The following is a 55,579-nucleotide window of genomic DNA, read 5'->3' on the forward strand; positions in this document are numbered from 1 at the left end:
GTCGACGCGGGGGCGCGGCTGGGGGCTGGGGGCGGCTGCGGACGGCTCGGGGGCCGGCACGGCCTCCTCGCGCCGCCGGCTCGCGGGCTGCGGCGGGGCCGGCCCGGCGGGAGCGGGCGCCGGGGTCCGGGCAGCGGCGGCGGGCACATGACGCGACAGCCATAGCGCGTCCGCCAGCTCTTCGACGGTGGGCGTCAGCTCCGCCTCGCGCAGCCGGGTCACGAGAGCGGTCAGGGCCGGGTCCATCGCGGGTCACCGCTGCCGGGTGTCGAGGGGGCGCATCAGCAGCTCGGCGATCTCCTCTCGCCGCGCGGGCTCCTCGCGCACGGCGTGCTGGGTCAGGAAGATCGCGTTGAGCAGCTGGTCGGTGGGGCGGAGCTCGCCGTCGCCATCCTCCCGGGTGAACTGGCCGATCAGATCGAGGTTGCGCTCGTCGGAGCCGGCCCCGAAGTGCGCCTGCACCATGGCGGCGAGCCGCTCGTCGCGCGGCGGGTCGAGGTGCAGGTGGATGCAGCGGCGCAGCAGCGGGGCGGGGAAGTCCCGCTCGCCGTTGCTGGTCATCACCACGAAGGGGAAGGCGTGACAGCGCACCCGGCCGCCCCGCACAGGCACCCGGCGGCCGTCGTCGGTGAGGACCCGTACCTCGTCCTGGCCGGGCCGGTCGGCCGTGCGCTCCAGCTCGGGGAGGGCGAACTCCCCTTCCTCCACCACGTTCAGCAGGTCGTTCGGCAGATCGATGTCGCTCTTGTCGAGCTCGTCGATGAGCAGCACGCGGGGCTGCGCGGCGGGCAGCAGCGCGGTGCCCAGCGGGCCGAGCCTGATGTAGCGGCCGATGTCGTCGGAGCCGTGCTCGGCGAGCTGGGCGTCTTGGAGGCGGCCGATGGCGTCGTAGCTATAGAGCCCGTCTTTCAGCTCGGTGCGGCTGACGACGGGCCACTGCAGGACGCGGCCGAGGCCGAGTTCGTACGCGACGGAGTGGGCGAGCGTCGACTTGCCGGAGCCCGGCTCGCCGGTGACGAGGAGCGGGCGCCGCAGATAGAGGGCGGCGTTGATCAGCTCGAGGGCCTCGGCGTCCTGCGCGGGCGGGGCCTCGCCGCGCGCGCCGAGCCGGCGGGTGGAGGCGCTGTCGATGGGCGGGGCGGGGTCGGGCAGCGGCTCGCCGGAGAAGGCGCGCCAGGGGGGCGGCGGCGGAAGGCGGCGGATCCGGTCGGGATCCGGGGCGCCGACGCCGCGGTAGATCAGCCAGTCGTCCATAGCTCGCTCCTGGTCGGCGTTCGGCGGTGGGCGCGGTGGGTTCGGGGGCGGGCACCGTGAGTTCGGCGTCGGCGGGCGCTATAGGCGTTCATGGGGAGTCCACCGGCCCTGTGTCGTCGGCGGGCAGAGGGCGGCTCGGGTCGTCGTAGAGCATGGCCACGCCCTCCGCCCAGTGCTGGGTGTTCCTCGATCCGCTGATGTCGTCCCTGATGCGGCGCAGCCGGTCGGGCAGCTCGACGAGGCCCGAGCTCTGCGCGAGGAGCACGGCCGCGCCCTGGTGCATGTCCTCGCAGAACTCCGTGCAGCCTTGGTCGGGGTGGCCGTCGGTGTGCCATAGAGCGATGCCGTGTCCGGCCTGAAGCGCCATGCCGATGGCTCGCCGCCCCACTCCCCTGCCTGCGGGCCGGCACAGGACGGGGACCGCGGACGGCGGCATCTCCTCGAAGTGGCGGAGCCTTGGAACCTGTCGCTGCGGCGGCGTGCGGCAGGCCGTGAGCGCCGCCCCGGCGGCCAGCATCCCCTCCCAGCGGCGGAGCCAAACGGCGTCGGGCTCGCCTCGTCGTGCGAGGTCGCGCAGGACCACCATCCGCCGTACCCCGACGTACGCGGGATGGTGCAGCCGCGCCATCTCGGTGAGCTGCCACCGGTGTACGGCGGTGTCGAAGTGGTCGGCGGGCAGGGCGACTTCGAGCGGGGCGGGCGCGCCGGGCGAGTCGACGGAGGCGAACACCTCGTCCAGCGGCCCGCGCAGCGTCCGCACGAGCTGCTCGGGCGGGACGCCTTCGCCGGTCTGCTCCTCGTGCAGGGGCTCGTTGACGTCATGGCCGTCGTCTACCCGGATGCGCCAGTAGAAGCGGGCGGGCCGGGCGTCGCAGACCGGCTCCAGCTCGACGATGACGACGGCCGCCCCGTCGCCTGGGCGCGGGTAGCCGACGACGACGCGGTCCTGGCCGTCGGGCGTGCGCTGGTGGACGAGGGCGGGCGGCAGCGTCGCCTGGGTGACGACGGTGTGCACGATCCGGGGTACGTCCTGGAGCCGCCGGGTCACCCAGTCGGCGAGGGGCGAGGCGTCGGCGCCGCGGCTGCGCTCGTACTCGACGACCAGCTGGAGGTAGTGCAGAGCGGCTATAGCGGCCACGGGCTGACCGGCTTCGTACAGCAGGCCGTGCCCGTCGCGCCAGATACGCGGCAGCAGCTGGCCGGGCGGCGGGGCGACGCCGCCGCGGGCCTTCTTGGCGAGCTCGGCGACGGGGCGGATTCCGGCGGGCGGCTGCACGGCGGCGAGCAGGCTGAGCGCCTCGCGCCGGTCCACCGGGCTCCACTGGTCGCCGCCGGTGTGCAGTCCCGCGCCGGGGAGGCGGTTCTGGCGCTCGATCCAGTTGTGCCCGGTGATCTTCGGCGATGTGCCGTGCCAGCGGTCGTGGGCCGCCATGACGAGCTGGTAGGCGGGGCCGAAGCGCCGTAGGGCGGTGGCCGCTATGGCCATCCCGCCGTCCCGGCCGGCGCGGCGGGACTTGAGGATCCCGACGACGGCCCCGGTGTGGGCGTCGACCACCGGGGAGCCGGAGCCGCCCTTGGGGAACTCGGTCTCCGGGCGAAAACGCAGCCCATAGTCGTCGTCGAAGCCGTTGATCCTGGCGGCGGCCCTCCAGCGCACGGCGCCGCGTGCGCCGCCCTCCTCCGGGGTCTGGGGGCGGTAGCCCTGGACGACTCCGCGGCCCCCGGGGTAGTCGGTGCGGTCGGTGAGCCATACGCACTCGTGCTCGACGTCGGCGTCCAGCAGCCGCACCAGGGCGAGGTCCTGCTCGACGGGGACCCGCTGCTCGGCGCGCGGCTCGCCGTCGAGGAGCCAGCAGGACAGCTGGGCGTCGAGGGGCTCGCCGCCGTTGACCTCGCTGCCGCGGAGGCTGAAGATCCGCGCCGGGTCGGCCTTGAGGTGGGGCGCGAGCACGTGTGCGCAGGTGAGCGCCCAGCCGGGTGCGACGAAGAAGCCGGTGCCCCACATGGGGGCGGTGGGCGCGGCCTCCTGGGCGGGTCGGAAGTGGACGGTGGCGGCGCGGGCGAGGGCGTCGATGAAGGAGTCGGACTCGCTCATGCGGTACGGCAGTCCGGGAGCGTTGTACGCGCGTCGGGGAGGGCCGTACGGGAGTCGGGGCGAGCCATAGGCGAGTCGGAGCCGCGAGCGGCGCCTCGACTCGGGTCCTGGCCTGGGTCCGGCCCCGCCGCCTGTCCTGCGTCCTGGTCCTTGAGGCGCCAGGTGAGGGTGACCTGGACGGACGCCTTGGCCTCCCCCGAGGCGAGCACGGCGAGCGCGGCGCCCGACTTGGCGGTGAGCTCCACGCCGAAGGTGACGCTGGCCTCGTCGGGCTTGGCGGCGGCAGCGGCGTCCAGCACGGAGGCGCCGACCCCGGCGATCAGCTCCTCCAGCTGCTGGACTCGGGCGGTGGCGTTCTCTATGAAGCCGACGTCCTCGTCGTCCTCGCCGTATCCGCCGCCCCCGGCGGACAGGCGGGCGTGCACGACGGCGCCGCCGGGTAACTCGATCTGCTGGACGCGTCCGTTCACGGTTCCCCCGTTCTCCACGACCAACTCTGTGGGAATGGCGACGAGGTTACTGGCCTGCACGGTTGCAAGGGAGGCCCCGAAGTCGCCGTAATCTGAAGAGGTCATCCCGTTCGTATCAGGAGCATGTCTTGTACTTCACCGATCGCGGCATCGAGGAGCTGGAGAAGCGGCGCGGCGAGGAGGAGGTCACCTTCGAGTGGCTCGCCGAGCAGCTGCGCACGTTCGTCGACCTCAACCCGGACTTCGAGGTCCCCGTCGAGCGCCTGGCCACCTGGCTGGCCCGGCTGGACGACGAGGACGACGAGGAGTGACCCCGGCGGCGGGCTGGGATGGGGGGCGCTCCCGGGGTCGGCCCAGGGGTCGGTCCGGGGAGCGGCCCAGGGGTCGATCCGGAGGTCGGTCCAAGGGCCGGTCCGCTACCCCAGCGCTCCCCGCAGCCGCTCGTACGCCAGCCCCACCACGCCGTCCACGACGAGAACCGTCCCCGCCACGACCCACCCCGCGCCCCGCGTGCGCAGTCCCCACACCGCCATAGGCACTCCCACGGCCACCTGCGCCGCGCCCCAGATCCTCGCCTTCCGTCCGCGCAGCCAGGGCCCCAGCGGGCCCTCCTCGACGACGTCCAGCTCGGCCCGTACGGCATCGCGCCAGCCGGACCACTCCACCGCCTCCGCGCCCTGAGCGCGGGCGACCGATCGCAGCCGGTCCGCGGGCTCGCCCGGCGAGAGGCCCACCGGGAGCACGAGACCGGCCCGCGCGAGGACCGCGATCACCGCCAGCAGCCGCGCTCGCCCGTCCGCCTCCGGATCCGGCCGGGTCAGCGGCTCCAGCGCCTGGAGGTCGAGTACCGGGTCCAGCCCCAGCCGCGCCGCGAACGTCCGCATCGCCTCGTCCTCGCCCACCGGCGTCCCGTCGGCCAGCCAGACGTACCCCACGGTCCTGCGGAACCCCGAGGCCAGGGTGAACCCCGCCCGGTCCGCGTCCCACCACAGCGCCAGCACCGGCCAGTGCGTGCCGACCGCGAGCGCCGTCGCCCATCCCGCGAGCACGCGGTCGATCGGCTCTCCGCCGTCCAGCCATGGCTTGCCCTCCGGGACGAGCACGCTCCACTCGGCGCCGGCCGGAGCGAGGAGCAGCTGTTCCCGCAGCAGATGGGCCGGGGCGCGTACTGCTTCGCTCTCGGCCCGGCACAGCACCAGGGCCCCCACGGATGTCGCGTTCATGCCCCATACGCTAGGGCAGTTTGCCCGACTACGGCCTGACATGCACCGCCGCGACGAACGATCGGGCTTTGCTCGTCGGAGGCTCGACAGAGACGCGGCGGCAGCCCAGCGGCGACTCCACAGCGGCTCGACAGCGGCTCGGCGACGCCTATGGAGGCTCGACTGGGCGCTTGACGCTTGACATCGGACAACCGCGATATATCGTGTTATCCATAGGACGCGATATGTTGCGTCGTAGCAGGCCTAGGGAGGGTCAGCCCCATGACAGAGCCGACGTGGCATGTCTCCGAGCCCACAAAGCTCACCTTCGACGAGCCCGTGAGCGCGCTGCACGTACGCATCGTCAACGGAACGGTGAACGTCGTGGGCACGGACGAAGGTTCCGCCCGCCTGGAGATCTCGGAGATCGAGGGCCCTCCGCTGGTCGTGACGAGGGAGGGCTCCACGCTCACCGTCGCCTATGAGGACCTGCCCTGGAAGGGCTTCCTCAAGTGGCTCGACCGCAAGGGCTGGCGCCGCAGCGCCGTCGTGTCCCTCGCGGTGCCGACCGGCTCGACCGTCGAGGTGGGCGTCGTCGGCGCGGCGGCCTTCGTCTCCGGCATCCAGGGCTCCACCGCCGTACGCGGCGTCAGCGGCGACACCACGCTCGTCGGCGTCGCGGGCGAGGTCCGCGCGGACACCGTATCGGGCAGCCTGGAGGCCCAGTCGGTCACCGGCGACCTGCGCTACAACTCCGTGTCGGGCGATCTGACCGTGATCGACGGCGCGGGCTCGTCCGTACGGGCCGAGTCCGTCAGCGGCGACATCGTCATCGACCTCCAGCAGGCCGGGAAGCCCACCGACATCCGGCTGACGACGATCTCCGGCGAGGTGGCCATCCGGCTGCCGCACCCCGCCGACGCGCAAGTCGAGGCCAACACCGCGAGCGGCTCGGTCTCCAACGCCTTCGACGACCTGCGGGTCAGCGGCCAGTGGGGCGCGAAGAAGATCACCGGCACACTGGGCGCGGGCACGGGCACGCTCAAGGCCACGACGGTGTCCGGCTCCATCGCGCTGCTGCGCCGGCCGCCCTCGGAGGACGGACCGCACGACGACGCTCCCACCGGAAAGGTGCTCTGACATGCCGCCCGTCTTCGCCCACGGCCGACTGCGCCTCTATCTGCTCAAGCTCCTGGACGAGGCGCCACGCCACGGCTACGAGGTGATCCGTCTGCTCGAGGAGCGCTTCCAGGGGCTGTACGCGCCCTCGGCGGGCACGGTGTACCCGCGCCTGGCCAAGCTGGAGGCCGAGGGCCTGGTCACGCATGCGACCGAGGGCGGCCGCAAGGTCTACTCGATCACCGACGCGGGCCGCGCGGAGCTCGCTGGACGCAGCGGCGAACTGGCCGACCTCGAACTGGAGATCCGCGAGTCGGTCTCCGAGCTGGCCGCGGAGATCCGCGACGACGTACGGGGGGCGGCGGGCAAGCTGCGCAGCGAGATGCGCGCGGCGGCGAGCGAGACGCGCCGTGCGTCGGCCCCGTCGGGCGACTGGGAGGGCGCGTTCGGGGACAAGGAGGCATGGCGGGAGGCGAAGGAGGAGCTGCGCAAGGCCAAGCAGGAGTGGCAGGAGCAGGCTCGCCGCGCGAAGGACGAGTCCCGCCGGGCGCGCGAGGACGCACAGCAGGCGCGCCGCCAGGCCAAGGAGGCCCAGGAGACGGCGCGCCGGGAGATGCAGCGCATCGCCAAGCAGGTGCAGGAGCAGGTGCAGGACCACTTCGTACGCGGCGACTGGCCGACCGGAGTGCAGAAGGGCCTGTCGGAGCTCAGCACCCAACTGGGCGGCCTGGCCCGCAGCGGCGGCTGGCCAACTGGCGGCTGGTCCTCGGCGCCGCAGGAGCCGGCGCCGCAGGATCCGGCGCCGCAGGATCCGACGCCCGCCTCCGACGACCCGGCGCGCGACCTGGACAGGCTGCTGGACCGCTTCCGCGACGACATCCGCGACGCGGCGAGGGACAACGGCGTCACCGAGGCCCAACTCACCGAGGCCCGCCACCACCTCTCGACAGCGGCGGCCCATCTGGCAGCACTGCTGAGGCCCCCAAAGGCGTGAGCCGCCAAGCGCCCCGGCGGGGGCGACACCAACCCCCGCCGGGGCATGGGCGTTTCTGTGGCCGACCCGGGGGACGCGCGAGCGGCTAGGGCCAGCCAGGTGCGGCGTACGGGCGTCTAGCCCGACGCCAAGACGTAAGGGGGCGCACCGAACCCCCGGCCCCGTACACCCCGACCCAGGCGACCCGAGCCACCAAACTGCCAGCCCACCCGGCACACCCGCGCGACTCCCCCGAAGGGAACTGGGCCTTTCCCCCGCGCCGCGAAGCCGGCGCCCCTGCCGGAGCAGGCGCTCGGACCAACACCCAAGCCGAGTACTGCGCGGCCTCGCCTCCAGTAGCCAGCCCCCTGCGCGGACACCCGCCCCGGCCCCCGAACGGTGCTCAGGCCAACACCCAAACGGAGCCCCCCGCACCGGCACGCCGCACCCCCGCGCCGCGAAGCTGGTGCCCCACGCCGGGACCAGGCGCTGCGCAATGCCCCCCTCAGTGCCGGACCAACACCCAAGCCGAATGCTGCGCAGCCTCACATCCGGTGGCCAGCCCCCTGCGCGGACACCCGCCCCGGCCCCCGAAGGGTGCTCAGGCCAACACCCAAACGGAGTCCCCCGCACCCCCGCACCGCGAAGCCGGCGCCCACGCCCGAGGGCCCCCGCCAAGCACCCCGAGTCCCCCGCACCAGCAAGCCGCCGCACGCCTCGCACCGCGTCCCTCCCGCCGAACGCGGGTACCGCGCCGCGAAACTGGCGCCCCACCCCCGGGGCACCAGCCCCGGCAACCCCCGCCCCCCGGAGGGGGCCTGGGGGCGGAGCCCACAGTTCAGGGGAGGGGCGGGGTGGGGGAGATCACCCCCCACCACTAACCCGCTCTCTCCTCCCCACCCCCAAACACCACCCTCTCCACCGCCCCATACGTCACCCCGTGCTCCTCCAGCACATCCGCCACCACTCCCGGGCACGCCGTCAGCGCCAGCAGAAAGTGCTCCACGCCGACCAGCCTGTCCCCCCGCCCCACCGCGATCCGCAGCGACTTCTCCAGCACGTTCTTCGCCGTCGGCGTGAACCCCCGGTGCCCGGGCCACCACCGTCGCGGCCTCCCCGCCCCCTGCAGCGCTCCCCGCCCGTGCGCGTCCTCCACGCGGGAGACGATCTCCGTCACGTCGATGCCGAGACCGGCCAGCGCCTGCTCGTCCGCCCGTGAGAGACCGCCGCGCCGGCGCGCGTCGTCGAGGGCGGTCTCCAGCGACTCCCGCCGGTCCGCCACCCCCAGCGCCGCGAACGCGAACGACACCCGCGTCCCCGTCTGGTCGAGCATCGCCAGCAGCACATGCTCCTCGGTGATCGAATCCGCGCCCTTGCGCTCGGAGTGCTCTACCGCGCCCGTGACCACGTCCCGGGCGTCCTTGGTGAACCGTTCGAACATCACTGCCTCCCGTGCTTCTTGTGCACGGCCTGCCGGCTGACGCCCAGCTCGGCCGCGATCTCCTGCCACGACCAGCCCTGGTTCCGGGCGCTGCGCACCTGCACGGCCTCAAGCTGCTCCAACAGCCGCCGCAGCGCGGCGACGGCACGCAGCCCCACCCGGGGGTCGCGGTCGCCCGCCCGCTCGGCGAGATCGGTTGCTTCGGTCATGCATGTCAACCTACATTGACAGTTATCCACAGTCAACCCTGGTTGACACTCACAGGCGTACCGTGAATCCCGTGATCGATTTCCACGCTTCCGCACCCGTGACCGGCAGCCTCGACGTCAAGTGGCATGCCGGCTGGCCCTCTCCCAAGCACGACCCCGCCCCGGAGATCCAGGTCCATGCGTACAACGAGCACACGCTGATCCTCCGGCAGAACAAGTCGGTGCACTTCGAAGCGCCGTTCCTCTTCCTGCTGTTCGGGAACGAACGGGCGCTCCTGCTGGACACCGGCGCCACAGCCGACCCCGCGCACCTCCCGCTGCGCACGACCGTCGACGCCCTGATCGTGCGCTGGCTCGCCGAGCACCCCCGCGCGGAGTACGGACTGACCGTGGCCCACACCCACGGCCACGGCGATCACATCGCGGGCGACGCCCAGTTCGCGGACCGGCCGCACACCCAGCTCGTCGGGCCCTCGCTCGCGGAGGTGACCGACTTCTACGGGCTGGCCGACTGGCCGGAGGGCCGCGCCGAGCTCGACCTCGGCGGGCGGGTGGTCGACGTGCTCCCCGGCCCGGGCCACCAGGACGCCGCGGTCGTCTTCTACGACCGGCACACCGGTCTGCTGCTGACCGGCGACTCCCTCTACCCCGGCCGACTCTATGTGACGGACGCCGCCGCCTTCACCGCCACCGTCGACCGGCTGCTCGCCTTCTGCGCGAGCACCCCGGTGACGCACATCCTCGGCTGCCATATCGAGATGACGACCACCCGGGACGTGGACTATCCCCGGGGGACCACCCACCAGCCGGACGAGCCGCCGCTCCAGCTGACGACCGGGCATCTGCGCAGACTGCGCAGCGCCCTCGCCGTCCACGAGGGCCCGTGCGGCGACTTCATCGTGGTGTACGAGGAGTGACCGTGACCGTGACCCACGCCCCCGGCCAGGCGTGCACCCGCACCTCGCCGGCCCTGCCCGCCGCAACGGCGCCCGTGCTCGTCCAGGCCGGGCCGTCTACCGCGATACGCCAGCCGGCCGGACTCGGCGGCAGCGAGATCTCCGTCGCCCCCGGCCGCACGGACGCCCGGTACCGCAGGCGGTACGCCCCGCTGCCCGGGTCGTACGCGTCGATATCCACCCGGCCCGCCACCGCGCGGGCGTACGGCGCGGCGGTCTGCTCCTTGTTCGTGCGGAACGACCCCTGCTCGTCGACCGCGCAGTAGCCGCCGCCGTAGCACCACACATAGCCCGCCCAGCCGGAGCTGTAGCGATTCAGGGAGGTGAGCGCCTCACGGTAGAACCGGGACATGTTCGGAAGGGAGTTGTTCAGGGGACCCCACTCCCCCACCACGATCGGGATCCGCTGCTCCTTGGGGTAGGCGGTGACCGCCGCCTCGTACGACTCGATCCAGCCCGCCGAGGGGTCGTAGTCCGCGCCCGCCTCCATCGCCGCGTTGTAGAAGTGGGGGGCGTAGACGACCTTGGGGTCCTCGATCCGCCCGAGGCCCGTGGGCACGCCCTCGCCGACGATCGGGGTCGGCTCGACGAAGAGCCAGGCGTCGTCGTCGACCGTGCGGACCGCGTCCGCGAGCCGGTTGTACATCGCGGTGAGCTGCTCGGCTTCGATCCGCCGGGCCGCTGTCGGCAGATCCTCGCCCTCTCGCATCTCGCCCATCGGCTCGTTGATCAGGTCGTAGCCGAGGACGGCCGGATGGTCCTTGACGTGGTCGGCGAGGACCCGCCACATCCGCGCCTGGGCGCGCCGTAGGTCGGCGTCCCCGTAGAGGTGGGTGAAGGCGCGCTGCACGGCGGGTTCGAAGTACTCCGCGAACCAGTCGTCGGGGTGCGGGGTGAAGGGCAGCCCGTCCGTCCTGGTCGCCCACTCGGGAATGCCCCGGTGGTCGAACGCCGGACCGAACACGTCCTGGTGGGCGTCGATCAGCACCTGGACGCGGTGCTTGTCGGCCCAGTCCAGGATCCGATCGATCTTGCGGAGGTACGCGGCGCTGTACTGCCCCCGGCGGGGTTCGAGGTCGTCCCAGAAGACGAGCAGCCGGGCGAGGTTGAAGCCCTTGGCCCGCAGGTCGCGGAAGTGCTTCTCGGTGATGGCGGACAGGGCCGCTTCGCCGCGGTGGGTCTTGTCCTCGACGTTCCAGCCGCGCAGCGTGAGGACGCGCCCCCGGTCGTCGGTCAGAGGAGGGATGCCATCCGCGGCACCGCCCCCGCCCCCGTCCGCGGCGGCGGCAGCAACGGAAGACGGCAAGGCGGGAGACGGACCAGCAGAGAGAGGAGAAGAGCGGGGAGAAGAGGGAGGAGACGCGTGGGCGGCAGGGGCGAGCGCCCCCGCCGCCAGCAGGAGGAAGCAGCCGACCAGAGTCCGGATCGTTCGGCGCGTACGCATGGGGCGGATCCCATCAGTACACCTGACGGTCCATCAAGAGGGCGTCAGCACGATCTTCCCGAAGAGGTCGCCCGCCGCCATCTTCTCGAAGCCCTCCCGGGCCCGGTCCAGCGGCAGGACCTCGTCGATCACCGGGCGGACGCCCGTGGCAGCGCAGAAGGAGAGGAGGTCTTCCAGTTCGTCCTTGGTGCCCATCGTGGAGCCGACGACCTTGAGCTCCAGGAAGAAGATCCGGGTCAGCTCGGCGTGCGAGGGGCGGTCGCCGCTGGTCGCGCCCGAGATCACCAGGGAGCCGCCGGGGCGCAGCGACTTGACCGAGTGCGACCAGGTCGCCGCGCCGACCGTCTCGATGACGGCGTCCACCCGCTGGGGCAGCCGCGCGCCCGGCTCGTACGCCTCTTCCGCGCCCAGCTCGACGGCCCGCTTCCGCTTGGCCTCGTCGCGGCTGGTGGCGTACACGCGCAGCCCGGCCGCCTTCCCGAGGACGATCGCGGCGGTCGCGACGCCGCCGCCCGCGCCCTGGACGAGGACCGAGTCGCCGGGGCGCACCCCGGCGTTGGTGAAGAGCATCCGGTAGGCGGTCAGCCAGGCCGTCGGCAGGCAGGCGGCCTGCTCGAAGGTGAGCTCGGCCGGCTTGGGCAGCACGTTCCAGGCGGGGACGGCGACGCGCTCGGCGAAGGTGCCCTGGTAGCGCTCGGTGAGGATGGAGCGGGGCTCGTTCGGGCCGACGCCGTGGCCGCTCTGGCCGATGACGGAGTGGATCACCACTTCGTTGCCGTCCTCGTCGACGCCTGCGGCGTCGCAGCCGAGGATCATCGGCAGCTTGTCCTCGGCGAGGCCGACGCCTCGCAGCGACCAGAGGTCGTGGTGGTTGAGGGAGGCGGCCTTGACGGTGACCGTGGTCCAGCCGGGGCGGACCTCGGGCTCTGGGCGATCGCCCAGCACAAGGCCGTCGAGGGGGGCTTCGCGGTCGATGCGGGCGGCGTAGGCGGCGAACATGACCTTGAGAGTAGGGCGGGCCGGCGCCCGGCGGAACCGGGGACCGGTGTGACGCGCGCCCCGTTTTTCCGCGCCCGGGCGCCAGGCCCCCGAAAGCGCCGCATCAGCGGGAGCATCGGTGCGAACGGCAGCGGAGGCATCAGCGGAGGCAACAGCCGAAGCACCGACGGAAACAGCAGGGGAGCAACAGCGGAGGCATCGACGGGAACAGCGGCGGAGCGACGCACGGCGACGGGAACGGGAACGGGCCGTGTCCCGCCCGTCGAGGGGTGGGACACGGCCCGTCGCCGTGCATGAGCCGAAGGCCCGCGTCGCGTCAGGTCAGCGACGCGCGACGCCTTCCGCGCGTGCTGCCGCCGCGACCGCCGCCGTGACCGCCGGGGCGACCCGCTCGTCGAACGGGGACGGGATCACGTAGTCGGCCGCCAGCTCGTCGCCCACGACGTCCGCCAGCGCGTTCGCCGCGGCGATCTTCATGCCCTCGGTGATGCGGGAGGCCCGCACCTGGAGAGCGCCCGCGAAGATGCCGGGGAAGGCCAGGACGTTGTTGATCTGGTTGGGGTAGTCGCTGCGGCCCGTGGCCACGACCGCCGCGTACTTGTGGGCGACGTCGGGGTGGACCTCGGGGTTCGGGTTGGCCATGGCGAAGACGAACGCGCCCTTGGCCATCGACGCGACGGCCTTCTCCGGCACCGTGCCGCCGGAGACGCCGATGAAGACGTCCGCGCCGGCCAGCGCCGTCTCCAGCGAGCCGGAGAGCCCCGCCCGGTTGGTGAGCTCGGCGAGCTCGCGCTTGACCGGGGTGAGGTCCTCGCGGTCCTGGCTGACAATGCCCTTGCGGTCGGCCACGGTCACATCGCCGACGCCTGCCTCCAGCAGGAACTTCGCGATGGCCACGCCGGCCGCGCCCGCGCCCGAGATCACGGCGCGCAGCTCTCCGAGGGGGCGCTCGGTCAGCTTCGCGGCGTTGCGCAGCGCGGCGAGCGTCACGATCGCCGTGCCGTGCTGGTCGTCGTGGAAGACCGGGATGTCGAGCCGCTCCTGGAGCCTGCGCTCGATCTCGAAGCAGCGCGGCGCCGAGATGTCCTCGAGGTTCACTCCGCCGAAGGACGGCGCGAGCCGGACGACCGTCTCGATGATCTCGTCGGTGTCCTTGGTGGCGAGGGCGATCGGGACCGCGTCCACGCCGCCGAACTGCTTGAAGAGGATGGCCTTCCCCTCCATGACCGGAAGCGACGCCTCCGGTCCGATGTCGCCGAGACCGAGCACGGCGGTCCCGTCCGTCACGACGGCGACGACCTGCGACTTCCACGTGTACTCGTGGACGAGCTCAGGCTGCTCGGCGATGGCGGTGCACACCTTGGCGACACCGGGTGTGTACGCGAGGGACAGGTCGTCCTTGTCGCGCACCGGCACAGTGGCCTGGACGGCCATCTTGCCGCCGCGATGCAGCGCGAAGGCCGGATCGAAGGCCGGATCCAAGGGCTCTCCGGCGTCTCCGGGAGCACTCTCCGTAGTGCTGTCGCTGCGAGGATTGACGATCTCCGCTGCCATTTGGTTGACCCCTTAAGTCTTCATCAGTTGAGGGTGGCCACTCCTGGTTGAGGAGGGGTGGGCGGGCACCGCGTCCGTTCCCTGTCCTGGCGGATGGCCCGCCGGACAGGGGGAGGTACGTACGCGCGGGCGCGCCGCACACGCGCCCTGAGCCCCGGATGAGGGGTGTAAACGTCCTTCTTACCTGACCGACCGGGCCGTCGACGAGTCGGTATCCGTTCGGCCGAGCGAGTCATCTACTCGACCGTGCGACTCATCGGAGGAAAACCGGACAACCCTACTAAGAGTGGTGAGACCACACCACACTGTAAGACGGGCAGGAGATTCTCCGGCCGGAGGAAGGCATTCCAGTGAAAGGTCCGGCCTTGATGTACCGGCCCGCTGGGCTTCGGGGGTGACCCGTTATCCGATTTTGACATGGCAAGCCCCCTGAATGGGCTAGTCCGAATGGCAAGATGCCGAAAACACACAAGGTCGCGACACTCGAAGATGAGTACACGACCCGCTGGTAGCTCCCTCACCCGCCGGAGGACCCCGATCATGACCGCACGCACCACCCGTCGTACGACCGCTGCCAGGTCCCGAATCGCCGCGGTCGGCGCGATCGCGGTCGCCGGCGCCCTGACGCTCACCGCCTGTGGCGACCAGACGAACTCGGGATCGGGCAGCACCAAGGAGAGCGACGGCGCGAGCGCCTCCGCCCTCTTCGCCAAGCTCCCCAAGAAGTACCAGGACTCCAAGGTCATCAAGGTCGGCACGGACGCCGCCTACGCCCCGATGGAGTACGAGGAGGGCGGCAAGATCGTCGGTATCGACCCCGACATCGCCGCGGCCCTCGGCAAGGAGCTCGGCGTCACGTTCGAGTTCACCTCCGGCACCTTCGACGGCCTGATCTCGTCGCTGAACACCGGCCGCCAGGACCTCGTCATGTCGGCCATGAGCGACACCAAGGCCCGTCAGGAGGGCCTGGACGACAAGGGCAAGAAGACCGGCAAGGGCGTCGACTTCGTCGACTACTTCACCTCCGGCGTCTCGCTCCTCGTCAAGAAGGGCAACCCGGACAACATCCAGAACCTCGACGACCTGTGCGGCAAGAAGGTCGCCGTGCAGCGCGGCACCATCTACGAGGACACGTTCAAGGCCCAGGCCGCCAAGTGCGAGAAGGACGGCAAGGGCAAGCTCACCATCGAGGCGTTCGACACCGACGCCGAGGCGCAGACGCGTGTGAAGTCCGGCGGCGCCGTCGCCGACCTCAACGACTACCCCGTCGCCGCGCACATCGCTAAGACCGCGGGCGGCGGCGACGACTTCGAGGTCGCGGGCGGCCAGACGGACGCCGGTCCGTTCGGCATCGCGGTCGACAAGGAGAACACGCAGCTGCGTGACGCGATCAAGGAAGCCCTGAACGCGATCATCAAGAACGGCGAGTACGAGAAGGTCCTCGAGAAGTGGGACGTCAAGAACAGCGCCGTCACCGAGGCGACCATCAACGCCGGCAAGTAAGCACTGGCGTTCCGCCTCTCGCGTTTCACTGAAGGGCAGTCACTGTGACTGACAAGTTCGACAAGCCGCCGGCCGACGAGCCACCGAAGGACACGGCGGTCAGCAAGGTGGGGACCACCGTCCCCCCTGAGAAGATCAAGGCCATTCCGGTACGGCACTGGGGCCGCTGGGTCTCCGGCGTCGTCGTGGTGGCCCTGCTGGGCATGCTGGTTTACTCGTTCTCACAGGGCGATGTGAACTGGGACACGGTCGGGGACTTCGTCTTCGACGACCGGATCCTGGCCGGCATGGGCCGCACGGTGTTGATCAGCGTGCTCTCCATGCTCATCGGCCTGGTCCTGGGCATCATCTTCGCGGTCATGCGACTGTCGAAGAACCCAGTGACCGGTGCGGTGTCGTGGCTGTACATCTGGTTCTTCCGCGGCACGCCGGTGTACGTCCAGCTGCTGCTCTGGTTCAACCTCGCGCTGATCTTCCCCGTCCTGAACCTCGGGTTCTACAAGGACGAGATGGTCGACGTGATGACCCCGTTCATGGTGGCCCTGCTGGGTCTGGGCCTGAACGAGGGCGCGTACATGGCCGAGATCGTGCGTGCGGGCATCCAGTCCGTCGACGAGGGCCAGACCGAGGCGTCGCACGCGCTGGGCATGTCGAACGGCAAGACGATGCGCCGGGTGGTGCTGCCGCAGGCGATGCGGGTGATCGTGCCGCCGACCGGCAACGAGTTCATCAACCTCCTCAAGACGTCTTCGCTGGTCTCGGCCGTGCAGTACGTCGATCTGCTGCGCGCCGCGACGAACATCGGATCCACGTCGTTCGCGGTGATGGAGATGCTGCTGGTGGCGTCGATCTGGTACCTCGCGCTGACCAGTGTGTTCAGCGTGGGCCAGTACTACGTTGAGAGGTACTACGCACGCGGGTCGCTGCGGTCGCTGCCGCCCACCCCGTGGCAGAAGGTCAAGGCGAACATGCTGTCCCTGGGCAGCGCGAGGGGGTCGGCGTCATGACCGCGATGGTGAAGGCCGAGGGCGTCCACAAGTCCTACGGCTCCGCGCACATCCTCAAGGGCATCGACCTCGAGGTCGCTCCCCGTGAGGTGTTCTGCCTGGTCGGCCCGTCCGGGTCGGGCAAGTCGACGTTCCTTCGGTGCATCAACCACCTGGAGCAGATCAACGCCGGCCGGCTCTCGGTGGACGGCCAGCTGGTCGGCTACCGGCAGAAGGGCGACAAGCTCTACGAGCTCAAGGACAGCGAGGTCGCGGCCCAGCGCCGGGACATCGGCATGGTGTTCCAGCGGTTCAACCTGTTCCCGCACATGACCGCGCTGGCCAACGTCATGGAGGCCCCGATCCAGGTCAAGGGCGAGTCCAAGGCGGTCGCCCGCGAGCGTGCGGAGCGGCTGCTGGACCGGGTCGGGCTGGGCGACAAGGCCAAGAACTACCCCTCGCAGCTCTCCGGCGGACAGCAGCAGCGGGTGGCCATCGCCCGGGCGCTGGCCATGGAGCCCAAGCTGATGCTCTTCGACGAGCCGACCTCCGCGCTCGACCCCGAGCTCGTCGGCGACGTGCTGGACGTCATGCGGGGCCTGGCCGAGGACGGTATGACGATGATCGTCGTCACCCATGAGATGGGCTTCGCCCGCGAGGTCGGCGACTCCCTCGTCTTCATGGACGAAGGCGTCGTCGTCGAGTCCGGCCACCCGCGGGACGTTCTCACCAACCCGCAGCACGACCGGACCAAGGCGTTCCTCTCCAAGGTCCTCTGACCTTCGAGCGGAACACCGCGGCGCCGCGCACCACAGCGGCCCGGGGACGCAACGCCACAGGGCGGCACGGACACAACGTCCGTGCCGCCCTGTCGTTCTTGTGCCTGCGGCCGCCGGCTACTTCAGGGCGAGGAGCAGCGAGTCGGAGGGCGAGGACCACACCGCCCTGGCCTCCCCGAAGCCGGCCGCCCGCAGGGTCTCGGCGTGCCAGCGCACCGAGGGCGTGTCGCCGTCGGCGTGCTCGCCGTAGATCTCGTACCGCTGAGCGGTCGGCCCGGCCAGGACCGGGTCTGCGGCGGCCAGCGCCCACCATTCGGCCCAGTCGAGGACGCCGGACTCCTTGGCCCGGTCCATCTGGGCATGGCGGTGGGCCCGTTCGGCGGCGTTGATGCGCGGGGTGGACTCGTCGATCATGTGGTCGGCGTTCATGAAGACGCCGCCGTCGCGTACGAGGGCGCCGATCTGCCCGTAGAGGGCGGCCAGCGGCTCGCTGTGCAGCCAGTGCAGCGCGGTGGCGGTCAGGACGGCGTCGTACGAGTCGTACGGCAGCTTCCGGGCCCACTGGGGGTCCTTGAGGTCGGCGGTGACGAAGGAGACCCGCTCGTCGCCGGCGAAGTACCCCTCGGCGATGGTCAGCAGCGCGGGGTCCAGATCCACTCCCGTGCTGACGGCCTCTGGGAACCGGCGAAGGAGCCTGTCCGTGATACTTCCCGTACCGCAAGCGAGGTCCAGCACCCTCGGCCGGGGTCCCACCAGGGCCTCGACCATGTCGAGCATCACCCGGAAGCGCTCCTCGCGGTCGGGCATGTACCACTCCTGCTGCCGGTCCCAGCTCGCCTGCCAGGCCCGCCAGTCGGTGCCCGCGCCCGCCACCGTCTCCTGCTCCGTCACCTGAACCACTCCATTCGTAATACCCTCGAAGCACGATCAGCCGTTACGCCGACACACTAGACCGCAGCCGTAAGGACTACAAGTGGAACTGGCCCATTACTCGGACTACGCCGTGCGCCTGGTCAACACCGAGGAGCCGGCTCGCAACAAGGACGCCCTGACCTCGGTCGAGGCAGTCCGGGACCTTTTCGGCCCGTCCGTCCAGGCCGCGCGCCGCGCGGCGGACGCGGACGTCACACGCTTCCGTTCCGTGCGGGCGAGACTGCGGGCGGTCTTCACAGCCGCCGACTCCGGCGACGAGACGCACGCGGTCGACCTGCTCAACTCGCTGCTGCTGGAGTTCCCGGTCAGCCCGCAGGTCTCGGGCCACGACTACCGCGACGAGGACGGCCGCCCCAAGTGGCATATGCACCTCGCCGACCACCCCTCCAACGCGACGGCCGGGTACGCCGCCATCGCGGCGATGGGGCTCGCCTTCCATCTCACCGAGTACGGAGTGGACCGGCTCGGCCTCTGCCAGGCGCCGCCGTGCCGCAACGCCTATCTCGACACCTCGACCAACCGCTCCCGCCGCTACTGCTCGGACCGCTGCGCGACCCGGGCGAACGTGGCCGCCTACCGCGCCCGCAAGCGCCTGGAGACGGAGCGGTCCGAGAGCACGAGCCGCACGGCCGACAGCGCCCAGGAGACCGCCCCGCGCACCGAGCGCTGATCCGCGGGGAGCGGCCGGTACCTGCCCCGCACCCGGCCCAGCAGCAGCTCCGGGGGCACCGTGCCGAAGAGCCGGCTGTCGCCCTCCGCCCCCGGGTTGTCGCCGAGCACCCACCAGCCGCCGTCGCGCAGCTCGACCAGGCGCTTGACGATGAGCAGGTCCTGCTGGAGCGGATGGCGCAGCACGGCCACGTCGCCGGGCTTGATCCCGGCGCCGTAGTGCACGAGCAGCCGGTCGCCGTGCTTGAGCGTCGGGTACATGGAAGGACCGTTCACTTCCGCGATCCCGAACGGCGGTCTCGGCTCCGGCCCCTGCTCGTTCATCCGCTTCCTCCGAGTCCCACGGTCGACTCCCACGGTGTGTTCCGCCACCGGTCCCATACTGACCCTGGACTTTTGACCTAAGCCCTAGGGGGCACCCGCGAAAACACGTCTCTCACGGAGTAATGTCCCACCTGAGAAGACGATCACGAGGAAGGACAGCTCAATGCTCTCCCGCCTGTTTGCCCCCAAGGTGAAGGTCAGCGCCCACTGCGACCTGCCCTGCGGTGTGTACGACCCGGCCCAGGCCCGTATCGAGGCCGAGTCGGTCAAGGCCGTCCAGGAGAAGTTCCAGGCGAACGAAGACCCGCACTTCCGGGCGCGCGCCACGGTCATCAAGGAGCAGCGCGCGGAGCTCGCCAAGCACCATGTCTCGGTGCTGTGGAGCGACTACTTCAAGCCGCCGCACTTCGAGAAGTACCCGGAGCTGCACCAGCTGGTCAACGACACCCTGAAGGCCCTGTCGGCCGCGAAGGCGTCGACGGACCCGGCGACCGGCCAGAAGGCTCTGGACCTCATCGCCCAGATCGACGAGATCTTCAAGGCGACCAAGCAGGCCTGAACGGGTGGGGCGTCCAGCGCCCCGCCGAGCGATCCGCACCCGGCGCCCGCCCCAGGGCGCCGGGTGCGGTCGTCTCAGCCGCCGCCGAGCGCACGCGGAGAGCGCACGCAGAGAGTTCACGCAGAGAGTTCACGCAGCTCACGCGGAGAGTTCACGCGGAGGGCTCAGGCCTTCGCCGTGCGGCCCGTGCGGTCGTGCACGACGACCAGCGCGGTCACCGCCGCGGCCAGCAGGCCGAGCGCCAGCAGCGCCGGGACCAGCGAGACCAGCGCCCCGGCGCCGAGGCAGAGGACGCCTCCCGCGAGCAGGGTCGCGGACGAGCGGCCGGTCGTGCGCAGGAGTATCGCCGCCGTCCCGAGCAGGAAGACGCCCACTCCCCCGGTCAGCGCCCAGGCCACCACTCCGTGCAGCGGCTCGGAGAGCTCGTAGTGGCCGGTGTCGGCTATCTGGTGCAGGGTCTTCTTCATGCCGAGCGCCGTGAGCACGATGCCGCCGACGAGCGGCAGATGCAGAAACGTGTAGGCGTCGCGGGCCAGCCGCGTGCGGTCGTCGCCGTCCAGGTGGGTCAGCTTGTGCTCGGCCCGCTCGCTGAGCTCGCGGAAGTACAGCCGCCACAGTCCGGCGACGACCATGAGGCCCGCGGCGGACGCGACCAGGACCGGGGCGGAGAGGGGCAGGCCGGAGACGCCCACGCCGATGGCGACGATCGACTCGCCCAGGGCGATGATCACGATCAGGCCGTGGCGTTCGGCGAAGTGGCCGGGCGAGGCGACGCGCCAGCCGGAGCCTCCGGCGATGTAGATCCCGCCGTAGTCGACGGCGACCGCGGCCAGCCAGACGAGGATCTGCGTCATGCCGCTGAGCGCGCTGCCGACGAGCAGCAGGGCGAACGGCGGCGCCACCGACATCAGGGCGGTGCGGCGCAGGGTGCGGCGGAGCACCGGGTCGCCGGGGCCGGACATCCAGTACGCGATGAGGTGCAGCGACCGGACCGCGCCGTAGCAGAGCACGAACACCAGCGGCGCGGACAGGCCGCCGGGGAGGTCCTCGTAGACCTCGGGCACGGTCAGCGAGACGATCAGCACCACCGCCATCACGGCGACCAGCACGCTGAACATCGCGCCGGAGTCCGCGCGCACGACGTTGCCCAGCCAGGCGAAGCAGCACCAGCACCACCACAGCAGGGCGAGCACCACGCCCCCGCCGAGCAGCCGCAGGGGGCTCGGGGCCGCCGCCATCAGGGCTGTGACCTGGGTGATCGCGTACACGAACACCAGGTCGAAGAAGAGCTCGGCCGGCGTCACCTTATGACCGTCGTCCGTGGCGATCAGCCGGGCCCCCGCCCGGGTGCGTCTTTTCTCCGACACTCCGTCATCTCCCCCTTCACAAACTGCAGTTCGACCCCGTCCGCCGCCTACGGTACGACCCCGGGACGCCGTCCGGGGTGGCTGGAACCAACCTGATCGACCAACGCCGGCCCGCAGGGCTCAGGCGGCCGGCGCGTGCACCAGCGGGCTCTTGTGCCTCATCAGCCACTGCCGGTACGCCACCTGGCGCAGCGCCGCCTCGCGGTAGGCCGCCTCCAGGGCCGCGTACACCGCCTCGTGCAGCTCGACGCACGCTGTACCGGCGCCCGTCCCCGGTCGTGAGAACAGCAGCAGCCGTACGCCCAGCGGGTCGCCGCGCAGCGGCCGGATCACCATGTCCTCCCGCGGCCCCGAGGTCGGCTGGCAGGGCGCGACGACCTCGCCGACCGCGATCAGCGAGGCGGCGGTGAGGTAGTCGCCGAGCAGGAGGGGCGGGTTGAGCCCGGCCGCGCCGAGCACCCGGCGCAGTCCGTCCCACTCGCCGTCGACCGTGGGGTCCACCATCCAGCGGTCCTCGGCCAGGTCGGCCAGCTCGACGACGGGGGCGGCAGCGGCCGGATGGTCGCGCGCCATGGAGACGAACTGCGGCTCGCGCTCGACGAGCACGCGCACGGACAGGCCGCCGGGCACCTGTAAGGGGCACCCCTCGACCTCGTGCACGAACGCGACGTCCAGCTGGCCCGAGGCCACCATCTTGAGCAGCGCGTTGGCTGAGACGTCCATGTGGAGCGAGATGTCGGTGCCGGGCAGCCGCTGCCGGAGCCGGCGCAGCCAGCCGGCGAGCGCGCGGCTGGCGGTGGACCCGACGCGCAGCCGGGGCCCGCCGGCCCGCCCCGCGGCCACCTTCGCCTCGACGACTAAGGAGGCCATGTCGGCCACGATCGGGCGGGCGCGGATGAGCACGGAGCGGCCGAGCGGGGTGGGCCGGCAGCCGGTGCGCTCACGGGAGAAGAGTTCCGCGCCCAGGGAGTTCTCGATACGGCGAAGCTGCGTCGTCAGAGCCGGCTGGCTCATGCCCAGCTGGCGGGCGGCTTTGTGCAGGCTGCCCGTGTCCGCGATGGCGCACAGCGCGCGGAGGTGCCTCACCTCGAGCTCCATGACCCGAGAGTAGAGCCGCACCAACTGTCACACCAGACACCTGAGTCAGGGCGCAGCGGAGGACGGAACAGGACAGCGGCGACGGCGTGGTGAAGGTAGGTCAACTGGCGTGTGGAGCAGGGGTGATGCTCTGGTGCTATCGCCAGTTGGCATCATTCCCGCGGGGGTCCGGCTGCCCGAAACTCGGCCCTACCGAACCCGTTCCACAGGACGAGTAGGAGCCCCCCATGCTTCACCCTAGATCGCTGCTCTCCGCCGCCCTCGGCCTCGGCGTCGCCGCCGCGCTGAGCGCCGTCCCCGCCACCGCCGACACCGCTGCCGCCAACTCCCCTGCGGCCGCAGCACCGTCGTCGTTCGCAGCCTACGAAGGGTCGACCGAGGACGCCAAGGCGACGAAGGCCTTCTTCGACGCCGTGGTGAGGTCAGTCGCCGAGCAGCGCGCAGCCAACCCCGGCGCCCGGGTCGTGACCGTCGTCTACAACGCCAGTCGCGCGCCCAGCTTCCGCAGCCAGATAGCCCAGAGCACGCAGATCTGGAACAGCTCGGTCAGCAACGTCAAACTGCGGGAAGGCTCGGCCGCGAACTTCACGTACCGCGAGGGCAACGACCCCCGCGGCTCGTACGCCAGCACCGACGGCCACGGCCGCGGCTACATCTTCCTCGACTACCGGCAGAACCAGATCTACAACTCCACCCGCGTCACCGCGCACGAGACGGGACATGTGCTGGGCCTGCCGGACCACTACTCCGGCCCGTGCAGCGAGCTGATGTCGGGCGGCGGCCCGGGCACGTCCTGCCAGAACGCCGTCCCGGACGCGCGGGAGCGCGCCCGGGTGAACTCCCTGTGGGCCAACGGCCTGGCGGCTGCCGTCGCCAAGGTCTCCTGACCCGAGGAGAGGAGCCCGAGCGCGGGCTCTGAGGCGAAGTGGGGCGTCCCGCCGACGGCGGGGCGCCCCTTCGCCGTCTCGGCCATGGCGGCGCGGTGTCACCCGGCCCCGACCGGCTCCCTTTTCCCAGTGGCGCGCGTCCCGCTTCCGGTAGCCCACGCCCCGCTTCCGCCGAGAGCAGAAGCCTTGGCCGGTCTGCCGCATGCGATGAATCCTGACCGGCGTACCCGAGCCAGGAGAGAGACCCTTGAGATGAACGACCTGTCCCGTACGCACGAGATCATGAGCAAGGTGTCGTCATGACCGGTCCCGACGGACGCCCCGAGACCCTCTACGAAGCCGTGGGCGGCGCGGACGCGCTGCAGCGGCTGAGCGACTCCTTCTACGAGGCCGTGCTCGCCGACGAGCTGCTCGCGCCGGTCTTCGCCGACTTCACCCCCACCCACATCGAGCATGTCGCCGTCTGGCTGGCCGAGGTCTTCGGCGGGCCCGCCCGCTTCACCGAGGAGCTGGGCGGCCACCAGGCTCTGCTCCGCGCCCACCTCGGCCTCGCCATCACCGAGGAGCAGAGGGTGCGCTGGGTCGAGCTGATGACCGCCGCGGTGGACAAGGAGCTGCCGGACGACGAGCTGCTGCGCAAGCGGGTGGTGGAGTACTTCGAGTGGGGTACGAAGATCGCCCGCCAGGTGTCGGCGGACCCGGTGGGCACGGACCTGGGCACCCCGGGGCCGACCCCGCGCTGGGGGTGGGACGGGGTGCGCTGAGCCCGCGCCCGCGGTGGTCGCGGCCGGGAGCGGGTTCTCGGCCGTGGCGGTCGCGGCCGGGAGCGGTTCGTGGCCGGGAGCGGGGGGGGCGTCCGCGGTCGTCGTGGCCGGGAGCGGGGGGCCGGGGTCGAGGGCCCTCCGCTCTGGAGCCTCCCCCGCGCCTCCCCGCACTCCCCCGGGCGCCCTCCTCAGGCGCCTGCCGGCACGCGGTGGCCCAGCGCCGTGCCGGGCGGCAGCAGACGCTGGATACGGCTCAGCGCGTCGCCGAAGTCGCCCCCGGCGACGCCGGATTCGTACGCCGTACCGCCGTAGTGCAGCGTCAGATTGAGGTCGGCCCGCTCGCGCGGTCCGCCCTGCTGCGGCTCGCCGAGCGTCAACAGGCAGCTGAGCGTGGCCTGTTGGAAGGATCCGTCCGCCGAGCGTACGGGCAACGGCATGTCCCACTCCAGTACGCAGGCGGCGAGCGGGCTGCCGCCGCCCACCGGCGCCAGGTCGGAGAAGCTCGCCCCTATGTACTCAACTCCCCTGATACGGGAGCGCACTTGGCCCCCGCCCGCGAGGCTTCCGCTCGCAGTGATGGCTACCGCTTCGGCGCCCCGCCGGTCGCGGTGCCAGCCAGCCCAGACTTCCGTCGACTCCGATGACATGCGCGGACTGTAGCGGTACGACCGGCTCCGCCCCACAGCCGGGATACCCCATCGAGTGGATCACGCTGTCCCGACCTCTGTGCCGGGCTCCTCACCAGGCTGTTCGACGGCCACCGCACCCCCTTCTCCGCCCTGTTTCTCGGCGCACTCGGAGCATGCGGAGTTATGGCACGGACCAGGCTCCCAGACGGGGACGAACGCCCCGAGCGTCTTACGTCGTTTGATGACCGCACCGACAGGCTGTCCGCAGGCCACGCACGTGTACTGGCCCTGCGGGCGGCGGACGGTCCGGCGTCCTTCGCTGCCCATACCCCCAGGATATGGCGGCGGGGACGCCTCGGACACCCCGGCGACCGCACCGTGGCGGCAGGCGCCGCCTCCCGCCTACCGCTTCCTGGTGTACGTGGTGACGACCACGCCGGCCTCGAAGGCGCGGACCGCGTCGAGCGCGAACTCGTCGGCGCGGAAGTCGCCGGCGAACATGGACATGCCGGACCCGACGACAACAGGGTAGGTCTTGACGACGATCTCGTCGACCTCGTCCCTCAGCTGGCCGGCGAGGTTCGCGCCGCCGCAGAGGTAGATGCCGAGGCCGTCCTCCTGCTTCAGCTCGCGAACCCTGGCCGCCAGGTCGCCGGAGACGATCTCGACGTTGGGGTCGGGCGACTCCTTGATGCTGTTGGAGGCGACGAGCTCGCGCAGATGGGCGTACGGGCTGGTCACGCCGATGGCCAGGGCCAGGTCATAGCTGTGCCGTCCCTGGATGATCGTGTCGAACTCGGTGTTCTCCGCCTCGTCGACGCCGAACGCCTGGCGAGCCATGGTCGGCAGGGTGTCCGCGCGCTCCGTCTTGAGGTACTCGAGGAAGTCGCCGGCCACGTACTGCATGGCGAACTCGGCGTCGCCGTTCGGGTCGCCGATGAAGCCGTCGATCGAGGCGGCGATGAGGTAGGTGAGCTTGCGCAAACCGATCCTTAGGGGTCGAGGGCTCTCCGACGGAGAACCACTCCGCACATAGTGCTCCAGATGTAGTGGTTACGCAAGCGCTTCCCGGCACGGGACACGCACGGGAAGCGGAAGGCCGCGTTCAAGGCCGCATTCAGGCGCGGGGCTCGCGCCACATCGGCCACATCGGCGGGCCGTCAGGCAGCCGCACGGGGTCGCCGGCGAAGGCGAAGCCGAGCCGTTCGTACAGCCGGCAGCTGCGGGCGCTGCTCGCCTCCAGATAGGCGGGGACGCCGTCGCGGTCGCAACGCCGCAGCACGGGAGCGATCAGCGCGGTCCCCAGGCCCTGGCCCTGGCGCTGCGGGGTGACCGCTATGAGCAGCAGGTAGGCGTGCGCCCGGTCATACGGATGGACGGCCCCGGCGAGCCGGCCGACCTGTTCGGGGCGGTCGTTGTCCGGACCCGCGATCCGGCGCATCCGGGCGACGGCCTCTGCGGCCCCGGGCGGCCCCCCGCCCGGCAGATCGAGCCAGAGCGCGGCGGCGGCCCCGCCCTCGACGACGTCGACCCGCCCTGCCGAGAGCGCGACGTCCAGGAACACCCCGAGGAACGGCCCGAGCGCCCTGCTGAAGTCGGCCGGGTCGGGAAAGATCCAGCGACTCACCGGATCGTCCACGAAGGCCTCCTCAAGGAGGCGGCCGAGCGCCGCTCGATCGCCCGCCGTCGCCTGTCGTATCCCCGCCGATAAGCCCACGCGCTCCGCCCTTCGCCATTCGTCCCGCCGGCCAACGTGCCTCCATGATTCCGGAGTTGACGCTTCCGGCTGCTAGGGAGGCGCTGGCTCGGCGAGTCGCCACCGGACGGGCGGGGGGTGCGTAGGCGCGGGGCGTACGGGGGGGTGGGGGTGTGCGGACGGGCGCGGGGTACGGCCCCCGGTCGGTGCGTGCGGTGCGTACGACCCCAAGTCAGCGGGCGCGCGGACCGGCCGGGTCAACGGGCGCGGCGCAAACGACCGGTCGACGCGGGTGGGCGCGGACAGCAGGTCAGCGGGCGCGGTCCGCACAGCCCTCCGGCCAGCAGGTGCACCGACCAGCCAGGTCAGCGCGTGCGGTGCGGACGGGCCACCGGTCGGCGCTTGCGGTGCGTACGACCGCGAGTCAGCGGGCGCGGCGCTTACCCGCCGATCGAGGCGGGCGGCGTGCGGACAGCCGGTCAGCGCGTCCGGCGCGTACAGCCCCGGCCAGCAGGCACGGTCCATACAGCCCCGGCCAGCAGGCGAGCGCACCCGCCGGGTCAGCGGGCGCGGTGCTTACCGCCGGTCAGCGCGGGCGGCGCCTGAGGCCCCCGGTCAACGGGCGCGATCCGTACAGCCCCCGACCAGCGGGGCGCGGCGCTTACGCGCCGATCGGACAGCCGGCCAGCGCGCGCCCTCCGTACACCCCCGTCAACGCCCGCGGCGCGTGACGAACTCCGCCAGTGCCAGCAGGTCTCCCGCCGCGGCCAGGTCCGGGACCGCGCGGGAGAGTTCGTGGACGGCTCGGGCCATTCGGTCGGCGGCCTGGAGCTGCGCCCAGTCGCGACCGCCCGCCCGGTCGACGGCCTCGGCGGCCCGGCGTACGGCCGACGCGTTCATCGGCCCGCGGTAGAGCTCGGCCAGTTCTGCCCCCGCCTCCGTCCCCGAGGCGAGGGCCGCGACGACGGGCAGGGACTTCTTGTGCGCCGCGAGGTCGGCGCCGGCGGGCTTGCCCGTGCGGTCAGGGTCGCCCCAGATCCCGATCAGGTCGTCGATGAGCTGGAAGGCGAGCCCGGCCTCGCGCCCGAAGGCGTCCATCGCCGCGGCCTCCTCCTCGCCCGCGCCCGCGTACAGCGCGCCGAGCGCACACGCGCAGCCGAGCAGCGCGCCCGTCTTGGCGGTCGCCATGCCCAGGCACTCCTCCAGGGACACCTCGTTCGGCGCGCGCTCCTCGAAGGCGCAGTCCGCCTGCTGGCCCGCGCACAGCTCGATCACACAGGCGGCGAGCCGGGCGGACGCGGCGGCGGCCGCCGGATGCCCGTCCTCGGCGAGCAGCCGGAGCGCGAGGGCGAGCAGGGCGTCTCCCGCGATGATGGCGTCCGGCGTTCCGAACACGGTCCAGGCGGTCGGCCGGTGCCTGCGGGTGGAGTCCTCGTCGATGACGTCGTCGTGGAGCAGGGTGAAGTTGTGCGCCAGCTCCACTGCGGCGGCGGCCCGGACGGCGTCGGCCGGCTCCCCGCCGAGCGCCCGCGCCGCGGCCAGCACGAGGGCGGGCCTGATGGCCTTCCCCGCCGCCCCGGCGGCCGGGGTCCCGTCGGCGTGCTCCCAGCCGAAGTGGTACATCGCCACACGCCGTATCGATCCGGGCAGGGACTCGATGGTCGTGCGCAGCTGCGGATTGACGACGCGACGGGTCCGCTCGAGCAACGCGAGGGCCTCACGGCCCTCGGCGATGTCCGCCATGGCCAACTGAACGGTCCTCTCTGGGGTTCGGGAGGGGCGAGGGGTCCGCCCGCACCGGGTGAGGGTGCGCCCTTCACCGGGCGGGGGACGAGCCGGCCTCGCGGACGGCGCCGCCGGGAGGGGCCGCGACGGGCGACCATGCGCTGACCGCGCTCCAGCCGCCTCGCCCCCGCCGCCTCGCCGCCGCGCCCCCGCTCTGCCGCCGGTCACCGCCAGCGGCTCACCTCCACGTTCTCCAGCACGCCCAGCGCGTCCGGCACCAGCACCGCCGCCGAGTAGTACGCCGTGACCAGGTACGAGATGATCGCCTGCTCGTCGATGCCCATGAAGCGCACGGACAGGCTGGGCTCGATCTCGTCGGGGATGCCGCTCTGCTGGAGGCCGATGACTCCCTGGTCCGCCTCGCCCGTACGCATGCAGATGATGGACGTGGTGTTGGAGTCGCTGACCGGGATCTTGTTGCACGGGAAGATCGGCACACCGCGCCACGCGGGCACGTGGTTGCCCGCGACCTCGACGCTCTGCGGGATCAGTCCGCGCTTGTTGCACTCGCGGCCGAAGGCGGCGATGGCCCGCGGGTGGGCGAGGAACAGCTTCGAGCCGCGCCGCCGCGACAGCAGCTCGTCCATGTCGTCGGGGCTGGGCACCCCGTCGTGCGGCTGGAGCCGCTGGCCGTAGTCGCAGTTGTTCAGCAGGCCGAACTCGCGGTTGTTGACCAGCTCGTGCTCCTGGCGCTCGCGGAGCGCCTCGACCGTCAGCCGCAGCTGCTGCTCGGTCTGGTTCATCGGCTGGTTGTAGAGGTCCGCGACCCGGCTGTGGACCTTCAGCACGGTCTGGGCCACGCTCAGTTCGTACTCGCGGGGGGCCGCGTCGTAGTCGACGTACGTGTGCGGGACGACCGCCTCGCCGACATGGCCGGCCGACAGGTCGATCGCCGCCTCGCCGTACTTGTTGGTGCGCTGCTGCGGCAGGGCCGCGAGCCCCGCGAGGTGCGTGCGCAGCGACTCGGCGCGGTCCGCGAGGTTCGTCACGTCGTCGCGGGACAGCACGAGGACCGTGCACCCGGTCGCCGCACGGGCGGTGTACTCCCAGGTGGCGTCCGCGTCGAGGAGCGCCTGGTCGCCGAAGTACGCGCCGTCCGCGAGGACGCCGAGGACCGCCTCGTCGCCGTACGGACCCGTGCCGATCTTCTCCACCCTGCCGTGCGCGAGGAGGTAGACCCGGTCCTGCGCGGAGCCGGCCTCGGCCAGCAGCGCGCCCGCCTCGAACTCCCGCTGCTCGCAGCGGTTCGCCAGCTCGCCCAGCGCTGCCTCGTCCGTGAACTCCCTGAGCGCTGGGAGCTCGGCGAGCTCGGCTGGGATGACCGCCACCCGGTCCCCGGTCTGCACGAAGGTCACGCGCCCGTCGCCCACCGAGTAGCTCAGGCGCCGGTTCACCCGGTAGGTGCCGCCCTGCACCTGCACCCACGGCAGCATGCGCAGCAGCCACCGTGAGGTGATCTCCTGCATCTGCGGGGCGGACTTGGTGGTCGTCGCCAGATTCCGCGCGGCGGCCGTACCAAGACTCTGCTGCTTCGCAGTCTGCTGCTCGCGGACTTCGTCGCCGACAGAGCCGACCGAACCAACCGACATAGGACTCCCTCTCGATCATGAACTGCACTGCAACTCATGAGCCTTCAGCACGCAGAGTCCTGACTCAATTACACAAATGGATGGGACTAGTTCGGCGTGGGCGGGGCACACGGCCGCATTCGCCTCGCCTCCGGCCGAGCGCCGACTGACCGAATCGGCTCGCTCGCCGTACGAACGGATGGTCGTTACCAGGGGAGTTCGGGTACAAGCCAAAAGACGCCGCATACCCCCACATCCCCCACGCACCATCAAGGAGACGACGATGTCCCCACCCATGTCCGCCAACGCCTTTCTCGACGCTCTGCGCGACGAGGGGCTGACGGTCGTCCAGGTCGGCGAATGGCGGACCCACAATCGCAACCACAAGGGCCCTTGGGGCCCCGTGCACGGCGTGATGATCCACCACACCGTCACCAAGGGAACCGCGAACACCGTCCGCATCTGCCGTGACGGCTATGCCGCCCTGCCGGGGCCCCTGTGCCACGGAGTCATCGCCAAGGACGGCACGGTCCATCTGGTCGGCTATGGACGCGCGAACCACGCCGGGCTCGGCGACGACGACGTCCTGCGCGCCGTCATCGCCGAGCGTGGCCTCCCGCCGGACAACGAGGCCAACACCGACGGAAACCGCCACTTCTACGGCTTCGAGTGCGAGAACCTCGGCGACGGACAGGACCCGTGGCCGGACGCGCAGCTGGAGGCCATCGAGAGAGCCGCGGCGGCCGTCTGCCGCCACCACGGCTGGAACGAGCGCTCGGTCATCGGCCATCTGGAGTGGCAGCCGGGGAAGATCGACCCCCGGGGCTTCACGATGAACTCGATGAGGGACCGCGTCCACGAGCGCCTGAAGTGACCGCCTGACCTGACAATGGGCAGGTGACCAGGGAAGCGCTCGACCCCACCGCCGCACTGCGGCCGCGGCTGCCGTCGCCGCTGCAGGAAGTGGAGGACGAGCGCTTCGCCCGGCACGGCGTACGTCTCGTGCTCAAGCGCGACGATCTGATCCACCCGGCGCTCCCCGGCAACAAGTGGCGCAAACTGGCCCCGAACCTCTCGGCCGCGGCGGGCCGCCCGGTGCTGACCTTCGGCGGCGCGTACTCCAACCATCTGCGCGCGACCGCGGCGGCGGGACGGCTGCTCGGCTTCCCGACGATCGGCGTCGTCCGCGGCGACGAGCTGGCCTCGCGGCCGCTGAACCCGTCCCTGGCCCAGTGCCGCGCCGACGGCATGGCGCTGGTGTTCGTGGACCGTACGACCTACCGGGCGAAGGACGACGCGCAGGTGCGGGCGGACCTCGTGCGGCGCGCCGAGAGCGAGGCCGCGGTGTCCGGGGAGGGGATCTACGTCGTCCCCGAAGGCGGCAGCAACGCCCTCGCCGCGCGCGGCTGCGTCGCCCTCGGCCACGAGCTCCACGAGGTCGCGGACGTCGTCGGCGTGGCCTGCGGAACCGGCGGGACGCTCGCGGGCCTGGCCGCCGGCCTCGCGCCCGGGCAGCGGGCGATCGGCTTCCCCGTCCTGAAGGGCGGATTCCTCGGCGAGGAGATACGCCGTCTCCAGCGGGAGGCCTTCGGCGGGCCGGCCGGCGACTGGTCCCTCGACGAGCGGTTCCACTTCGGCGGGTACGCCCGCACCACCGACGAGCTCGACGCCTTCGCCGAGGACTTCGAGGCCCGCCACGGCCTGCCCGTCGAGCGCCTCTATGTCGCCAAGATGCTCTATGGGCTCACGGAGCTCGCCGGCCAGGGCGCCTTCCCGTCCGGTGCCGCGGTCGCCGCCGTCGTCACCGGCCGGCCGCCCTCGCCATAGCCGCCGCGACCGCCGGCACCGGCAGCAGCCGGTCAGACCTCCTCGCGGTAGGCCGCCGCCTCCTCCAGGTCCAGCCGGCGCAGCAGCGTCCGCATCATCTCGTCGTCGATCCGCCGCTGGTCGCGCAGCTCCACGAAGACCTCGCGCTCGGCCTGGATCATCTCCCGCGACAGACGCCTATAGGTGTCGTCCGCGGACTCCCCGGTCACCTCGTTGACCGCCCCCAGCCGCTCCCACACGGCGTTCCTGCGGCGCTCCAGCACCGTCCGCAGACGGTCGGCCAGCGGCTGCGGCAGCGCGTTGCGCTCGTCGGCGAGCAGCTCGTCCAGCCGCTGCTCCGCAGCCCGCGACGCCTCGCTCTGGGCCTGTGCCTCGGCCAGCGTCTCGGCGTAGGCGTCCCGCTGCGGCAGCTTCAGCGCGCGGATCAGGGGCGGCAGGGTCAGCCCCTGCACCACGAGCGTTCCGATCACCGTCGTGAAGGTCAGGAAGAGGACGAGGTTCCGCGCCGGGAAGGCCTCGCCGTCGTCGAGGGTCAGCGGGATCGAGAAGGCGATCGCCAGGGACACCACGCCCCGCATCCCGGCCCAGCCGACGGTCAGCGGCGCGGTCCAGTCGACGGCGCCCTCGCGCGCCCTGACGCGCCCCCACAGCCGGGGCACGAAGGTCGCCGGGAAGACCCAGACGAACCGCATCGCGACGACGGCGACGAAGACCGCGACCGCGTACCAGAGCGCCTCGGCCACTCCATAGTCGCCGAGACCCTCCAGGACGAACGGAAGCTGCAGCCCGATGAGCGCGAAGACCGTCGACTCCAGGATGAAGGCGACCACCTTCCACACGGCCGCCTCCTGGAGCCTGGTCGCGAAGTCGACCTGCCAGGCGCGGTGGCCCAGGTAGAGGGCGACGACGACCACGGCGAGCACTCCGGACGCCTCGACCTGCTCGGCGGCCGCGTAGGCGACGAAGGGGATGAGCAGCGAGAGCGTGTTCTGCAGGAGGGACTCTTTGAGATGCGTGCGCAGCCAGTGGATGGGGACCATCAGGATCAGGCCGACGGCCACCCCGCCGATGGAGGCGAGCGCGAACTCGCCGATGCCGCCGGCCCAGCTCGCGCCCTCGCCGAGGACCGCGGCCAGCGCCACCTTGTACGCGGTGATCGCGGTCGCGTCGTTCACCAGGGACTCGCCTTGGAGGATCGTGGTGATCCGGTGCGGCAGTCCCAGCCGCCGGGCGATGGCGGTGGCCGCGACGGCGTCCGGCGGGGCGACCACCGCGCCCAGCACCAGCGCCGCCGGCAGCGGCAGATCCGGCACCAGTAGATAGGCGAGGTATCCAACGGCGACGGTCGCGAAGAGGACGTAGCCGACCGACAGCAGCGCGACGGGCCTGGCGTTCGCCCGCAGGTCCAGATACGAGCTGTCGAGCGCGGCGGTGTGCAGCAGCGGGGGCAGCACCAGCGGCAGCACGATATGCGGATCGAGGGTGTAGTCCGGCACGCCCGGCACATAGGCGCCGATCAGCCCGGCCGTGACGAGCAGCAGCGGCGCCGGCACGGGCGTCCGGCGGGCCGCGCCCGCGATCGCGGCGCTCGCAGCGATCAGCCCCACCAGTTGCAGTGCGTCCATTCCACCGACCTCACGTCCGGTCCCACGTCTGTCACCTGCGTCGTAACCTGGCAATCATGAGCGAGTGTGCGCACGTAGCAGAACTGCCGCGCCCCGAGCCGGCGCCCAGGAGCGAGACCTGCCCGGCCTGTCTGGCGGTCGGCGGCCATCCCGTGCAGCTGCGGCTCTGCCTGGTCTGCGGGGACGTGGGCTGCTGCGACTCCTCGCCGTTCCGCCACGCGAGCGAGCACTTCAAGGAGACGGGCCACGCGGTGATGAGGAGCTTCGAGGCGGACGAGACCTGGCGCTGGTGCTTCGTGGACGGTTCGATCGTCTGACGCGTGGGTACGTCAACCCTCCGCCGGATCCTCGTAATTGGGCGGCGCCGACCTCTAGCCACTGTGCGTGCTCATATGCTTACCATGAGTGACAGTCACCGACTGGGGGTCCCGGCGACAGGGCACCATGGATCGCGATAGCGTCGCCAGGCCAGTACCGGCTACGAATCCGGCTACGTACTGACTACGTACCGACGGCTGTGGGATCTTTCCTCCGCAGCCCCGAAAGAGCTTGTGCCACCTTGGAGGTGAGGGTGTCCCAGATCGCAGGCGAGCCCGGGACTCAGGACTTCGTGGAAGTCCGGCTGCCCGCTGCGGGCGCCTACCTGTCCGTGCTGCGTACCGCCACGGCAGGCTTGGCAGCACGCTTGGACTTCACCCTCGACGAGATCGAGGATCTGCGGATCGCGGTCGACGAGGCGTGCGCCATCCTGCTCCAGCAGGCCGTCCCCGGTTCCGTCCTCAGCTGCGTTTTCCGTCTGGTCGACGACTCACTCGAGGTCACGGTCTCGGCGCCGACCACCGACGGGCGGGCGCCGGAGCGCGACACCTTCGCCTGGACGGTGCTGTCGGCGCTGGCCGGCAAAGTCGACTCCACGGTCGCGGAGGACCGTACGGTCTCCATCAGCCTGTACAAACAGCGCGGCGCGGGACCCGGGCCGGCGTGAGCGACGGGAACGGGGGCGGTTCTGTGCGAGACGAGGAGCGCGGACCCGGGGCGCTGGGCGCGCCGGCCGGCATCCCGGAGCAGCAGGCGCGGCCGCACCCGGCAGTGGACGGACTTGACGGCCAGACGGCCGGGGCGGAGCAAGCGCAGGTTGGGGGTACCTCCCAGGCGAAGCTCTGGGGGAGGGCGGACCGGATGAGCGAGCACGTGCACGAGACGCAGCACGATCCACATGACCGCAGCGGGGCTCGGGCGATGTTCATCGAGCTGCGCACGCTGCCCGACGGCTCCCCGGAGCGGGCAGAGCTGCGCAACCAGCTGGTGCGGATGCACCTGCCGCTCGTCGAGCACCTGGCGCGCCGCTTCCGCAACCGCGGCGAGCCGCTGGACGACCTGACGCAGGTCGCGACGATCGGCCTGATCAAGTCGGTGGACCGGTTCGATCCGGACCGGGGCGTCGAGTTCTCGACGTATGCGACGCCGACGGTCGTCGGAGAGATCAAGCGTCACTTCCGCGACAAGGGCTGGGCGGTCCGGGTGCCGCGCCGGCTGCAGGAGCTGCGGCTCGCCCTGACCACGGCGACGGCGGAGCTCTCCCAGCAGCACGGACGCTCCCCCACGGTCCACGAGCTGGCGGAGCGGCTGGGCATCTCGGAGGAGGAGGTCCTGGAGGGCCTGGAGTCGGCCAACGCCTACTCCACGCTGTCCCTGGACGTCCCGGACACCGACGACGAGTCTCCGGCGGTGGCGGACACGCTGGGCGCGGAGGACGAGGCCCTGGAGGGCGTCGAGTACCGCGAGTCGCTGAAACCGCTGCTGGAGGACCTGCCGCCGCGCGAGAAGCGGATTCTGCTGCTGCGGTTCTTCGGCAACATGACGCAGTCGCAGATCGCGCAGGAGGTGGGCATCTCGCAGATGCACGTCTCCCGTCTGCTGGCGAGGACGCTGGCGCAGCTGCGGGAGAAGCTCCTGGTGGAGGAGTAGGCAGCCCCGTCCGCGGCGGCGTGGACGAGGACGCAGGTGTGAGCCACGAGCCCTGGACCGCGGTCGCGGTCCGGGGCTCAGCCATGTCCGCCGGCCCCGCGGCGGGCGGGCGGGCGCACGCGGCGGGCGAGCCTGACGAGACAGTCAGCACGTCGAGTCGCCTCGCCTGGCGCCGCCCGGCCGGCAGACGTCCGACCAAGATCCGTCGGAAGCGCGCCCTACGCGTCCCGCGCGGGGAGGCCGATGCCGAGCGCCTTCGTCGTCGCCGGGTTCACCAGCAGCACCAGACCCGTCACGGCCACGGCCGCCACCGCGATCCCGAGCGCGATCAAGGCGCCGTCCGTGCGCAGCAGCGTCCAGGCCGGGATCAGCGCCATCAGGTGCGTGATGATCGCCGGGCCGCGGCTCCAGGCGCGCATCCGCAGCAGACCGCGGGCCGCCGCGAGCGGGATCGCCCCGAGTGCGATGAGCGTCACTCCGCCCATCTCGGCCTGCGTCGGATTGTCGGGCCGGCCCAGCAGGCCCATCACGAGCATGTAGGCGCCGCCGACGACCAGTGCGAGGCCCTCCAGACCGGAGACCGCCGCTGCGGCGGTCAGGCGGGCAGGGCGCGGGGTCTGGTCATTGCTCACCCATGCAGGGTAGCCGCCGCGGCGACCCGCGGGCCGGGCCAGGGGCAGTCCTGGGGGCGAACCCCCGGGCTGGGCCAGGTACCCCTCAGTAGGTACGCTGCTGCGCATGCGCGCACTTCTTGTGGTCAATCCGGCAGCAACCACCACCAGTGCCCGCACCCGTGACGTGCTCATCCACGCGCTCGCCAGCGAGATGAAGCTGGAAGCCGTCACCACCGAGTACCGCGGGCACGCCCGCGACCTCGGCCGTCGGGCCGCGGAGTCCGACGACATAGAGCTCGTGGTCGCCCTCGGCGGCGACGGCACGGTCAACGAGGTGGTCAACGGGCTGCTGCACAACGGGCCCGATCCGGAGCGGCTCCCCCGCCTCGCGGTCGTCCCCGGCGGCTCGACCAATGTCTTCGCCCGTGCCCTCGGCCTCCCCAACGACGCCGTGGAGGCAACCGGCGCCATCCTCGACGCTCTCCGTGACCGGACCGAGCGCACGGTCGGCCTCGGGCTGGCCGCCGGAGCGCCGGGCACCGAGGACGAAGCGGTTCCGGCCCGCTGGTTCACCTTCTGCGCCGGGCTGGGCTTCGACGCGAGCGTGATCGGCCGCGTCGAACAGCAGAGGGAGCGCGGGAAGCGGTCGACGCACGCCCTCTACATGCGCCAGGTGGTACGCCAGTTCCTGGACGAGCCCCACCGCCGCCACGGCCCCATCACGCTGGAGCGCCCCGGCGAGGACCCGGTCACCGACCTCGTGCTGTCCATAGTCTGCAACACCTCGCCGTGGACCTTCCTGGGCAATCGCCCGGTGTACGCGTCCCCGCGGGCGTCCTTCGACACCGCCCTCGACGTGGTCGGACTGTCCAAGCTGTCGACGTCGGCCGTGGCGCGTTACGCGACCCAGCTGCTCACCTCGACGCCCGAGCGCGGACCTCGCGGCAAGCACGCCGTCACTCTCCATGACCTGACGGACTTCACCTTGCATTCCAAGGTTCCGCTCCCGTTCCAGATGGACGGTGACCACCTTGGGCTCCGCACGAGCGTGACGTTCACAGGCGTACGCCGTGCACTGCGTGTGATTGTGTGAGCGGAAGGACCGAAAGTCCTTTATCTCGAACGTATGGGCTGGCTTCCACCCCATAGAAGTACGGCTGTGACCTAGCCGACACCGAGGAATCAAAAAAAAGTTTCCGGAAGGGGTTGTATCCGCCGCCGAGGTTTGCGAATCTCTACATGGCGATCGGGACGGCCCGCAACATCGGCCCCACAGACCGCCAGAACCCCCTCAAAGAACCCAGGACCACACCAGGCAACTGGCAGTCGGCCCTTCCCTCGCGGGGGGATTCGTGAAAGCGTTCACATTCACAAGCAACCTGCATGTAATACCAAGGAGAGGTAGCAGCCATGGACTGGCGTCACAACGCCGTTTGCCGCGAGGAAGACCCCGAGCTCTTCTTCCCCATCGGCAACACTGGTCCTGCGCTGCTGCAGATCGAGGAAGCCAAGGCCGTCTGCCGTCGCTGCCCCGTCATGGAGCAGTGCCTGCAGTGGGCGCTTGAGTCCGGCCAGGACTCGGGCGTCTGGGGTGGCCTCAGCGAGGACGAGCGCCGCGCGATGAAGCGCCGCGCCGCTCGCAACCGGGCGCGCAACGCGAGCGCCTGACACCCTGCTACGAGCCTGATGCTTGGCGGCGCGTACAGAGAGTACGCACTCACCGCCCCCGAGCCGCAGCGCGCAGTACCCCGAATGCGCATCGCAACGTGAGCTTCGAGCCCCGGACCGTTACACACGGTCCGGGGCTCATCGCTTTTCCTGCCAGCCCGCAGGCCAGAGCGCGGCAAGCGTCAGGGCATCGGGCCGGACCTCAGGGCGTCGGCCCGGACCGGGCGCTACTTGCCGGCCTGGACCGGGACGTCGAGCACGACCCGGGTGCCGCGGCCCGGCTCGGCCACCGGCACCATGTCGAAGGATCCGCCCAACTCCCCCTCCACCAGGGTCCGTACGATCTGCAGCCCCAGGTTGCCCGCGCGCTGCGGGTCGAAGCCCTCGGGCAGTCCGCGCCCGTCGTCCTGGACCGTGATCAGCAGTCGGCTGTCGGCGCGCTGGTCCCCCCGTACGGCCGCGACCTCGACCGATCCCTGCTCGCCCGGGGCGAAGGCGTGCTCCAGGGCGTTCTGCAGCACCTCCGTCAGCACCATCGCGAGCGGGGTGGCGACCTCGGCGTCGAGGATGCCGAAGCGGCCCGTCCGGCGGCAGTTGACGCGGCCCGGCGAGATCTCGGAGACCATGGCGATCACCCGGTCGGCGATCTCGTCGAACTCGACGCGCTCGTCCAGATTCTGAGACAGCGTCTCGTGCACGATCGCGATCGATCCGACGCGCCGCACCGCCTCGTTGAGCGCCTCGCGGCCGCGCTCGGAGTCCATCCGGCGCGCCTGGAGCCGCAACAGGGCGGCGACGGTCTGGAGGTTGTTCTTCACCCGGTGGTGGATCTCCCGGATGGTCGCGTCCTTGGTGATCAATTCGCGCTCGCGGCGACGGAGTTCGGTGACGTCGCGCAGGAGTACGAGGGAGCCGATGCGGGTGCCCTTCGGCTTGAGCGGGATGGCGCGCAGCTGGATGACGCCGCCGTTGCCCTCGACCTCCGTCTCCCGGGGCGCGTATCCGCTGGCGAGCTTGACCAGGGCCTCGTCGACCGGGCCGCGGGAGGGCGCCAGCTCGGCTGTGGTCTGGCCGAGATGGTGCCCGACCAGGTCGGAGGCGAGGCCGAGACGGTGGTACGCGGAGAGGCTGTTCGGGCTCGCGTACTGCACGACTCCGTCCGCGTCGAGCCGGATCAGCCCGTCGCCGACGCGCGGGGAGGCGTCCATGTCGACCTGCTGGCCGGGGAAGGGGAAGGACCCGGCGGCGATCATCTGGGCGAGGTCGGAGGCGGACTGGAGGTAGGTGAGCTCCAGCCGCGAGGGCGTACGGACCGTGAGGAGGTTCGTGTTGCGGGCGATGACGCCCAGTACGCGGCCCTCGCGGCGCACGGGGATGGACTCGACCCGTACCGGGACCTCCTCGCGCCACTCGGGGTCGCCCTCGCGCACGATGCGGCCCTCGTCCAGGGCGGCGTCGAGCAGTGGACGGCGGCCGCGGGGAACGAGATGGCCGACCATGTCGTCCTGATAGGAGGTGGGACCGGTGTTGGGCCGCATCTGCGCGACCGACACATAGCGGGTCCCGTCGCGGGTGGGGACCCACAGCACGAGGTCGGCGAAGGAGAGGTCGGAGAGCAGCTGCCACTCCGAGACCAGCAGATGGAGCCACTCGAGGTCGGATTCGCTCAGGGCTGTGTGCTGGCGGACGAGGTCGTTCATGGAGGGCACAAGGCGAGCGTACCTGTGGCGTGAACCTGCGGAATGGGCCGCCCGTGGTGGAGGATGGACGGAGAACTATGCTCTGCACATGGATAGACAGTGCAGAATGGTCTAGTCCACAATGACTTGGTAAAGCCTCCGCCTTCCCCGCACAGGAGGGCGGATCGAGGTACCCGGCGCTCTCTGCCCTGACTGCGTCGAGACCTCATACACGGCCGTGGGACCGCACACCCTTCGGCCGGAGAAACTCCGGGCTGCGGTGCCGGACGGGCTGAGGGTCCCGTCAGGCGCCGCGGCCCGCGGGTGTCTCCGGGGGCGGAACGCGCGCCGAAGCGCCCGAGACCGGCTGCGCGGCCCGAGCGCCCGGGACGTCAGGGCCGGTCAGGGCCACGCCCGCATCGCCGTCTCCGCCACGGCCTCCAGCTCCTCCTTCGTCGCGCCGTCGCGCGCCTGCTGGGACATGCCCTGGAGCATCGCGCCGCTATAGCGGGCGAGAGCGGCGGCGTCCGCTGTGGCGGGCAGCGCGCCCGAGGCCACGTCCGCGCGGATCCGGCTCTCCAGCTCGGCGACGTTGGCGTTGCGGCGGTCGCGGAGGGCGGCTTCGACCTCGGGCGTCGTGCAGTTGACCGCGCCGCTGATCACGAGGCAGCCGCGGGGACGGGAGGGGTCGGTGTACTCCGCCGCCGCCTCGCGCAGCAGCCGCCCGACGCCGGCGCGGGCGGTCGGCTCCTCCTCGACCGCGCGGGAGGCGAAGGCGCCGTAGGTCGCCGCGTACGCCTCCACGACCTCGTCGAAGAGGGCCTTCTTGTCGCCGAAGGCGGCGTAGAGGCTGGGCGCGCCGATGCCCATCCGGCGGGTCAGGTCGGCCACGGAGGCGCCTTCGTAGCCGTGCTCCCAGAAGGCCATCGTCGCCTGCTCCAGAGCCGCCTCGCGGTCGAAGGAGCGGGGGCGGCCGCGCTGTTTCGTCGCCATGGAGAACATTTTATAGCGGGCGCTAGAGAACGTGTTACGGTTCTTTCTGTAGCGACCACTAGAGAAATAGGGGGGCGTAGCCATGCGCACGCTCAAGGGCAAGACGGCGCTGGTCACGGGCGGCAGCAGGGGGATCGGCCGGGGCATCGCGGAGCGGCTGGGCCGGGACGGGGCGCGGGTCGCGGTGCACTACGGGCGCAACGAGGCGGCGGCGAAGGACACGGTCGCCACGATCGAGGCGGCGGGCGGGTCGGCGTTCGCGCTCGGCCAGGAGCTGGGCGTCGAGGGCGACGCGGCGGCGCTGTGGGAGCAGTTCGACCGGCTGAGCGGCGCGGACGGCCTGGACATCCTGGTCAACAACGCGGGGATCGGCACGGCGGCGGGATTCGCGGAGATCGGGGAGGCGGAGTACGACCGGCTCTTCGCGGTCAACGCGAAGGCGCCCTTCTTCGTGACGCAGCTCGGAGTGGAGCGGCTGAGGGACGGCGGGCGCGTCGTCAACGTCTCGTCGGGCCTGTCGAAGGCGGCGATGATGCCGGAGCTGATCGCGTACGCGATGACGAAGGGGGCGCTGGACGTGTTCACCCGGAACCTGTCGAAGGTGCTCGGGCCGCGGGGCATCACGGTGAACGCGGTCGCCCCGGGAATCATCGACACGGACGTGAACGCGCAGTGGCTCCGCGCGAGCGAGGAGGCATGGGCGGGCGCGGCGGCGCTGTCGGCGCTGGGCAGGGTGGGCACGCCGGAGGACGTGGCGGACGTGGTGGCGTTCCTGGCGTCGGAGGACGGGCGCTGGGTGACGGGTCAGTGGGTGGACGCGACGGGCGGATCGCGGGCCTGAGGGGGCGCGGCTCGGGGCGGCCCGCTGCCCCGCCTCACGGGGGGGATGCGGGGGTGCTCAGCGATGCGCGGCGGCCCTGAGCCGGCGGCAAGCCCGACGCACAGCCGCCGAGAGCGCACCCCGAGCGCCGCCGGACTACGCCGGCGCCGCCAGGAGCGAGGCTCGAAGGCCCCGCCCCCGCCCGAAGGCCTCGGCCTCAGACATGCTGGGCGCCTCCCGGTGCGTACGAAAGCGAACGAGAGCGGACGGGAACGGACGAGAGCGGTGTCCGCGAGGGTCAGGCCCCGGCGGCCCCGCCGGTGACGACCTCCGCGGCGGCGCGTCCGCAGACGCGAGCCGCGCCATGGGTCGCGATGTGCAGGACTCCCCTGGGCGCCGCGCGGTTCAGCCCCATCTCGACCACGACCGTGTCGGGCCGGGCCGCGACCAGGGCGTCGAGGGCGTCCGCCATCCAGGGGTGGCGGTGAACGTCGCGTACGACAGCCACGATCCTGCGGTCGCCGGCCGCGGCCAGCACATGGCCGACCAGTGCGGCGGTATCGGACGTCTCGTCATAGGTGTCCGTCTCCGTGTCCGGCAGCAGCGCGCGCAGTTCCGCCGCCACTCCCCACGGCGTCTCGTGGCCCACCGCGATGTTCGCGACCGGAGTGAGCGCGGCGACGTAGGGCGCGCCGGTCACCGGTTCGTATGGGAGCTGGGACGCCGTGACCTTCACCGCGCGGCGCGCCGCGACCAGCCCGATCTCGGAGCCGGGCGCGGTCCCCTCCTGTGCCGCCGCGCCCGGCTCCGCGGCAGCCCCCCTGGCCCGCCGCGTCCAGTCGGCGAGGGCGCGCACCCGCGCCGCCGCGTCGGCCAGCCGCTCCTCGGGCAGTTCGCCGTCCCGTACGGCCGCCACCAGCGCGTCGCGCAGGCGCAGTACGGTCTCCTCGTCCGCCAGGCCGCCGCCGACGCAGATCGCGTCGGCGCCCGCCGCGATGGCGAGGACGGAGCCGCGCTCGATGCCGTACGTCGACGAGATGGCCTGCATCTCCATGCCGTCGGTGACGATCAGGCCCTGATAGCCCAGTTCCTCGCGCAGCAGACCGGTGAGGATCTGCGGGCTCAGCGTCGCCGGGCGGTTCGGGTCGAGCGCGGGAAGCAGGATATGCGCGCTCATCACCGCTTTGGAACCCGCCGCGACAGCCGCGCGGAAAGGCAGCAGCTCACGGGCGTGCAGCGTGTCGAGGTCCGCGTCGATGCGGGGCAGCGCGTGGTGCGAGTCGACGTTGGTGTCGCCGTGTCCGGGGAAGTGCTTGGTGCACGCGGCGACTCCGGCGGCCTGGAGGCCCTCGATGTACGCGACGGTGTGGCGGGCCGCGAGCGCGGTGTCCGCGCCGAAGGACCGTACGCCGATCACCGGGTTGTCCGGGTTGGAGTTGACGTCGGCGGACGGGGCCCAGTTGAGGTCGACCCCGCACTCGGCGAGCCGGCGGCCGAGCTCTCGGGCCACGGCTCGGGTGAGGTCCACGTCGTCGACCGACCCCAGGGCGTAGTTGCCGGGGAAGGACGAGCCGGACCTCACCTCGAGCCGGGTGACGTCCCCGCCCTCCTCGTCTATCGCGACGAGGACGTCGTCCCGCTCGGCCCGCAACTGCGCGGTGAGGGCCGCCAGCTGGCCGGCCGAGTCGATGTTGCGGCCGAACAGGCCGACCGCGCTGAGCCCTTCGCCGATCCGCCGCAGCAGCCACTCGGGCGCGGTGGTGCCGACGAACCCGGGCTGGAGGACGGCGAGGGCGTCGCGGGTGAGGGTGTTTGAGGAACCACGTACGAGAGTTGTCATGAGGCGGCGTTATCCCTTCACTGCGCCGGCCGTCAGTCCCGCGGCCATCTTGCGCTGGACGAGGAGGAAGAGGATCACGATGGGGACGGCCATCATCGTGGCGCCGGCCATCATCGGTGCGTATTCGGTGCCGTGCTTGGTGGTGAAGTTGCCGAGCCAGACGGTCGCGGTCTGGTTCTGCTGGCTCATCAGCATCAGCGCGTAGAGGTACTCGTTCCACGCCTGGATGAAGCCGTAGACGGAGGTGGCGACCATGCCGGGGGCGAGCAGCGGGAAGACGACCCGCACGAAGGCGCCGGTGCGCGTGCAGCCGTCGACCATCGCCGCCTCCTCCAGCTCCTTGGGGATGTTGACGATGAACCCGCGCAGCGTCCACACCGTGAAGGGGAGGATGAAGGTCAGATACGTGATGATCAAGCCGGTGAGCTTGTCGTACTGACCGAGGTCGTTCAGCAGCAGGAAGACCGGGATGATCATGGCGACCAGCGGGACCATCTGGACCGCGAGGATGCCGACGATCACGATCTTGCGGCCGCGGAAGGCGAACCGGGAGATGGCGAGCGCGGCCAGCATGCCGACGGCGATGCCGATGAGGACGACGACCAGCGACACGATCAGGCTGCGCCCGACCGGCCCCCAGAAGTCGGCGACGTCCAGGGCCCGGCGGAAGTTCTCCAGCGTGAAGACGCTGGGGAAGAAGTGCGGGTCGGGGTCGATCGCGTCCTTGGCCGGCTTGAACGCCGTGTTCAGCATCCAGTAGACGGGGAAGCCGGCGACGGCGAAGACGAGCAGGCCGAGCAGGTTCCAGCCGAGCCTGCCGCCGCGCGGGCGGCGGGCGGCCGGCGCCGCGGGGGCTGGGGTCGCGGGTGTCGAGGTCGCGCCCTTCGACGCGGTGACTGCGCTCACTCGACTTCTCCGATCTTGAGCATCTGGCGCATGTACACGGCGACCACGCCGAGCAGCAGGAGCACGGTGACCAAGGCGATGGCCGAGCCCGTTCCGTAGTCGTTGACGACGAACGCCTTGTCGTAGGAGTACGTGGTGAGCAGCTGGAACTCGGCCTCGGGGTGGCCGTTGCGCATCACGAAGACCTGCGGGAAGACGCCCATGTCCCAGATGACCGAGAGCGTGGTCAGCATGACGATGATGGGCTTGAGGATCGGCAGCGTGACGAAGCGGAAGACTCCCCACGCGCCGGCGCCGTCGAGCCGGGCGGCCTCCTCGAGCTCCTTGGGCACCTGGGTCAGTCCGGCGCTGAGCGTGATCACGACGAAGGGCACGGCGCCCCAGACCACCAGCAGGATGATGACCGCGAGCCCCTGCGGACCGCTGGCGAACCAGTTGTGGCCGATCATGTCGACGCCGGGGAGCCGGGAGAGCAGCCAGTTGAGGACGCCGTAGTCGGCGTCGAAGAGCCATTTGAAGATCGCGGTGGCCACGATGATGGGCATGCCCCAGCTCGCCACCAGCGCGATGTTGACCAGGGTCTTCACCCAGCCGGAGACGCGCTGGAGCAGCAGGGCTGTCAGCATGCCGATGACCATCGTGAGGACCACGGCGACGACGGCGAAGACCACGGTCCGCACCACGACGCCCCAGAACTCGGCGTCCCCGAGGATCTTGGCGAAGTTGTCGAAGCCGACGGACTCCGGGTCCTGAAAGCCCCACAGCTGGGGCTGCCCGAACTTCTGGAAGGAGAGGGCGACCAGCCGCACCAGCGGATAGCCGAGGACGAGGAGGAGGACGAGCAGACAGGGCGCCAGCAGCGCCCACGGCACTCCGGCCGCGCCGGCGCCCCGCTTCCTGCCCCCTCTGCCCGGGTCTGCGGCCGCGTTCGACGGCGGCGGCGTTCGCCGCGTCGGCGGCGCCTTGGCGGTGGTTGTCTCTGCGGCACTCATCCCGTGCTCCTCAGCGGTCCCTCTCTGGTACGGGCGGCGGGGGCCCCGTCGGCGCGACGGGGCCCCGCCCACAGGTCACTTGGTGTTGATGACCTTGTCGATCGCGGCGTCCGCGTCCTTCGCGGCGTCCTCGACCGACTTCTTGCCGGTGCCGATCTCCTGCAGCATGGTCTTGAGGGTCTGGGCCTTCTCGACCTGGCCCCAGCCGGGAGCCATCGGCACGAACCAGTTGGACTCGGCGGCGGTGGCGGGGACCACCGTCTTCGGGTCGTTCTTCAAGGTCGCGAGGTCCGTCTTGTTGTTGGGCAGGTTGCCCTTGGCGAGCAGGCCCTTCTGGCCCTGGGCGCCGGTGAAGGCGTTGATCCACTCGGCCGCGACGTCCTGCGCCTTGGACTTGACCGGGATGGCGAGGTCGGAGCCGCCGAGGAAGACGGGCAGGGCCTTGCCGGACGGGCCGGGCATCACAAAGCTCTCGATCTTGTCAGCGAGCTTGCCGACCTTGTCGTTCTTCGGGTCGGCGGCCGTGGCGCCCTCCCAGGCCGCGCTGAAGATCGTCGCGGACTTGCCCTGGCCGAAGACGACCGGGCGGTCCGCCTCGTCCTTGGTCTTGTCGCCGTGCATGTACTTGTCGATGATCGCCTTGTACTCGTTGAGGCCCTTGAGGGACTCGGGCGAGGACAGGTTGGCCTTCCATGTGCCGCCGTCCTCCTTGGCGATGGAGCCGCCGGCGTCGTAGACGAAGGACATCGCGGCGTACCAGTCGGGCGAGGGCTGGTACCAGGCGCTGAACTTGTCGCCCTTCTCCTCCTGGATCTTGTCCAGGGCGCCGGTCAGCTCGGCGTACGTCTTCGGCGCGGCCTTCACCCCGACCTCGGCGGCGATGTCCTTGCGCCAGGTGCCGACGCGGCCGCCGGCGTAGTACGGGACGCCATAGGTCTTGCCCTCGTAGGTGACGGACTCCTTGAGGCCGTCCAGCCAGGCGTCCGACTGCTCGAACTTGGCGGGGTCGACCGGGGCGAAGGCGCCCTTGACCATGTAGCCGAGCATCTCGGAGTTGCCCATCTCGACCACGTCGGGCGCCTTGTCCGTGGCGAGGACGGCGTCCAGCTTGGCGTTCTTGTCGGGCCAGCCGTAGTACTCGTGCTTGATCTTGATGCCCGGGTGCTTCTTGGCGACCGCGTCGTCGGCGGCCTTGACCAGGTCCGGCCAGTTGTTCTGGGCGTCGACCGTCAGCCAGACCGTGATCTCCTTGGCGCCGCCGGCTTTGTCTCCGCTCTTGTCGGAATCGCCACAGGCCGCAATGCTGACCATCATGCCCGCGACGCCTATCGCCGCGATGAGCTTGCGCTTCACGCCACCCTCCTCAGGGATGCCTGCAAACCCCTGCCCACCGCGAAGACTTACGCCGATTACTGCTCGTGGGGCTGGGACCTGGCCTTAATGGTTTAGACCAGTAGTCGGGAGCTTGGCCTAGACCTTTGGGGGTGTCAAGGGTGGATAAGAAGGGCGCTCGAGTCCGTTATCGGACCGACACATGAGGGACCGGGGCGCCGTCCGGCCATCCGGAGCCCGCCGCAGGGCGTCCCGCCTGGTGGACTAGACCAACACGGGAGCGGGCGGTGTATAAGAGGAGGTACGTCGTCCCTCGTCGTACAAGCTGGAGGGGACGTCGACGACTCGCGACCGGACCGTGCCACCATGTGAGCCGCAACAGACGGAGGAGCCGGTGACGGCAGCAGCACAGGAGTCGGGGAGGCAGGCCATGGCCACGGACGGGGGCGGCACCGAGACCGAGGGCGGGCCTGGGACCCGCACCGCGCGCGTGCCCAAGTACTACCGCCTCAAGAGGCACTTGCTCGACATGACGGAGACGCTCCCGCCCGGCACGCCCGTGCCGCCGGAGCGGACGCTCGCCGCCGAGTTCGACACCTCGCGCACGACCGTGCGCCAGGCGCTCCAGGAGCTGGTCGTCGAGGGCCGGCTGGAGCGCATCCAGGGCAAGGGCACCTTCGTGGCCAAGCCCAAGGTCTCCCAGGCGCTCCAGCTCACCTCGTACACCGAGGACATGCGGGCGCAGGGCCTGGAGCCCACCTCCCAGCTGCTCGACATCGGCTACGTCACCGCCGACGACACCCTCGCCGGGCTGCTGGACATCTCCCCGGGCGGGCGCGTGCTGCGCATCGAGCGGCTCAGGCTCGCCAGCGGCGAGCCGATGGCCATCGAGACGACGCATCTGTCGGCCAAGCGCTTCCCGGCGCTGCGGCGCAGCCTGGTGAAGTACGCCTCGCTCTACACGGCCCTGGCGGAGGTCTACGACGTCCACCTCGCCGAGGCCGAGGAGACGATCGAGACCTCGCTGGCGACTCCGCGCGAGGCCGGGCTGCTCGGCACGGACGTGGGCCTGCCGATGCTGATGCTCTCGCGCCACTCGGTGGACGCGCAGGGCGAGCCGGTGGAGTGGGTGCGCTCGGTCTACCGCGGCGACCGGTACAAGTTCGTGGCCAGGCTCAAGCGGCCGCAGAGCTGACGCGCACGGAGGCCGGGCGCCCGCGACCGTGCGGCGCCCCCTCCGGCGGCCCGCCGCCCCCCGCCGCCCCCGCCACGCCTCCGCCCGCCGCCTCCGCCTGGAAGCGGCGCACGCGGTGTAGCGCGGCTCGTCTTCCTGCTCTACGGTCCCCTCGTCATCGCATGGACGGGAGGGACGACCCGGTGCGCACGCGATCCCCGGGAACCACCGCCGCCGGGACGGCCGGCGCCGCGCTCGGCTCGTACGCCGGCGGACGCCGCTTCCGCTCGCGCTTCTCCCCCGCCGCATGCCCAAAAGGCCGCGGCAGGCCGTCGGCGCGGTACGGCGGTACGTACGGGAATTGCTGGACGAGTCGGCGTAGATACGTTTTGTCGTACAGCTGCGCACCTATGAGTCAGTGCGGCCGAAACCGTCCCGCGGGGAATTCGAGCGGATACGGACGGACCAACAGGAGTCGGACCCCGCTTCCGGGTTGCGGCGCCGCTGAACTGGGCTCTCATCGAAAGTCGTTGCCGTACCGATATGCGGACAGGGGGTGCGGGACGCCGAGCCCTCGCCTAGATTTCCTGCGCATTACAGGTGATCAGCAAGGGGACGGAGTCGCCGTATGACAGCAGTGCCCGAGGCGCCAGAAGTGCCGGATGAGCCTGAAGCGCCCGAAGTGAGACAACCCGTGGTCACTCCCGTGCGCGTGATCGTCGCCCTCTGCCTCGTCGCGCCCTTTGTGGCGATGCTCTGGGTGAGCTCTTATGCCAAGGTCGATCCGAAGTTCATCGGCATTCCCTTCTTCTACTGGTATCAGATGCTCTGGGTCGTCATTTCGACCGTTCTGACGATGGTCGCGTATCAGCTCTGGCAGCGTGACCAGCGCGCCCGAAAGGCAGGTGCGTCGAAGTGAAGGACGGCGTGAACGGCGTCGCACTCGCCGTCTTCATCTTCTTCTTCCTGGCCGTCACGGTCATGGGATTCCTCGCGTCGCGCTGGCGCAGAGCCGAGAACGAGAACAGCCTCGACGAATGGGGCCTGGGCGGACGGTCGTTCGGCACCTGGGTCACCTGGTTCCTGCTCGGCGGCGACCTCTACACGGCGTACACCTTCGTCGCCGTCCCGGCGGCGATCTACGCGGCGGGCGCGGCGGGCTTCTTCGCCGTCCCGTACACGATCCTCGTCTACCCGCTGATCTTCACCTTCCTGCCGCGCCTGTGGTCGGTGTCGCACAAACACGGATACGTCACCACATCCGACTTCGTGCGCGGACGGTTCGGCTCCAAGGGGCTCTCGCTGGCCGTGGCGGTCACCGGCATCCTGGCGACGATGCCGTACATCGCGCTCCAGCTGGTCGGCATCCAGGCCGTGCTCGACGTGATGGGCGTCGGCGGCGGCGAGACCACCCACTGGTTCGTCAAGGACCTGCCGCTCCTCATCGCCTTCGGCGTGCTGGCCGCGTACACCTACTCCTCCGGGCTGCGGGCGCCGGCGCTGATCGCGTTCGTGAAGGACACGCTGATCTACATCGTCATAGCGGTGGCGATCATCTACATCCCGATCAAGCTCGGCGGCTTCGACGAGATCTTCGCCAAGGCCGGCGAGGCGTACGCGCAGATCAACCCGGCGACGGACAAGCCGAAGGGCGCGCTGGTGCCCGGGGAGATGGGCCAGTGGGGCTATGCCACGCTGGCGCTGGGCTCCGCGCTGGCGCTGTTCATGTACCCGCACTCGATCACGGCGACGCTCTCCTCGCGCAGCCGTGACGTGATCCGCCGCAACACCACGATCCTGCCGCTGTACTCGCTGATGCTGGGACTGCTGGCGCTGCTGGGCTTCATGGCGATCGCGGCGGGCGTGAAGGTGAAGAACGGGCAGCTGGCGATCCCGCAGCTGTTCGAGAACATGTTCCCGGACTGGTTCGCGGGCGTCGCGTTCGCGGCGATCGGCATCGGCGCCCTGGTGCCGGCGGCGATCATGTCGATCGCGGCAGCGAATCTGTTCACCCGGAACATCTACAAGGACTTCATCAAGCCGGACGCGACGCCGGCGCAGGAGACGAAGGTCTCCAAGCTGGTGTCGCTGCTGGTGAAGGTGGGGGCCCTGGCCTTCGTTCTGACGATGGACAAGACGGTCGCGATCAACTTCCAGCTGCTGGGCGGAATCTGGATCCTGCAGACCCTGCCGGCGCTGGTGGGCGGCCTGTTCACCCGCTGGTTCCACCGCTGGGCGCTGCTCGGGGGCTGGGCCGTGGGCATGATCTACGGCACAGCGGCCGCGTACGGAGTGGCCTCCCCGACGCAGAAGCACTTCGGCGGCTCGTCGGCGGAGATTCCGGGCATCGGCGAGATCGGCTACATCGGTCTGACGGCCTTCGTGCTGAACGTGGTGGTGACGGTAGTGCTCACCTTCGTCCTGCGGGCGCTCAAGGCGCCCGACGGCGTGGACGAGACGAGCCCGTCGGACTACACCGCGGACGCGGGCGACCCGGGCGTCCAGGTCGAGCTGCCCAAGGCGACGGCCGGCGCCGGGCACTGAGGGAACGCTCCACAAGGGGCGGGGCGGGGGCGAGTCCCCCTCCCCGCCCTTCTCCATGGCCGGCGCCGATCCCGGAGCCCGCGGCAGCCGCAGGCGGCCCCCAAGGCGCCTCCCCACGGCCTCCAGACGGCCTTCCCAAGGCTTCCAGACGGCCTTCTCGCGGCCTCCAGACGGCCTCCTCGGCCGCCTCGCAAGCCGAACTCCCACGCCCCCTAGGCGAGGACGGCTAGGGCCAAAGCCCCGAGGCCGACACAACATGTGGGGGGTGCCTCATCAACCCGCCCCCACATGTATGCTCGTGCTCGCTGTCGCCGCAGGGGAATCCGGTGCGAATCCGGAACTGTCCCGCAACGGTGTGCTGTGGTGCGCTTTGTCGTATCCGCGCCAGTCCGAAGACCTGCCGACGGTGCATCCGGCTCGACCGATCCGGGTGCCGAGACGTCCGGGCCTCGCGGTTGGGCCGGTGGACGCCGTTCGGTGTGCTCCCCTGAGCCGGGTGCGCACACCCTCCAAACGGCCTCCCCTCCCCCGCGGCCCAGAGCCGAGCGAGGGAGAGCACCACGTGACCATCGCGCCAGCCGATCCGGCTTCAGGCATCGCCGAGCAGGCAGCCGACGGGCCTGGGACCGCGCTTCTGCGGACCCTGACCGACCTGACGGCCGACCTGCCCGACACCGACCCCGGCCGGGTCGCCGCCGCCGCGCTGCGCGGTCGCAACGCCCAGTCGGACGCGGCCGAGCTGCGGAGCCTGGCCACCGACGCGGCCGCGGGGCTGATCTCCGAGGACCCTGCCTACTCCCGGCTCGCCGCCCGCCTGCTGACCCGTCACATCGCCGACGAGGCCGCGGGACAGGGCGCGGTGGCCTTCTCCGCGTCCGTCGCCGTCGGCTACCGCGAGGGCCTGATCGCCGACCGCACCGCCGCGTTCGTCGAGCTGCACGCCGACCGCCTGGACGCCCTCCTCGACCCGCAGGCCGACGACCGCTTCGGCTACTTCGGGCTGCGCACCCTCTACAGCCGCTACCTCCTGCGCCACCCGCTGACCCGTCAGGTCATCGAGACCCCACAGCACTTCATGCTGCGCGTGGCCTGCGGGCTCGCCGAGGACGAGTCGGTGCGCGCGCTGGACGAGGTCGCCGCGCTGTACGGGCTGATGAGCCGGCTCGACTACCTCCCCTCCTCGCCCACGCTCTTCAACTCCGGCACCCGCCACCCCCAGATGTCGTCCTGCTACCTGCTGGACTCCCCGCTGGACGAGCTCGACTCCATCTACGACCGGTACCACCAGGTCGCGCGCCTGTCCAAGCACGCCGGCGGCATCGGACTCTCGTACTCGCGCATCCGCGCCCGCGGCTCCCTCATCCGCGGCACCAACGGCCACTCCAACGGCATCGTGCCGTTCCTGAAGACCCTCGACGCCTCGGTCGCCGCGGTGAACCAGGGCGGCCGGCGCAAGGGCGCCGCCGCGATCTACCTGGAGACCTGGCACGCGGACATCGAGGAGTTCCTCGAGCTGCGCGACAACACCGGCGAGGACGCCCGCCGTACGCACAACCTGAACCTCGCACACTGGATCCCCGACGAGTTCATGCGCCGCGTCGAGGCCGACGCCGACTGGTCGCTGTTCTCCCCGGCCGACGCGCCGCACCTCGTCGACCTGTGGGGCGACGAGTTCGACGCCGCGTACCGCAAGGCCGAGGCCGAGGGCCTGGCGCGCAAGACCATCCCGGCGCGCGACCTGTACGGCCGGATGATGCGCACCCTCGCGCAGACCGGCAACGGCTGGATGACCTTCAAAGACGCCTCCAACCGCACCGCCAACCAGACCGCCGAGCCCGGCAAGGTCGTCCACTCCTCGAACCTGTGCACCGAGATCCTCGAGGTCACCGACGACGGCGAGACCGCCGTGTGCAACCTCGGCTCGGTCAACCTCGGGTCGTTCGTGACCGAGGGCGGCGAGCTGGACTGGGAGCGTCTCGACGAGACCGTCCGCACGGCCGTCACGTTCCTCGACCGGGTCGTGGACATCAACTTCTACCCGACCGAGCAGGCCGGGCGCTCCAACTCCCGCTGGCGGCCGGTGGGCCTGGGCGCGATGGGCCTCCAGGACGTCTTCTTCAAGCTCCGGCTGCCCTTCGACTCGCCCGAGGCGAGGGCGCTCTCCACCAAGATCGCCGAGCGGATCATGCTCGCCTCGTACGAGGCGTCCTGCGACCTCGCCGAGCGCAACGGTCCGCTGCCGGCCTGGTCCGAGACGCGCGCGGCCCGGGGCGTCCTGCACCCAGACCACTATGGCGCCGCCGTCGAGCTGAACTGGCCGGCTCGCTGGGAGGCGCTGCGCGCCCGCGTCGCCGAGGTCGGCATGCGCAACTCGCTGCTTCTGGCCATCGCGCCGACCGCGACCATCGCCTCGATCGCCGGCGTGTACGAGTGCATCGAGCCGCAGGTCTCCAACCTCTTCAAGCGCGAGACGCTCAGCGGCGAGTTCCTCCAGGTCAACGGCTACCTGGTGGAGGAGCTGAAGAACCTGGGCGTGTGGGACGCGCAGTCCCGCGAGGCGCTGCGCGAGTCCAGCGGCTCGGTACAGGGCTTCAGCTGGATCCCCGAGGACGTGCGGGCGCTGTACCGCACGGCGTGGGAGATCCCGCAGCGCGGCCTGATCGACATGGCGGCGGCCCGCACGCCGTTCCTGGACCAGTCGCAGTCGCTGAACCTGTTCCTGGAGACGCCGACCATCGGCAAGCTGTCGTCGATGTACGCGTACGCCTGGAAGCAGGGCCTGAAGACGACGTACTACCTGCGCTCCCGCCCCGCGACGCGGATCGCCCGCGCGGCCGGCGGCCCCTCGGCCGCCGTCCCCGCCCCCATCCCCCTGCAGCAGGCCGCGCCCGACGCGGACGCCGTCGCCTGCTCCCTTGAGAACCCCGAGTCCTGCGAGGCCTGCCAGTAATGAGCACCACCGACGCCGAGAAGAACCTGCTCGATCCGGGCTTCGAGCTGACCCTGCGGCCGATGCGCTACCCGGACTTCTACGAGCGCTACCGCGACGCGATCAAGAACACCTGGACCGTGGAGGAGGTCGACCTCCACTCCGACGTCGCCGACCTCGCCAAGCTCACCCCGGCCGAGCAGCACATGATCGGCCGTCTGGTCGCGTTCTTCGCGACCGGCGACTCGATCGTCTCGAACAACCTGGTGCTGACGCTCTACAAGCACATCAACTCCCCCGAGGCGCGGCTCTACTTGAGCCGTCAGCTCTTCGAGGAGGCCGTGCACGTCCAGTTCTATCTGACGCTGCTGGACACCTACCTTCCCGACCCGGAGGACCGCGCGGCCGCGTTCGACGCGGTCGAGGAGATCCCCTCCATCCGCGAGAAGGCGCAGTTCTGCTTCAAGTGGATCAACGAGGTCGAGAAGCTGGACCGGCTGGAGACGCAGGCCGACCGCCGTCGCTTCCTGCTCAACCTGATCTGCTTCGCGGCCTGCATCGAGGGCCTGTTCTTCTACGGCGCCTTCGCGTACGTGTACTGGTTCCGCTCCCGCGGCCTGCTGCACGGCCTGGCCACCGGCACCAACTGGGTGTTCCGGGACGAGACCATGCACATGAACTTCGCGTTCGAGGTCGTGGACACGGTCCGCAAGGAGGAGCCGGAGCTCTTCGACGACGCCCTCCAGCAGCAGGTCACCGACATGCTGAAGGAGGCCGTGGAGGCGGAGCTGCAGTTCGGCCGCGACCTGTGCGGCGACGGTCTGCCGGGCATGAACACCGAGTCGATGCGCGAGTACCTCGAGTGCGTCGCCGACCAGCGTCTGACCCGGCTGGGCTTCGCTCCGGTGTACGGCTCGTCGAATCCGTTCTCCTTCATGGAGCTCCAGGGCGTCCAGGAGCTGACCAACTTCTTCGAGCGCCGTCCGTCCGCCTACCAGGTGGCGGTCGAGGGCTCGGTCGGCTTCGACGACGAGTTCTAGCCGTTCCGAGGACGGGGGGCTGAACGGCCGGGCAGGCGCGCGGGGGGGGCGCCGGCCCGGCCGTTCGGCATTCGTGCGTCCGTCCGCCGGCGGCAAGCCGAAGGCCCCGCACCGGTCACCGGAACGGGGCCTTCCGAGCAGCTAGAGCGGTCAGGCGTTGGCGACGACCGGGTAGCGGGGCGTGCCCTCTTCCATCTGCCGCAGGGCGTCCTTGCGGTCCCGCTTGGAGAGCCGGTCGATGTACAGGTAGCCGTACAGGTGGTCCGTCTCGTGCTGCAGGCAGCGCGCGAAGTACCCGGTGCCGCGGACCTTGATCGGCTTGCCCTGGGCGTCCTGCCCGCGCACCACCGCGTAGTCCGGGCGCGCGAGCTCGGCGTACGCCGTCGGGACCGACAGGCAGCCCTCGTTGGCCTCCTCGAGCGCGCGGCGTTCGGCCGGCAGCTCCTCCAGCACCGGGTTGCAGACGACGCCCACGTGCCGCGCGCCCTCGTCGTCCGGGCAGTCGTACACGAAGACCTTCAGGTCCACGCCGATCTGGTTGGCGGCCAGGCCCACGCCCTCCGCCGTCCGCTGGCTGGCGAACATGTCGTCGATGAGAGCGGCGAGCTTGTCGTCGAACTCGGTGACGTCCTTGCACTCCTTGTGGAGCACCGGGTTGCCGACGACCGTGATCGGGCGCGACGTGCCGCGCTCGCGGTACGCCAGCTCACGCTCCTCGCAGTCCTCTGTGTCTACGACGAACCCATCGTTGACCTGCTGGTCCGTCTCCTGCTGCGACGCCATGTCAGCCGTACGCCCTTCTCGGTACTGGGGTCCCCCCGGAGCTCCGGGGGGCCTGGCCACTTACGTGTCCGTACAGCCTACGGCCAGCGCTCAGCAGACTTCCTCGAGATCGCGCCACTCACGGGTGTCCGGGCTGTCGGCGACCCAGCCGTCCAGCAGGCCCCGCACCAGCCCGGCGGGAGCGGCGATCCCGCACTCCCGCTCCGGCGACCACAGATCGCCCGCCGTGCGGTGGCCCAGCGGCCCGGGGTGGCCGGGTTCGCTGTGGTCGTGGGGGTCCAGGTGCTCGCCCTCCCCCTCGGCGCTCGGCATCCGGCTCTCGGAGCAGGCCCGGCACAGCAGCCGCACCGACGACGACCAGTCCTCGGCGGCGAACCCGGCGTCGGCGGCCAGCCGCTCCAGCGCGTCCCGGTCGGCCTCGGTCGCCGCCTCGAGCAGCACCACCCAGGTGGGCACCGGCGACGGGGCCCAGAGCTCGATCTCGTCGAAGACGGGGTACGACGGGCCCGCGCTGGTGGTCCGCTCGCCGTGCGGCACGCCGTCGTGCAGCACGACCTCGCCCCAGCGCCGCCCGGAGGACGGCAGCGGGATGGAGAGCACCTCTATCCGCGCCGGATCGAGCCTGCGGCCCCACACCACCTCGGCCTCGCCCTCGGGCGAGAGGCGGACGGCCGCGCTGCCCAGGTCCATGCCGACGGGCTCGCCGTTCGCGGCGGCGGCGCCGGGGACCTTCAGGCCGTACGCCTGCCAGGACCGGCGGGCCAGCGGCCAGTCCTGCAGTGCGGTGGCGGCGATCCCGACGTTCCACCAGTCGGGGGCGCCCGTCTCCTTGTCCAGCAGCGCGACGGCGCGCAGGCCGGCCGCGCGCGCCTGCTCCCAGTCGTGCCGGAACTTGTGCAGCAGCGCCAGGTTGAACCAGGACTCGCTGAGCCAGGGCTCAAGATCCGCCGCTCGCGTCAGCAACGCGCCCGCGTCCTCGTACCGGCCGTCGCCGATCAGCGTGAACGCGCGGTCGGTGGCCTGCCGCCACGAGGCGGAGGGCCGATGCCGTACCTTCCCGAAGATCCTCACGATTCCCGCCTGCCGGTCGCTCGGGTCACTGCCCCCGGACACCCTCTTCTTCGCATCCAACCATGCCCGGTCGCAGGCTCGCTCATTACCCATGGGTTACCCAGGTGGGACGGGCGCCAGACCGCCCCGGGCGAGGACTCTGGCAAGGGATTCGACGACCTCGCTCTGATAGTCCCGCCCGGTGCCCAGCCGCAGCTCCTCCAGGGCGGCCAGCGCCCCGCCGGCGCGGGCGCCGGACAGATCGTCGTATGCGTTGACGACCCGGACGATCCGGGCGGGCAGCGGCTGCTCGCGGTACGGGTCGGCCTGCTGCTCGACGACGGCCGCGACGGCCGCGGGGACGCCGGTCTGCCGTACGACCGCGCCGCCCAGCAGCGCGATCCGGCGCTGCTCGCAGGCGGGGAGACGGGCGGTGGCGCCGTCGGGGACGGGGTCGACGAGCGAGAGCTGTCCGATGTCGTGCATGAGGGCCGCGTACTCCAGCACGGTCAGATCCGGCCCTGACAGGCCC

53 protein-coding genes, 1 pseudogene and 1 riboswitch (1 of these 55 cut by a window edge) are annotated in these 55,579 nt (G+C 71.2%); of the genes and pseudogenes, 24 read left to right on the top strand and 30 right to left on the bottom strand.

Translation table 11 applies throughout. The features are described from left to right. The 4 genes and pseudogenes from AB0M39_RS26185 to AB0M39_RS26200 all read right to left on the bottom strand — a co-directional run. A pseudogene (locus AB0M39_RS26185) lies at positions 1-246 on the bottom strand (hypothetical protein); the annotation flags it as partial. Positions 247-252: 6 nt separating this feature from the next. Then, complete coding sequence (locus AB0M39_RS26190; protein WP_365368340.1) at positions 253-1,254, bottom strand: MoxR family ATPase; 1,002 nt, start codon at positions 1,252-1,254, stop codon at positions 253-255. Between the two features lie 88 nt (positions 1,255-1,342). Beyond that, a complete protein-coding gene (locus AB0M39_RS26195; RefSeq protein ID WP_365368341.1) occupies positions 1,343-3,349 on the bottom strand; it encodes a trypsin-like peptidase domain-containing protein in 2,007 nt (668 codons plus the stop codon). Next, a complete protein-coding gene (locus AB0M39_RS26200) occupies positions 3,346-3,924 on the bottom strand; it encodes a CU044_2847 family protein (protein ID WP_365368342.1) in 579 nt (192 codons plus the stop codon). The genes AB0M39_RS26195 and AB0M39_RS26200 overlap by 4 nt, the downstream gene beginning before the upstream one ends. 23 nt (positions 3,925-3,947) lie before the next feature. Between AB0M39_RS26200 and AB0M39_RS26205 the strand changes: the two genes are divergently transcribed. Then, positions 3,948-4,130, top strand: coding sequence for a DUF6104 family protein (locus AB0M39_RS26205; RefSeq protein ID WP_005312030.1), 183 nt, complete (start codon positions 3,948-3,950; stop codon positions 4,128-4,130). Between the two features lie 105 nt (positions 4,131-4,235). Here AB0M39_RS26205 and AB0M39_RS26210 read toward each other — a convergent pair whose 3' ends face one another. After that, positions 4,236-5,042 (bottom strand): hypothetical protein, encoded by an 807-nt coding sequence (locus tag AB0M39_RS26210; RefSeq protein WP_365368343.1) that lies wholly within the window; start codon positions 5,040-5,042, stop codon positions 4,236-4,238. Between the two features lie 261 nt (positions 5,043-5,303). On the opposite strand from AB0M39_RS26210, the gene AB0M39_RS26215 reads away from it, so the two are divergent. Together AB0M39_RS26215 and AB0M39_RS26220 are read left to right on the top strand one after the other, a co-directional pair. Then, entirely contained in the window at positions 5,304-6,161 is an 858-nt protein-coding gene (locus AB0M39_RS26215) for a DUF4097 family beta strand repeat-containing protein (RefSeq protein ID WP_365368344.1), read from the top strand. Between the two features lies 1 nt (position 6,162). Next, positions 6,163-7,134, top strand: coding sequence for a helix-turn-helix transcriptional regulator (locus AB0M39_RS26220; RefSeq protein ID WP_365368345.1), 972 nt, complete (start codon positions 6,163-6,165; stop codon positions 7,132-7,134). An 856-nt stretch (positions 7,135-7,990) separates the two neighbouring features. On the opposite strand, the gene AB0M39_RS26225 is transcribed toward AB0M39_RS26220, so the two are convergent. Then, entirely contained in the window at positions 7,991-8,554 is a 564-nt protein-coding gene (locus AB0M39_RS26225) for a Clp protease N-terminal domain-containing protein (protein ID WP_365368346.1), read from the bottom strand. After that, positions 8,554-8,763 carry an HTH domain-containing protein gene (locus AB0M39_RS26230; protein WP_111002852.1) on the bottom strand — a complete coding sequence of 70 codons (210 nt, stop codon included), beginning with the start codon at positions 8,761-8,763 and terminating at the stop codon, positions 8,554-8,556. The genes AB0M39_RS26225 and AB0M39_RS26230 overlap by 1 nt, the downstream gene beginning before the upstream one ends. 71 nt (positions 8,764-8,834) lie before the next feature. On the opposite strand from AB0M39_RS26230, the gene AB0M39_RS26235 reads away from it, so the two are divergent. Beyond that, positions 8,835-9,680 carry an MBL fold metallo-hydrolase gene (locus AB0M39_RS26235; protein ID WP_365368347.1) on the top strand — a complete coding sequence of 282 codons (846 nt, stop codon included), beginning with the start codon at positions 8,835-8,837 and terminating at the stop codon, positions 9,678-9,680. On the opposite strand, the gene AB0M39_RS26240 is transcribed toward AB0M39_RS26235, so the two are convergent. The 3 genes from AB0M39_RS26240 to AB0M39_RS26250 all read right to left on the bottom strand — a co-directional run bounded on the left by AB0M39_RS26240 (position 9,658) and on the right by AB0M39_RS26250 (position 13,716). Next, a complete protein-coding gene (locus tag AB0M39_RS26240; protein WP_365368348.1) occupies positions 9,658-11,163 on the bottom strand; it encodes a cellulase family glycosylhydrolase in 1,506 nt (501 codons plus the stop codon). The two genes, AB0M39_RS26235 and AB0M39_RS26240, sit on opposite strands and share 23 nt — an antisense overlap. A 33-nt stretch (positions 11,164-11,196) precedes the next feature. Beyond that, the gene (locus AB0M39_RS26245) at positions 11,197-12,162 is read right to left on the bottom strand and encodes a zinc-binding dehydrogenase (protein ID WP_365368349.1); all 966 of its coding nucleotides are present in this window, start codon (positions 12,160-12,162) and stop codon (positions 11,197-11,199) included. A gap of 321 nt (positions 12,163-12,483) precedes the next feature. Then, positions 12,484-13,716 (bottom strand): NADP-dependent malic enzyme, encoded by a 1,233-nt coding sequence (locus tag AB0M39_RS26250; protein WP_365368350.1) that lies wholly within the window; start codon positions 13,714-13,716, stop codon positions 12,484-12,486. Between the two features lie 540 nt (positions 13,717-14,256). Between AB0M39_RS26250 and AB0M39_RS26255 the strand changes: the two genes are divergently transcribed. The 3 genes from AB0M39_RS26255 to AB0M39_RS26265 are packed head-to-tail and all read left to right on the top strand — an operon-like array spanning position 14,257 to position 16,984. Next, on the top strand, positions 14,257-15,219 hold the full coding sequence (locus AB0M39_RS26255) for an ABC transporter substrate-binding protein (protein WP_365368351.1): 963 nt from the start codon (positions 14,257-14,259) through the stop codon (positions 15,217-15,219). Between the two features lie 44 nt (positions 15,220-15,263). Then, positions 15,264-16,226: an amino acid ABC transporter permease gene (locus tag AB0M39_RS26260; protein ID WP_365368352.1), complete on the top strand. Its 963-nt coding sequence runs from the start codon at positions 15,264-15,266 to the stop codon at positions 16,224-16,226. After that, positions 16,223-16,984, top strand: coding sequence for an amino acid ABC transporter ATP-binding protein (locus AB0M39_RS26265; RefSeq protein ID WP_365368353.1), 762 nt, complete (start codon positions 16,223-16,225; stop codon positions 16,982-16,984). Before AB0M39_RS26260 ends, AB0M39_RS26265 begins: the two co-directional genes overlap by 4 nt. A gap of 117 nt (positions 16,985-17,101) precedes the next feature. Here AB0M39_RS26265 and AB0M39_RS26270 read toward each other — a convergent pair whose 3' ends face one another. Then, positions 17,102-17,791 (bottom strand): class I SAM-dependent methyltransferase, encoded by a 690-nt coding sequence (locus tag AB0M39_RS26270; protein WP_365368384.1) that lies wholly within the window; start codon positions 17,789-17,791, stop codon positions 17,102-17,104. 166 nt (positions 17,792-17,957) lie between these two features. Here AB0M39_RS26270 and AB0M39_RS26275 point away from each other — a divergent pair, with 166 nt between their 5' ends. Next, on the top strand, positions 17,958-18,587 hold the full coding sequence (locus AB0M39_RS26275) for a CGNR zinc finger domain-containing protein (protein WP_365368354.1): 630 nt from the start codon (positions 17,958-17,960) through the stop codon (positions 18,585-18,587). Here AB0M39_RS26275 and sodX read toward each other — a convergent pair. After that, positions 18,491-18,967 (bottom strand): nickel-type superoxide dismutase maturation protease, encoded by a 477-nt coding sequence (sodX, locus tag AB0M39_RS26280; protein ID WP_365368355.1) that lies wholly within the window; start codon positions 18,965-18,967, stop codon positions 18,491-18,493. The two genes, AB0M39_RS26275 and sodX, sit on opposite strands and share 97 nt — an antisense overlap. A 106-nt stretch (positions 18,968-19,073) precedes the next feature. Between sodX and sodN the strand changes: the two genes are divergently transcribed. Beyond that, the gene (sodN, locus tag AB0M39_RS26285; RefSeq protein WP_365368356.1) at positions 19,074-19,469 is read left to right on the top strand and encodes a superoxide dismutase, Ni; all 396 of its coding nucleotides are present in this window, start codon (positions 19,074-19,076) and stop codon (positions 19,467-19,469) included. Positions 19,470-19,633: 164 nt separating this feature from the next. Here the strand turns inward: sodN and AB0M39_RS26290 are convergent, their stop codons facing one another. Continuing rightward, positions 19,634-20,836 (bottom strand): low temperature requirement protein A, encoded by a 1,203-nt coding sequence (locus AB0M39_RS26290; protein WP_365368357.1) that lies wholly within the window; start codon positions 20,834-20,836, stop codon positions 19,634-19,636. Positions 20,837-20,956: 120 nt separating this feature from the next. Beyond that, positions 20,957-21,934, bottom strand: a complete 978-nt coding sequence (locus tag AB0M39_RS26295) for a LysR family transcriptional regulator (protein ID WP_365368358.1) — start codon at positions 21,932-21,934, stop codon at positions 20,957-20,959. A 227-nt stretch (positions 21,935-22,161) separates the two neighbouring features. On the opposite strand from AB0M39_RS26295, the gene snpA reads away from it, so the two are divergent. Further along, positions 22,162-22,821 carry a snapalysin gene (snpA, locus tag AB0M39_RS26300; protein WP_365368359.1) on the top strand — a complete coding sequence of 220 codons (660 nt, stop codon included), beginning with the start codon at positions 22,162-22,164 and terminating at the stop codon, positions 22,819-22,821. A gap of 299 nt (positions 22,822-23,120) precedes the next feature. Then, complete coding sequence (locus AB0M39_RS26305) at positions 23,121-23,585, top strand: group II truncated hemoglobin (protein WP_365368360.1); 465 nt, start codon at positions 23,121-23,123, stop codon at positions 23,583-23,585. A 188-nt stretch (positions 23,586-23,773) separates the two neighbouring features. Here the strand turns inward: AB0M39_RS26305 and AB0M39_RS26310 are convergent, their stop codons facing one another. From AB0M39_RS26310 to AB0M39_RS26330, 5 genes are all read right to left on the bottom strand, one after another. Continuing rightward, entirely contained in the window at positions 23,774-24,232 is a 459-nt protein-coding gene (locus tag AB0M39_RS26310) for a DUF6304 family protein (protein WP_365368361.1), read from the bottom strand. A gap of 384 nt (positions 24,233-24,616) precedes the next feature. Further along, positions 24,617-25,198 carry a dihydrofolate reductase family protein gene (locus tag AB0M39_RS26315; protein WP_365368362.1) on the bottom strand — a complete coding sequence of 194 codons (582 nt, stop codon included), beginning with the start codon at positions 25,196-25,198 and terminating at the stop codon, positions 24,617-24,619. 133 nt (positions 25,199-25,331) lie between these two features. Continuing rightward, positions 25,332-25,931 (bottom strand): GNAT family N-acetyltransferase, encoded by a 600-nt coding sequence (locus tag AB0M39_RS26320; protein ID WP_365368363.1) that lies wholly within the window; start codon positions 25,929-25,931, stop codon positions 25,332-25,334. 690 nt (positions 25,932-26,621) lie between these two features. Then, positions 26,622-27,653, bottom strand: coding sequence for a family 2 encapsulin nanocompartment cargo protein polyprenyl transferase (locus tag AB0M39_RS26325; RefSeq protein ID WP_365368364.1), 1,032 nt, complete (start codon positions 27,651-27,653; stop codon positions 26,622-26,624). A 206-nt stretch (positions 27,654-27,859) separates the two neighbouring features. Further along, positions 27,860-29,284: a family 2B encapsulin nanocompartment shell protein gene (locus AB0M39_RS26330; protein ID WP_365368365.1), complete on the bottom strand. Its 1,425-nt coding sequence runs from the start codon at positions 29,282-29,284 to the stop codon at positions 27,860-27,862. 262 nt (positions 29,285-29,546) lie between these two features. Between AB0M39_RS26330 and AB0M39_RS26335 the strand changes: the two genes are divergently transcribed. Together AB0M39_RS26335 and AB0M39_RS26340 are read left to right on the top strand one after the other, a co-directional pair. After that, positions 29,547-30,137 (top strand): N-acetylmuramoyl-L-alanine amidase, encoded by a 591-nt coding sequence (locus AB0M39_RS26335; protein ID WP_365368366.1) that lies wholly within the window; start codon positions 29,547-29,549, stop codon positions 30,135-30,137. Positions 30,138-30,160: 23 nt separating this feature from the next. Next, positions 30,161-31,090: a pyridoxal-phosphate dependent enzyme gene (locus AB0M39_RS26340; RefSeq protein ID WP_365368367.1), complete on the top strand. Its 930-nt coding sequence runs from the start codon at positions 30,161-30,163 to the stop codon at positions 31,088-31,090. A gap of 32 nt (positions 31,091-31,122) precedes the next feature. Here AB0M39_RS26340 and AB0M39_RS26345 read toward each other — a convergent pair whose 3' ends face one another. Continuing rightward, positions 31,123-32,715, bottom strand: coding sequence for a Na+/H+ antiporter (locus AB0M39_RS26345; protein WP_365368368.1), 1,593 nt, complete (start codon positions 32,713-32,715; stop codon positions 31,123-31,125). Positions 32,716-32,771: 56 nt separating this feature from the next. Here AB0M39_RS26345 and AB0M39_RS26350 point away from each other — a divergent pair, with 56 nt between their 5' ends. The 3 genes from AB0M39_RS26350 (at position 32,772) to AB0M39_RS26360 (ending at position 34,683) form a co-directional block, all read left to right on the top strand. After that, positions 32,772-33,032 (top strand): UBP-type zinc finger domain-containing protein, encoded by a 261-nt coding sequence (locus AB0M39_RS26350; protein WP_365368369.1) that lies wholly within the window; start codon positions 32,772-32,774, stop codon positions 33,030-33,032. 254 nt (positions 33,033-33,286) lie between these two features. Further along, entirely contained in the window at positions 33,287-33,700 is a 414-nt protein-coding gene (locus AB0M39_RS26355) for an anti-sigma regulatory factor (RefSeq protein WP_307661212.1), read from the top strand. Continuing rightward, the gene (locus tag AB0M39_RS26360; RefSeq protein ID WP_365368370.1) at positions 33,697-34,683 is read left to right on the top strand and encodes an RNA polymerase sigma factor SigF; all 987 of its coding nucleotides are present in this window, start codon (positions 33,697-33,699) and stop codon (positions 34,681-34,683) included. Before AB0M39_RS26355 ends, AB0M39_RS26360 begins: the two co-directional genes overlap by 4 nt. Before the next feature lie 218 nt (positions 34,684-34,901). Here AB0M39_RS26360 and AB0M39_RS26365 read toward each other — a convergent pair whose 3' ends face one another. Beyond that, complete coding sequence (locus AB0M39_RS26365; protein WP_365368371.1) at positions 34,902-35,315, bottom strand: hypothetical protein; 414 nt, start codon at positions 35,313-35,315, stop codon at positions 34,902-34,904. A 106-nt stretch (positions 35,316-35,421) separates the two neighbouring features. Between AB0M39_RS26365 and AB0M39_RS26370 the strand changes: the two genes are divergently transcribed. Next, positions 35,422-36,390 carry a diacylglycerol kinase family protein gene (locus tag AB0M39_RS26370; protein WP_365368372.1) on the top strand — a complete coding sequence of 323 codons (969 nt, stop codon included), beginning with the start codon at positions 35,422-35,424 and terminating at the stop codon, positions 36,388-36,390. 317 nt (positions 36,391-36,707) lie between these two features. Beyond that, on the top strand, positions 36,708-36,965 hold the full coding sequence (locus tag AB0M39_RS26375) for a WhiB family transcriptional regulator (protein ID WP_003953983.1): 258 nt from the start codon (positions 36,708-36,710) through the stop codon (positions 36,963-36,965). 227 nt (positions 36,966-37,192) lie between these two features. On the opposite strand, the gene AB0M39_RS26380 is transcribed toward AB0M39_RS26375, so the two are convergent. Both AB0M39_RS26380 and AB0M39_RS26385 read right to left on the bottom strand, forming a co-directional pair. After that, on the bottom strand, positions 37,193-38,665 hold the full coding sequence (locus tag AB0M39_RS26380) for a PAS domain-containing sensor histidine kinase (protein ID WP_365368385.1): 1,473 nt from the start codon (positions 38,663-38,665) through the stop codon (positions 37,193-37,195). A 381-nt stretch (positions 38,666-39,046) separates the two neighbouring features. Next, on the bottom strand, positions 39,047-39,637 hold the full coding sequence (locus tag AB0M39_RS26385; RefSeq protein WP_365368373.1) for a TetR/AcrR family transcriptional regulator: 591 nt from the start codon (positions 39,635-39,637) through the stop codon (positions 39,047-39,049). 82 nt (positions 39,638-39,719) lie between these two features. On the opposite strand from AB0M39_RS26385, the gene AB0M39_RS26390 reads away from it, so the two are divergent. Then, positions 39,720-40,478 carry an SDR family oxidoreductase gene (locus AB0M39_RS26390; RefSeq protein WP_365368374.1) on the top strand — a complete coding sequence of 253 codons (759 nt, stop codon included), beginning with the start codon at positions 39,720-39,722 and terminating at the stop codon, positions 40,476-40,478. Between the two features lie 277 nt (positions 40,479-40,755). On the opposite strand, the gene AB0M39_RS26395 is transcribed toward AB0M39_RS26390, so the two are convergent. From AB0M39_RS26395 to AB0M39_RS26410, 4 genes are all read right to left on the bottom strand, one after another. Beyond that, a complete protein-coding gene (locus AB0M39_RS26395; RefSeq protein WP_365368375.1) occupies positions 40,756-42,297 on the bottom strand; it encodes a glycoside hydrolase family 3 protein in 1,542 nt (513 codons plus the stop codon). A gap of 9 nt (positions 42,298-42,306) precedes the next feature. Further along, positions 42,307-43,098, bottom strand: coding sequence for a carbohydrate ABC transporter permease (locus AB0M39_RS26400; RefSeq protein WP_365368386.1), 792 nt, complete (start codon positions 43,096-43,098; stop codon positions 42,307-42,309). Positions 43,099-43,199: 101 nt separating this feature from the next. Beyond that, on the bottom strand, positions 43,200-44,195 hold the full coding sequence (locus AB0M39_RS26405) for a sugar ABC transporter permease (protein ID WP_365368376.1): 996 nt from the start codon (positions 44,193-44,195) through the stop codon (positions 43,200-43,202). A gap of 75 nt (positions 44,196-44,270) precedes the next feature. After that, the gene (locus AB0M39_RS26410; protein WP_365368377.1) at positions 44,271-45,548 is read right to left on the bottom strand and encodes an extracellular solute-binding protein; all 1,278 of its coding nucleotides are present in this window, start codon (positions 45,546-45,548) and stop codon (positions 44,271-44,273) included. 409 nt (positions 45,549-45,957) lie between these two features. On the opposite strand from AB0M39_RS26410, the gene AB0M39_RS26415 reads away from it, so the two are divergent. The 5 genes from AB0M39_RS26415 to AB0M39_RS26435 all read left to right on the top strand — a co-directional run bounded on the left by AB0M39_RS26415 (position 45,958) and on the right by AB0M39_RS26435 (position 53,214). Next, positions 45,958-46,722: a GntR family transcriptional regulator gene (locus tag AB0M39_RS26415; protein WP_365368387.1), complete on the top strand. Its 765-nt coding sequence runs from the start codon at positions 45,958-45,960 to the stop codon at positions 46,720-46,722. A gap of 607 nt (positions 46,723-47,329) precedes the next feature. Next, positions 47,330-47,620, top strand: a complete 291-nt coding sequence (locus AB0M39_RS26420) for a DUF3311 domain-containing protein (protein ID WP_365368378.1) — start codon at positions 47,330-47,332, stop codon at positions 47,618-47,620. After that, on the top strand, positions 47,617-49,245 hold the full coding sequence (gene mctP, locus AB0M39_RS26425; protein WP_365368379.1) for a monocarboxylate uptake permease MctP: 1,629 nt from the start codon (positions 47,617-47,619) through the stop codon (positions 49,243-49,245). The genes AB0M39_RS26420 and mctP overlap by 4 nt, the downstream gene beginning before the upstream one ends. Positions 49,246-49,520: 275 nt before the next feature. Next, positions 49,521-49,665: riboswitch (cobalamin riboswitch) on the top strand. Between the two features lie 142 nt (positions 49,666-49,807). After that, positions 49,808-52,195, top strand: a complete 2,388-nt coding sequence (locus AB0M39_RS26430; protein WP_365368380.1) for a ribonucleoside-diphosphate reductase subunit alpha — start codon at positions 49,808-49,810, stop codon at positions 52,193-52,195. Next, positions 52,195-53,214 carry a ribonucleotide-diphosphate reductase subunit beta gene (locus AB0M39_RS26435; protein WP_365368381.1) on the top strand — a complete coding sequence of 340 codons (1,020 nt, stop codon included), beginning with the start codon at positions 52,195-52,197 and terminating at the stop codon, positions 53,212-53,214. The genes AB0M39_RS26430 and AB0M39_RS26435 overlap by 1 nt, the downstream gene beginning before the upstream one ends. Positions 53,215-53,364: 150 nt before the next feature. Here AB0M39_RS26435 and def read toward each other — a convergent pair whose 3' ends face one another. The 3 genes from def to AB0M39_RS26450 all read right to left on the bottom strand — a co-directional run. Further along, positions 53,365-53,997, bottom strand: coding sequence for a peptide deformylase (gene def / locus AB0M39_RS26440; RefSeq protein WP_365368382.1), 633 nt, complete (start codon positions 53,995-53,997; stop codon positions 53,365-53,367). A gap of 90 nt (positions 53,998-54,087) precedes the next feature. Continuing rightward, positions 54,088-55,068, bottom strand: coding sequence for a hypothetical protein (locus tag AB0M39_RS26445; protein ID WP_365368383.1), 981 nt, complete (start codon positions 55,066-55,068; stop codon positions 54,088-54,090). Positions 55,069-55,164: 96 nt separating this feature from the next. Next, positions 55,165-55,579 carry the 3' end of an HD domain-containing protein gene (locus AB0M39_RS26450; protein ID WP_365368388.1) on the bottom strand. 884 nt of this gene lie beyond the right edge of the window, so 415 of the gene's 1,299 nt are visible here — the last part of the coding sequence; the start codon falls outside the window, past its right edge; its stop codon occupies positions 55,165-55,167.

Origin of the sequence: Streptomyces sp. NPDC051907 (assembly GCF_040681075.1) — a bacterium.
Classification (GTDB): domain Bacteria; phylum Actinomycetota; class Actinomycetes; order Streptomycetales; family Streptomycetaceae; genus Streptomyces.

Excerpts from the sequence above, each read along its gene's own strand:
- AB0M39_RS26390 (WP_365368374.1), top strand. The coding sequence starts at position 39,720 with ATGCGCACGCTCAAGGGCAAGACGGCGCTGGTCACGGGCGGCAGCAGG.
- AB0M39_RS26195 (WP_365368341.1), bottom strand. The coding sequence starts at position 3,349 with ATGAGCGAGTCCGACTCCTTCATCGACGCCCTCGCCCGCGCCGCCACC.
- AB0M39_RS26370 (WP_365368372.1), top strand. The coding sequence starts at position 35,422 with ATGCGCGCACTTCTTGTGGTCAATCCGGCAGCAACCACCACCAGTGCC.
- AB0M39_RS26350 (WP_365368369.1), top strand. The coding sequence starts at position 32,772 with ATGAGCGAGTGTGCGCACGTAGCAGAACTGCCGCGCCCCGAGCCGGCG.
- sodN (WP_365368356.1), top strand. The coding sequence starts at position 19,074 with ATGCTCTCCCGCCTGTTTGCCCCCAAGGTGAAGGTCAGCGCCCACTGC.
- AB0M39_RS26190 (WP_365368340.1), bottom strand. The coding sequence starts at position 1,254 with ATGGACGACTGGCTGATCTACCGCGGCGTCGGCGCCCCGGATCCCGAC.
- AB0M39_RS26250 (WP_365368350.1), bottom strand. The coding sequence starts at position 13,716 with ATGGCAGCGGAGATCGTCAATCCTCGCAGCGACAGCACTACGGAGAGT.
- def (WP_365368382.1), bottom strand. The coding sequence starts at position 53,997 with ATGGCGTCGCAGCAGGAGACGGACCAGCAGGTCAACGATGGGTTCGTC.
- AB0M39_RS26240 (WP_365368348.1), bottom strand. The coding sequence starts at position 11,163 with ATGCGTACGCGCCGAACGATCCGGACTCTGGTCGGCTGCTTCCTCCTG.
- AB0M39_RS26245 (WP_365368349.1), bottom strand. The coding sequence starts at position 12,162 with ATGTTCGCCGCCTACGCCGCCCGCATCGACCGCGAAGCCCCCCTCGAC.
- AB0M39_RS26380 (WP_365368385.1), bottom strand. The coding sequence starts at position 38,665 with ATGAACGACCTCGTCCGCCAGCACACAGCCCTGAGCGAATCCGACCTC.
- AB0M39_RS26335 (WP_365368366.1), top strand. The coding sequence starts at position 29,547 with ATGTCCCCACCCATGTCCGCCAACGCCTTTCTCGACGCTCTGCGCGAC.
- AB0M39_RS26295 (WP_365368358.1), bottom strand. The coding sequence starts at position 21,934 with ATGGAGCTCGAGGTGAGGCACCTCCGCGCGCTGTGCGCCATCGCGGAC.
- AB0M39_RS26310 (WP_365368361.1), bottom strand. The coding sequence starts at position 24,232 with ATGTCATCGGAGTCGACGGAAGTCTGGGCTGGCTGGCACCGCGACCGG.
- AB0M39_RS26405 (WP_365368376.1), bottom strand. The coding sequence starts at position 44,195 with ATGAGTGCCGCAGAGACAACCACCGCCAAGGCGCCGCCGACGCGGCGA.
- AB0M39_RS26230 (WP_111002852.1), bottom strand. The coding sequence starts at position 8,763 with ATGACCGAAGCAACCGATCTCGCCGAGCGGGCGGGCGACCGCGACCCC.
- AB0M39_RS26330 (WP_365368365.1), bottom strand. The coding sequence starts at position 29,284 with ATGTCGGTTGGTTCGGTCGGCTCTGTCGGCGACGAAGTCCGCGAGCAG.
- AB0M39_RS26345 (WP_365368368.1), bottom strand. The coding sequence starts at position 32,715 with ATGGACGCACTGCAACTGGTGGGGCTGATCGCTGCGAGCGCCGCGATC.
- AB0M39_RS26225 (WP_365368346.1), bottom strand. The coding sequence starts at position 8,554 with ATGTTCGAACGGTTCACCAAGGACGCCCGGGACGTGGTCACGGGCGCG.
- AB0M39_RS26415 (WP_365368387.1), top strand. The coding sequence starts at position 45,958 with ATGGCCACGGACGGGGGCGGCACCGAGACCGAGGGCGGGCCTGGGACC.
- AB0M39_RS26210 (WP_365368343.1), bottom strand. The coding sequence starts at position 5,042 with ATGAACGCGACATCCGTGGGGGCCCTGGTGCTGTGCCGGGCCGAGAGC.
- AB0M39_RS26215 (WP_365368344.1), top strand. The coding sequence starts at position 5,304 with ATGACAGAGCCGACGTGGCATGTCTCCGAGCCCACAAAGCTCACCTTC.
- AB0M39_RS26395 (WP_365368375.1), bottom strand. The coding sequence starts at position 42,297 with ATGACAACTCTCGTACGTGGTTCCTCAAACACCCTCACCCGCGACGCC.
- AB0M39_RS26255 (WP_365368351.1), top strand. The coding sequence starts at position 14,257 with ATGACCGCACGCACCACCCGTCGTACGACCGCTGCCAGGTCCCGAATC.
- AB0M39_RS26200 (WP_365368342.1), bottom strand. The coding sequence starts at position 3,924 with ATGACCTCTTCAGATTACGGCGACTTCGGGGCCTCCCTTGCAACCGTG.
- snpA (WP_365368359.1), top strand. The coding sequence starts at position 22,162 with ATGCTTCACCCTAGATCGCTGCTCTCCGCCGCCCTCGGCCTCGGCGTC.
- AB0M39_RS26265 (WP_365368353.1), top strand. The coding sequence starts at position 16,223 with ATGACCGCGATGGTGAAGGCCGAGGGCGTCCACAAGTCCTACGGCTCC.
- AB0M39_RS26385 (WP_365368373.1), bottom strand. The coding sequence starts at position 39,637 with ATGGCGACGAAACAGCGCGGCCGCCCCCGCTCCTTCGACCGCGAGGCG.
- AB0M39_RS26375 (WP_003953983.1), top strand. The coding sequence starts at position 36,708 with ATGGACTGGCGTCACAACGCCGTTTGCCGCGAGGAAGACCCCGAGCTC.
- AB0M39_RS26325 (WP_365368364.1), bottom strand. The coding sequence starts at position 27,653 with ATGGCGGACATCGCCGAGGGCCGTGAGGCCCTCGCGTTGCTCGAGCGG.
- AB0M39_RS26270 (WP_365368384.1), bottom strand. The coding sequence starts at position 17,791 with ATGCCCGACCGCGAGGAGCGCTTCCGGGTGATGCTCGACATGGTCGAG.
- AB0M39_RS26435 (WP_365368381.1), top strand. The coding sequence starts at position 52,195 with ATGAGCACCACCGACGCCGAGAAGAACCTGCTCGATCCGGGCTTCGAG.
- AB0M39_RS26305 (WP_365368360.1), top strand. The coding sequence starts at position 23,121 with ATGACCGGTCCCGACGGACGCCCCGAGACCCTCTACGAAGCCGTGGGC.
- sodX (WP_365368355.1), bottom strand. The coding sequence starts at position 18,967 with ATGGGACCGGTGGCGGAACACACCGTGGGAGTCGACCGTGGGACTCGG.
- AB0M39_RS26420 (WP_365368378.1), top strand. The coding sequence starts at position 47,330 with ATGACAGCAGTGCCCGAGGCGCCAGAAGTGCCGGATGAGCCTGAAGCG.
- AB0M39_RS26220 (WP_365368345.1), top strand. The coding sequence starts at position 6,163 with ATGCCGCCCGTCTTCGCCCACGGCCGACTGCGCCTCTATCTGCTCAAG.